53 protein-coding genes (1 of these 53 running past the window's edge) are annotated in these 57,671 nt (G+C 61.7%); 16 read left to right on the top strand and 37 right to left on the bottom strand.

All coding sequences use genetic code 11. The annotated features are described in order from the left end of the window. Positions 1-242 (bottom strand): toxin-activating lysine-acyltransferase (locus E4656_RS15560; protein ID WP_135484229.1); only part of this gene is annotated, 242 nt, incomplete at its 3' end. A gap of 351 nt (positions 243-593) precedes the next feature. Beyond that, positions 594-1,904 (bottom strand): NAD(P)/FAD-dependent oxidoreductase, encoded by a 1,311-nt coding sequence (locus E4656_RS15565; RefSeq protein ID WP_135484230.1) that lies wholly within the window; start codon positions 1,902-1,904, stop codon positions 594-596. A gap of 103 nt (positions 1,905-2,007) precedes the next feature. Here E4656_RS15565 and E4656_RS15570 point away from each other — a divergent pair, with 103 nt between their 5' ends. Further along, a complete protein-coding gene (locus E4656_RS15570; RefSeq protein WP_476703735.1) occupies positions 2,008-2,550 on the top strand; it encodes a cupin domain-containing protein in 543 nt (180 codons plus the stop codon). Positions 2,551-2,582: 32 nt separating this feature from the next. Here the strand turns inward: E4656_RS15570 and E4656_RS15575 are convergent, their stop codons facing one another. From E4656_RS15575 to E4656_RS15605, 7 genes are all read right to left on the bottom strand, one after another. Further along, positions 2,583-3,419: an ABC transporter permease subunit gene (locus E4656_RS15575; RefSeq protein ID WP_135484232.1), complete on the bottom strand. Its 837-nt coding sequence runs from the start codon at positions 3,417-3,419 to the stop codon at positions 2,583-2,585. Beyond that, positions 3,416-4,321: an ABC transporter permease gene (locus tag E4656_RS15580; protein WP_135484233.1), complete on the bottom strand. Its 906-nt coding sequence runs from the start codon at positions 4,319-4,321 to the stop codon at positions 3,416-3,418. Before E4656_RS15580 ends, E4656_RS15575 begins: the two co-directional genes overlap by 4 nt. 10 nt (positions 4,322-4,331) lie before the next feature. After that, positions 4,332-5,477, bottom strand: a complete 1,146-nt coding sequence (gene potA / locus E4656_RS15585) for a polyamine ABC transporter ATP-binding protein (RefSeq protein WP_135484234.1) — start codon at positions 5,475-5,477, stop codon at positions 4,332-4,334. Between the two features lie 85 nt (positions 5,478-5,562). Next, positions 5,563-6,651, bottom strand: a complete 1,089-nt coding sequence (locus E4656_RS15590) for a polyamine ABC transporter substrate-binding protein (RefSeq protein ID WP_135484235.1) — start codon at positions 6,649-6,651, stop codon at positions 5,563-5,565. Positions 6,652-6,715: 64 nt separating this feature from the next. Then, positions 6,716-8,080 (bottom strand): aspartate aminotransferase family protein, encoded by a 1,365-nt coding sequence (locus E4656_RS15595; protein WP_135484236.1) that lies wholly within the window; start codon positions 8,078-8,080, stop codon positions 6,716-6,718. Positions 8,081-8,092: 12 nt separating this feature from the next. Further along, on the bottom strand, positions 8,093-9,445 hold the full coding sequence (locus E4656_RS15600) for a glutamine synthetase family protein (protein WP_135484237.1): 1,353 nt from the start codon (positions 9,443-9,445) through the stop codon (positions 8,093-8,095). A 4-nt stretch (positions 9,446-9,449) separates the two neighbouring features. Continuing rightward, positions 9,450-10,241, bottom strand: a complete 792-nt coding sequence (locus tag E4656_RS15605; RefSeq protein ID WP_240754000.1) for a gamma-glutamyl-gamma-aminobutyrate hydrolase family protein — start codon at positions 10,239-10,241, stop codon at positions 9,450-9,452. A gap of 203 nt (positions 10,242-10,444) precedes the next feature. Between E4656_RS15605 and E4656_RS15610 the strand changes: the two genes are divergently transcribed. The 9 genes from E4656_RS15610 (at position 10,445) to mdlC (ending at position 21,569) form a co-directional block, all read left to right on the top strand. Further along, positions 10,445-11,905 (top strand): NAD-dependent succinate-semialdehyde dehydrogenase, encoded by a 1,461-nt coding sequence (locus E4656_RS15610; protein ID WP_135484238.1) that lies wholly within the window; start codon positions 10,445-10,447, stop codon positions 11,903-11,905. Positions 11,906-11,915: 10 nt separating this feature from the next. Beyond that, on the top strand, positions 11,916-13,271 hold the full coding sequence (locus E4656_RS15615; RefSeq protein ID WP_135484239.1) for a glutamine synthetase family protein: 1,356 nt from the start codon (positions 11,916-11,918) through the stop codon (positions 13,269-13,271). A 17-nt stretch (positions 13,272-13,288) separates the two neighbouring features. Next, positions 13,289-14,170, top strand: a complete 882-nt coding sequence (gene aguB / locus E4656_RS15620; protein WP_135484240.1) for an N-carbamoylputrescine amidase — start codon at positions 13,289-13,291, stop codon at positions 14,168-14,170. Further along, complete coding sequence (gene aguA / locus E4656_RS15625) at positions 14,167-15,261, top strand: agmatine deiminase (protein ID WP_135484241.1); 1,095 nt, start codon at positions 14,167-14,169, stop codon at positions 15,259-15,261. Before aguB ends, aguA begins: the two co-directional genes overlap by 4 nt. A gap of 230 nt (positions 15,262-15,491) precedes the next feature. Next, positions 15,492-16,943: an aldehyde dehydrogenase gene (locus E4656_RS15630; RefSeq protein ID WP_135484242.1), complete on the top strand. Its 1,452-nt coding sequence runs from the start codon at positions 15,492-15,494 to the stop codon at positions 16,941-16,943. Positions 16,944-17,030: 87 nt separating this feature from the next. Continuing rightward, positions 17,031-18,065: a TRAP transporter substrate-binding protein gene (locus E4656_RS15635; RefSeq protein ID WP_135484243.1), complete on the top strand. Its 1,035-nt coding sequence runs from the start codon at positions 17,031-17,033 to the stop codon at positions 18,063-18,065. 65 nt (positions 18,066-18,130) lie between these two features. Beyond that, the gene (locus E4656_RS15640) at positions 18,131-18,670 is read left to right on the top strand and encodes a TRAP transporter small permease (RefSeq protein WP_135484244.1); all 540 of its coding nucleotides are present in this window, start codon (positions 18,131-18,133) and stop codon (positions 18,668-18,670) included. After that, positions 18,670-19,968, top strand: a complete 1,299-nt coding sequence (locus tag E4656_RS15645; protein WP_205849242.1) for a TRAP transporter large permease — start codon at positions 18,670-18,672, stop codon at positions 19,966-19,968. The genes E4656_RS15640 and E4656_RS15645 overlap by 1 nt, the downstream gene beginning before the upstream one ends. Before the next feature lie 14 nt (positions 19,969-19,982). Beyond that, complete coding sequence (gene mdlC / locus E4656_RS15650; RefSeq protein WP_135484246.1) at positions 19,983-21,569, top strand: benzoylformate decarboxylase; 1,587 nt, start codon at positions 19,983-19,985, stop codon at positions 21,567-21,569. Here the strand turns inward: mdlC and E4656_RS15655 are convergent. From E4656_RS15655 to mnmG, 14 genes are all read right to left on the bottom strand, one after another. Further along, positions 21,566-22,537 (bottom strand): LysR family transcriptional regulator, encoded by a 972-nt coding sequence (locus E4656_RS15655; RefSeq protein WP_135484247.1) that lies wholly within the window; start codon positions 22,535-22,537, stop codon positions 21,566-21,568. The genes mdlC and E4656_RS15655 overlap by 4 nt on opposite strands. A 177-nt stretch (positions 22,538-22,714) precedes the next feature. After that, the gene (locus tag E4656_RS15660; RefSeq protein WP_135484248.1) at positions 22,715-23,140 is read right to left on the bottom strand and encodes a F0F1 ATP synthase subunit epsilon; all 426 of its coding nucleotides are present in this window, start codon (positions 23,138-23,140) and stop codon (positions 22,715-22,717) included. Positions 23,141-23,161: 21 nt separating this feature from the next. Further along, entirely contained in the window at positions 23,162-24,568 is a 1,407-nt protein-coding gene (atpD, locus tag E4656_RS15665; RefSeq protein ID WP_135484249.1) for a F0F1 ATP synthase subunit beta, read from the bottom strand. Positions 24,569-24,595: 27 nt separating this feature from the next. After that, positions 24,596-25,465: a F0F1 ATP synthase subunit gamma gene (gene atpG / locus E4656_RS15670; RefSeq protein WP_135484250.1), complete on the bottom strand. Its 870-nt coding sequence runs from the start codon at positions 25,463-25,465 to the stop codon at positions 24,596-24,598. A 54-nt stretch (positions 25,466-25,519) separates the two neighbouring features. Beyond that, complete coding sequence (gene atpA / locus E4656_RS15675) at positions 25,520-27,061, bottom strand: F0F1 ATP synthase subunit alpha (RefSeq protein WP_135484251.1); 1,542 nt, start codon at positions 27,059-27,061, stop codon at positions 25,520-25,522. Positions 27,062-27,075: 14 nt separating this feature from the next. Further along, entirely contained in the window at positions 27,076-27,612 is a 537-nt protein-coding gene (locus E4656_RS15680) for a F0F1 ATP synthase subunit delta (RefSeq protein ID WP_135484252.1), read from the bottom strand. Between the two features lie 12 nt (positions 27,613-27,624). Beyond that, the gene (locus E4656_RS15685; RefSeq protein ID WP_135484253.1) at positions 27,625-28,095 is read right to left on the bottom strand and encodes a F0F1 ATP synthase subunit B; all 471 of its coding nucleotides are present in this window, start codon (positions 28,093-28,095) and stop codon (positions 27,625-27,627) included. 76 nt (positions 28,096-28,171) lie between these two features. Continuing rightward, positions 28,172-28,396: a F0F1 ATP synthase subunit C gene (gene atpE, locus E4656_RS15690; protein WP_135484254.1), complete on the bottom strand. Its 225-nt coding sequence runs from the start codon at positions 28,394-28,396 to the stop codon at positions 28,172-28,174. A 96-nt stretch (positions 28,397-28,492) separates the two neighbouring features. Further along, positions 28,493-29,326, bottom strand: coding sequence for a F0F1 ATP synthase subunit A (atpB, locus tag E4656_RS15695; RefSeq protein WP_135484255.1), 834 nt, complete (start codon positions 29,324-29,326; stop codon positions 28,493-28,495). A 7-nt stretch (positions 29,327-29,333) separates the two neighbouring features. Then, the gene (locus E4656_RS15700; protein WP_135484256.1) at positions 29,334-29,852 is read right to left on the bottom strand and encodes an ATP synthase subunit I; all 519 of its coding nucleotides are present in this window, start codon (positions 29,850-29,852) and stop codon (positions 29,334-29,336) included. Between the two features lie 23 nt (positions 29,853-29,875). Beyond that, a complete protein-coding gene (locus tag E4656_RS15705; RefSeq protein WP_135484257.1) occupies positions 29,876-30,799 on the bottom strand; it encodes a ParB/RepB/Spo0J family partition protein in 924 nt (307 codons plus the stop codon). Positions 30,800-30,818: 19 nt separating this feature from the next. Continuing rightward, the gene (locus E4656_RS15710) at positions 30,819-31,604 is read right to left on the bottom strand and encodes a ParA family protein (RefSeq protein WP_135484258.1); all 786 of its coding nucleotides are present in this window, start codon (positions 31,602-31,604) and stop codon (positions 30,819-30,821) included. 43 nt (positions 31,605-31,647) lie between these two features. Next, positions 31,648-32,283 (bottom strand): 16S rRNA (guanine(527)-N(7))-methyltransferase RsmG, encoded by a 636-nt coding sequence (rsmG, locus tag E4656_RS15715; RefSeq protein WP_135484259.1) that lies wholly within the window; start codon positions 32,281-32,283, stop codon positions 31,648-31,650. Then, positions 32,283-34,178, bottom strand: coding sequence for a tRNA uridine-5-carboxymethylaminomethyl(34) synthesis enzyme MnmG (mnmG, locus tag E4656_RS15720; protein WP_135484260.1), 1,896 nt, complete (start codon positions 34,176-34,178; stop codon positions 32,283-32,285). Before mnmG ends, rsmG begins: the two co-directional genes overlap by 1 nt. A gap of 193 nt (positions 34,179-34,371) precedes the next feature. On the opposite strand from mnmG, the gene E4656_RS15725 reads away from it, so the two are divergent. After that, the gene (locus E4656_RS15725) at positions 34,372-35,298 is read left to right on the top strand and encodes a tripartite tricarboxylate transporter substrate binding protein (protein ID WP_240754001.1); all 927 of its coding nucleotides are present in this window, start codon (positions 34,372-34,374) and stop codon (positions 35,296-35,298) included. On the opposite strand, the gene E4656_RS15730 is transcribed toward E4656_RS15725, so the two are convergent. The 7 genes from E4656_RS15730 to E4656_RS15760 all read right to left on the bottom strand — a co-directional run bounded on the left by E4656_RS15730 (position 35,299) and on the right by E4656_RS15760 (position 42,778). Beyond that, a complete protein-coding gene (locus tag E4656_RS15730; protein ID WP_135484262.1) occupies positions 35,299-36,396 on the bottom strand; it encodes a 5-(carboxyamino)imidazole ribonucleotide synthase in 1,098 nt (365 codons plus the stop codon). Next, a complete protein-coding gene (gene purE, locus E4656_RS15735) occupies positions 36,393-36,893 on the bottom strand; it encodes a 5-(carboxyamino)imidazole ribonucleotide mutase (RefSeq protein WP_135484263.1) in 501 nt (166 codons plus the stop codon). Before purE ends, E4656_RS15730 begins: the two co-directional genes overlap by 4 nt. A 42-nt stretch (positions 36,894-36,935) precedes the next feature. Further along, positions 36,936-37,190 (bottom strand): YheV family putative zinc ribbon protein, encoded by a 255-nt coding sequence (locus E4656_RS15740; protein ID WP_135484264.1) that lies wholly within the window; start codon positions 37,188-37,190, stop codon positions 36,936-36,938. Between the two features lie 53 nt (positions 37,191-37,243). Further along, positions 37,244-38,074, bottom strand: a complete 831-nt coding sequence (locus tag E4656_RS15745) for a helix-turn-helix transcriptional regulator (RefSeq protein WP_135484265.1) — start codon at positions 38,072-38,074, stop codon at positions 37,244-37,246. 414 nt (positions 38,075-38,488) lie between these two features. Next, entirely contained in the window at positions 38,489-39,529 is a 1,041-nt protein-coding gene (gshB, locus tag E4656_RS15750; RefSeq protein ID WP_135484266.1) for a glutathione synthase, read from the bottom strand. A 13-nt stretch (positions 39,530-39,542) separates the two neighbouring features. Beyond that, the gene (gene ppc / locus E4656_RS15755; RefSeq protein ID WP_135484267.1) at positions 39,543-42,182 is read right to left on the bottom strand and encodes a phosphoenolpyruvate carboxylase; all 2,640 of its coding nucleotides are present in this window, start codon (positions 42,180-42,182) and stop codon (positions 39,543-39,545) included. A gap of 47 nt (positions 42,183-42,229) precedes the next feature. Beyond that, the gene (locus E4656_RS15760) at positions 42,230-42,778 is read right to left on the bottom strand and encodes a YqgE/AlgH family protein (RefSeq protein WP_135484268.1); all 549 of its coding nucleotides are present in this window, start codon (positions 42,776-42,778) and stop codon (positions 42,230-42,232) included. Positions 42,779-42,966: 188 nt separating this feature from the next. On the opposite strand from E4656_RS15760, the gene E4656_RS15765 reads away from it, so the two are divergent. Further along, on the top strand, positions 42,967-44,835 hold the full coding sequence (locus tag E4656_RS15765; protein ID WP_135484269.1) for a methyl-accepting chemotaxis protein: 1,869 nt from the start codon (positions 42,967-42,969) through the stop codon (positions 44,833-44,835). Positions 44,836-44,853: 18 nt separating this feature from the next. Here the strand turns inward: E4656_RS15765 and E4656_RS15770 are convergent, their stop codons facing one another. Further along, positions 44,854-46,908: a M3 family metallopeptidase gene (locus E4656_RS15770; protein WP_135484270.1), complete on the bottom strand. Its 2,055-nt coding sequence runs from the start codon at positions 46,906-46,908 to the stop codon at positions 44,854-44,856. 94 nt (positions 46,909-47,002) lie between these two features. Between E4656_RS15770 and E4656_RS15775 the strand changes: the two genes are divergently transcribed. After that, complete coding sequence (locus tag E4656_RS15775; protein ID WP_135484271.1) at positions 47,003-47,560, top strand: gamma carbonic anhydrase family protein; 558 nt, start codon at positions 47,003-47,005, stop codon at positions 47,558-47,560. 11 nt (positions 47,561-47,571) lie between these two features. Here E4656_RS15775 and lon read toward each other — a convergent pair whose 3' ends face one another. From lon to E4656_RS15805, 6 genes are all read right to left on the bottom strand, one after another. Further along, positions 47,572-50,028 (bottom strand): endopeptidase La, encoded by a 2,457-nt coding sequence (gene lon / locus E4656_RS15780; protein ID WP_135484272.1) that lies wholly within the window; start codon positions 50,026-50,028, stop codon positions 47,572-47,574. 90 nt (positions 50,029-50,118) lie between these two features. Next, entirely contained in the window at positions 50,119-50,967 is an 849-nt protein-coding gene (aroE, locus tag E4656_RS15785) for a shikimate dehydrogenase (RefSeq protein WP_135484273.1), read from the bottom strand. Next, positions 50,964-51,866 (bottom strand): oxygen-dependent coproporphyrinogen oxidase, encoded by a 903-nt coding sequence (gene hemF / locus E4656_RS15790; protein WP_135484274.1) that lies wholly within the window; start codon positions 51,864-51,866, stop codon positions 50,964-50,966. Before hemF ends, aroE begins: the two co-directional genes overlap by 4 nt. Before the next feature lie 33 nt (positions 51,867-51,899). After that, positions 51,900-52,451, bottom strand: a complete 552-nt coding sequence (gene tsaC, locus E4656_RS15795) for an L-threonylcarbamoyladenylate synthase type 1 TsaC (RefSeq protein ID WP_135484275.1) — start codon at positions 52,449-52,451, stop codon at positions 51,900-51,902. A 92-nt stretch (positions 52,452-52,543) separates the two neighbouring features. Continuing rightward, positions 52,544-53,659 (bottom strand): DNA-processing protein DprA, encoded by a 1,116-nt coding sequence (gene dprA, locus E4656_RS15800; protein ID WP_135484276.1) that lies wholly within the window; start codon positions 53,657-53,659, stop codon positions 52,544-52,546. A 107-nt stretch (positions 53,660-53,766) separates the two neighbouring features. Then, positions 53,767-54,858, bottom strand: a complete 1,092-nt coding sequence (locus tag E4656_RS15805; RefSeq protein WP_135484277.1) for a LysM peptidoglycan-binding domain-containing protein — start codon at positions 54,856-54,858, stop codon at positions 53,767-53,769. A 231-nt stretch (positions 54,859-55,089) separates the two neighbouring features. Here E4656_RS15805 and def point away from each other — a divergent pair, with 231 nt between their 5' ends. The 3 genes from def to rsmB form a co-directional block, all read left to right on the top strand. Continuing rightward, complete coding sequence (gene def, locus E4656_RS15810; RefSeq protein WP_135484278.1) at positions 55,090-55,593, top strand: peptide deformylase; 504 nt, start codon at positions 55,090-55,092, stop codon at positions 55,591-55,593. Between the two features lie 64 nt (positions 55,594-55,657). Continuing rightward, positions 55,658-56,599 carry a methionyl-tRNA formyltransferase gene (gene fmt / locus E4656_RS15815; RefSeq protein ID WP_135484279.1) on the top strand — a complete coding sequence of 314 codons (942 nt, stop codon included), beginning with the start codon at positions 55,658-55,660 and terminating at the stop codon, positions 56,597-56,599. Beyond that, positions 56,599-57,671 carry the 5' portion of a 16S rRNA (cytosine(967)-C(5))-methyltransferase RsmB gene (rsmB, locus tag E4656_RS15820; RefSeq protein ID WP_135484280.1) on the top strand. It continues 316 nt past the right edge of the window, so the window shows 1,073 of its 1,389 coding nt (coding positions 1-1,073); it begins with the start codon at positions 56,599-56,601; its stop codon lies off the right edge, out of view. The genes fmt and rsmB overlap by 1 nt, the downstream gene beginning before the upstream one ends.

Genomic DNA, 57,671 nt, shown 5'->3' on the forward strand with positions numbered 1-57,671 from the left:
TGATCCACAGTCGCCCAACTGGCATAGCCCCAGGGCCGTTGCTCTTCATCCAGAAAAACGTGGCACTGGCCTGATTGGAGTGCAGGAAGAACGCGATGGGTCCGCTGGGCAACTGTCCTCTGACAGGCCTCACCATGGACTATGGACATTTCGGCAACGACACCCAAAGTGGTCCATAGTGTCAGTGGCTCGCCCTGCTTGTGTTGAATGGGCGGTAACGGTGTCTGAATGCTGCTCTGCATGAACCTCCCTCCCTGACGATGGCTCTACCTCTGTAGAGATGATTTCCTGATGCTATCGGGAAGTCGACCGAATGTTTATGGCATAACCTGACGAAAATCAGGGTCTGGAACGTCAGGTTATGTATGGGCGCCGTGCGTGGGCAAGGCCCACGGCCTACAAGACGGAGGCTCCGGCGGCTGTTGGAGCCAGCGTGTGGATGCGTGGGCAAGGCCCACGGCCTACAGAACGGAGGCATCGGCGGCTGTTGGAGCCAGTCGCCTGGATGCGTGGGCAAAGCCCACAGCCTACAGAACGGAGGCATCGGCGGCTGTTGGAGCCAGTCGCCTGGATGCGTGGGCAAGGCCCACGGCCTACAGCAGGTCTTTCAGGCGGTGGTACAGCATGCCCAGCGCCAGCAGGGGTGAGCGGAAGCGGCGGCCGCCGGGGAAGGTGATGTGGGGTATGCGGTTGAAGATGTCGATGCGTCGGCTTTCCTGGCTGATGGCTTCGGCCAGTACACGGGCGGCCATGTGGGTGGCGTTGAGGCCGTGGCCGGAATAGGCCTGGGCGTGGTAGATGCCGTCGGGCAATCGGCCGACCTGCGGCATGCGGTTGGCGCCGATGCCGATCATGCCGCCCCAGGCGTAGTCCAGTTTGACGTCGGCCAGTTCCGGGAACACGCGTTTGATGTTGGGGCGCAGGGCGGCGCGGATGTCCTTCGGGTCGCGCCCGGAATAGGTACAGAGGCCGCCGAACAGCAGGCGGTTGTCGGGTGTGAGGCGGTAGTAGTCGAGATCGATGCGCTGGTCGCAGACGGCATGGCCGCCGGGCAGCAGGCGCTGGGCGACGTCGTCGGGCAGGGGTTCGGTGGTGACCACATAGCTGCCGGCAGGCAGCACCTTGCCTTCCAGCACGGGGTGCAGGCCCTGCACATAGGCGTTGCCGCACAGCACCAGGGTGTCGGCCTGGACGCTGCCGCCCGGGGTGTGAACCCGGTAACCGCCATCCGGCTGTCGCTCGACGCGCTCCACCGGGGACTGCTCGAACAGGCGCACGCCCAGTTCGGCCGCGGCGCGGGCTTCGCCGAGCAGCAGGTTCAGCGGGTGCAGGTGGCCGCAGCCCATGTCGATCATGCCGCCGCAGTAGCGGCTGGAGCCGACGACTTCATGCAGACGCTCCGACGGCACCAGTTCGACGTGATGCGGGTAGCCCTGCTCTTCCAGCCAGGCTTTTTCCTCGGCAAAGGCTCTCATGTGGGCCGGTTTGTTGGCCAGGTCGCAGTAGCCCATGCGCAGGTCGCAGTCGATGTCATAGCGCGCAATGCGTGCGCGTACCAGTTCGACGGATTCGAAGCCCATGGCGTCGATTGCGGCCACACCCTCGTCGCCGATGACCTTGCGAAACTGCGTGGTACCATGGCCGATGCCGCGCAGCAACTGACCGCCGTTGCGGCCGGAGGCGCCCCAGCCGATGCGGCGGGCTTCGAGCAATACGACGTCGAAACCGCGCTCGGCCAGTTCCAGGGCGGTATTGACGCCGGAGAAGCCACCCCCCACCACACAGACTCGGGCCTGTACCGGGCCTGACAGCGTCGGATTCTGTGGTATTTCATGCGCGGTAGCGACATAGTAGGAGGGCGCATGCGCCTCGCTGTGTGTCTGCGGATTCAGTAGTGCAACCATATTTGTAGTTTATTTCATTCAAGTGTTTTATATAATTGACACATCATAACCGATAAGCCCAAAAAGGGCAGCCAAACCCAGCAAGGAGGACCTCGACTTGGATGTGGGCCCACGACTCAAACAGATACGCAAGCAGTACGGTCTGTCACAACGGGAGCTGGCCAAGCGCGCCGGCGTCACCAACAGCACCATCTCTATGATCGAGAAAAGCAGCGTGAGCCCCAGTGTCAGTTCGTTGAAGAAGGTACTGTCCGGGATACCCATGTCGCTGGTCGAATTCTTCGATGCAGAAGAAAAGCAGAACCATCCGCAGGTAGTCTATCGGCCTGCCGAGCGTCTGGATCTGACTGTGTCCGGCGATGTGCAGATGGAACTGATCGGCAAGGCCTTTGGTCAGCGTGCCATTGCCTTCATGGTGGAGACCTATGAGCCGGGCACCGATACCGGCGACGAGCCCTACGAGCACCAGGGCGAGGAGTGCGGCATGGTGCTGGAGGGCCAGTTGGAGCTCACCGTGGACGACAGCGTCTACCATCTGGAGGTGGGCGACGGCTACTACTTCGAGTCAACACGCCCTCACCGTTTTCGCAACCCGCATGCGGAGCGCTGCGTGATCGTGTCGGCGACCACGCCGGCCAATTTCTAGGCCGGGTCGGCACCTGCGTGCCGCGCTACCGGCTATTCCATTTCGCGCTGATAGGCCAGTTGCTGCCTGCGGTTGCGGATGTCGATGCGCCGGGTCACATACCAGCTGGTAAACGCGATCAGCGAAATCACCAGTATGATCATGGTGGCCAGCGCGTTGATCTTGGGCGACACCCCGAGCCTGACGGACGAGAACACCTCGATCGGCAGGGTGGTGGCCCCCGGTCCGGTCACGAAGGACGCAATCACCACATCATCCAGCGACAGCGTGAACGACAGCAGCCAGGCCGACAGCAGGGCCGGCCAGATGATGGGCAGCGTCACCTGAAAGAAGGTGGATACCGGGGTTGCCCCCAGGTCCTGTGCCGCTTCTTCGAGGCTTTCATCCAGTTCCCGCAGGCGGGATGAGATCACCACCGTCGAATAGGCCACACAGAAGGTGGTGTGGGCAATGAAGACGGTATTGAGCCCCCTCCCCTGTGGCCAGCCAATGGCCTGCTGCAGCGACACGAACAGCATCAGCAGCGAGACACCGATAATGACATCCGGCATCACCAGCGGTGCGGTCACCATGCCGGACAGCAGACCACGGCCCCGAAACCGCTTCATGCGGATGATGGCGATGGAGGCCAGCAGGCCCAGTAACATGGCCGCCGTGGCGGAAAAGAAGGCCACGCGCAGCGAGCGCCCGAGCGCTGCCATCAGTTGCCGGTCGCGCAGCACTTCGCCATACCAATGGGTGGAGAACCCGGCCCAGACCTGCACATTGCGCCCGGCATTGAACGAATAGATGATCAGGATGACCATGGGCAGGTAGAGGAACAGGATTCCGAACCAGAACATGCAACGAGTGAACGTCAGCGATTTCATCGGCGCCCCTCCAGTTCCTTCTGCTGCACCCGCATGAAGATCATGATGGGTATCAGCAGGATCAGTATCATCACCAGCGCCAGTGCAGCAGCCAGGGGCCAGTCGCGGTTGTTGAAGAACTCCTGCCACAGCACCTTGCCGATCATCAGCGTGCGGCGGCCACCCAGCAGTTCCGGAATCACGTACTCGCCGACGACCGGTATGAACACCAGCATGGAGCCGGCAATCAGGCCGTTTTTCGACAACGGCAGGGTAATGCGGAAAAAGCTGATGATCTTGCGTGCACCCAGGTCACTGGCCGCTTCCAGCAGGGTATTGTCGTGCTTCACCAGGTTGGCGTAGAGCGGCAGTATCATGAACGGCAGGTAGGCATAGACCACCCCGACGTAGACGGCAAAGTTGGTGTTCAACATCTGTATGGGGCCATCCGTGATCCCCATGCCGACCAGGGCCTGGTTGATCAGCCCGCGGTTGCTCAGCAGGCCCATCCAGGCATAGACCCGAATCAGAAAGGAGGTCCAGCTCGGCAGCAGAATCAGCAGCAGCAGCGTGGGCTGAGTATGCGCCGGGGCCCGAGCGATGGTATAGGCCACCGGGTAGCCGATCAGAATGCACAGCAGGGTGCTGAAAAAGGCAATCTGGATGCTCTGCCAGTAGGCGCGGAAATAGGTGTCGTCCGCCACCAGCCACTGGTAGCTGGCAAAGCTGATCTCGATGGTCAGGCGATCCGCAGCCCATTGAAACAGGGCGCTGAAGGGCGGAATGGAGAGCTGTGCTTCCGCCACCGAAATGCGCGCCACAATGATGAAGGGCAGCAGAAAGAACAGCAGCATCCACAGGTAGGGGCTGCTGATCACCCCCCAGCGTGCGCCGGGGATACGGGACAGGTCTATTCGTCGCATGGGCTCCCCCTCAGTCGCGCAGCACCACGCCGGCATCGGATTCCCAGCACACCCAGACCCGGTCTTCCCAGGTCGGCCGCGGCGAGCGCCGCTCGCGGTTGGCCAGTACGGTCTGTACCACCCGCCCGCTGTCCAGCTTCACATGGTAGACACTGTGACCACCCAGATAGGCAATGTCGTTGACGGTGCCGGCTGCCCAGTTGTAGTCGCCCTCGGGCTGTTCGGTACAGAGAATGGTCTTCTCCGGGCGCAGGGCAAACAGCATGTCGCGCTGGTCGATACCCGAACTGACGCCGTGGCCGATGTAGATGGGCACCGGCAGTTCCGGGCTGCGCAGTATCATGTGGTCTTCTTCATCGGCCTGGATTTCGGCCGGGATGATGTTCACCGAACCGATGAATTCGGCCACCATGCGATTGGTCGGGCTTTCATACACATCGACCGGGGTCCCGACCTGCTCGATGCGACCTTCATCCATGATGGCCAGTCGGTCGGCCATGGTCATGGCCTCTTCCTGGTCGTGGGTGACCATCACACAGGTCACACCGACACTTTCCAGGATGTCGACCACTTCCAGTTGCATGCGGGTACGCAGTTTCTTGTCCAGGGCGCCCATGGGTTCATCCAGCAGCAGCATCTTGGGCTGCTTGGCCAGACTGCGCGCCAGCGCCACACGCTGCCGCTGGCCACCGGAAAGCTGGTGCGGCTTGCGGCGGGCAAACTTCTTCATCTGCACCATATCCAGCATGCGGCCGACCCGGTCCTTGATTTCCGCTCTGGGCAGGCGGTCCTGGCGCAGGCCGAAGGCCAGGTTCTGTTCCACCGTCATGTGCGGGAACAGGGCATAGGACTGGAACATCATGTTGATGGGGCGCTTGTAGGGGGGCATGCCGGTCAGGTCCTGACCGTCGAGGCGGATGCGGCCCGCCGTCGGCAACTCGAACCCTGCCAGTATCCGCAACAGGGTCGACTTACCGGAGCCCGAGGCCCCGAGCAGGGCGAAGATTTCGCCACTGTATATCTGCAGATTGACCGAATCGACGGCATAGGTGCCGTCAAATTCCTTGCTGACCTGCTCGATACTGAGCAGGGGCTTTTTCTTCACGCGCTCCCGCGCACGCACATCCGAAGCGGTAGTCTCGGTCGCTGCGTTCATGACCGGCTCTCCATTGGATCCAAGCTTGAAGAATCGAAGCCGGCCCCGAGGGGCCAGCCTCTTCTGGACAGTATCGCCGCAGCGATCAGTTGGCAGTACGCACTGCGTTCCAGGCGCGGGTGACCACGCGCTCGACTGCGGGTGGTCTGACGTCCATGGTGAACAGATTGGTGCCTTCCTCGGGGAATACGCCCGGATCGTTCAGCAGGTCTTCATCCAGGAATTCACGCGCGGCCAGGTTCGGGTTGCCGTACCAGACGTAGTTGCTGATGTCGGCACTGACCTCTGGGTCCAGAATGTAGTTGATGAAGGCGTGAGCATTTTCCGGGTTGGGGGCATCCACCGGGATGACCATGAAATCTGCCCAGGCAATGGTGCCTTCGGAGGGGATGTAGTAGTTCACATCGAAATCGCGTCCCGCTTCTTCGGCGCGCCATTTGGCCATGAAGACATCACCGGACCAGCCGACGGCCACACAGATTTCACCATTGGCCAGGTCGGAGATGTAGCGCGAACTGTGCAGATAGGTCAGATGCGGTGCCACCTGCACCAGCAGATCACGGGCTTCGTTGATTTCCGCCGTATCATGCGAGTTGTGATCGTACCCCAGGTAGTTCAGGGCCAGCGGAATCATCTCGTCACCGCTGTCCAGAAACGAAATACCGCATTCAGCCAGTTGTGAGGCGTATTGCGGATCAAACACCAGGTCCCAACTGCCTATCGGCGCGTCTTCACCCAGAATCTCTTCAACCATCTGCGCGTTATAGCCTATACCTGTGGTGCCCCACTGGTAGGGTACAGAGTACTCCTGGTTCGGATCATAGGTTTGCAGTGACTCGAGCAGGGCCGAGTCCAGGTTCTCGTAGTTGGGCAACAGAGACTTGTCGAGGCGCTGATAGGCGCCCGCCTGAATCTGCCGCGCCATGTTGCTGCCCGTTGGCACCACCACGTCGTAGCCCGAGCTGCCGGCCAGTACCACGGCTTCCAGCACTTCGTTCGAATCGTAGACGTCATAGGACACGCGAATGCCGGTACGCTGCTCGAAGTTGGAAATGGTGTCTTCGGCCACATAATCGGACCAGTTGTAGACATTGACCTGGCCCTGCGCCAGTGCCATACCGCTGGCAGTCGCCAGTGCGACGCCGAGCAAGGACAGTTTCAGAGTTGTATGCATGCTTCAGTTCCCCTGTTTAGGTCGTGAGTGTGCCGGCACAGCGCCAGCGACGCCGGAGTCCAGTTTATCTGTTTGGATTCAATTGGGCCCAGGCGCGATCCAGTGCACTCTTTGTTGTTTTGATTATCTCGTCCATTTGCTGATCGTTCAGGATCAGAGGCGGAGAGAACAGCAGGGTATCCCCCGTTGCGCGCAACACCAGCCCCTCTTCCAGCGCCAGATCGCGGCACAAGGCCCCGGTCTGTCCCACCTGAGGAAAGCGCTCGCGCGTCTCCCTGTTTCTGACCAGCTCCACCGCACCCAGCAGGCCGACAGCACGGACCTCACCCACCATGGGGTGATCAGCCAGTTGCTGCAGACACTGCCGGAACCGGGGGCCGGCATGCTCCCGTACCCGCGTGACGATTCCCTCGGCACGCAGAATACGCAGGTTTTCCAGAGCCACGGCCGCACTGACCGGATGCCCCGAATAGGTAAAGCCATGATTGAAGTCACCGGCTTTTTCCGCCAGCACGGTGGCAAAATCATCGGCCATGATGACCCCGCCAATGGGGGCATAGCCGGATGAAAGACCCTTGGCAATGGGCATCAGGTCCGGCTGCAGATCATAGTAATCCGAACCGAACCATTCGCCGGTGCGTCCAAAACCACAGATGACCTCATCCACGACCAGAAGAATATTATATTTGCGTACGATGCGCTGTATTTCCGGCCAATAAGTGGCCGGCGGAATGATGACCCCGCCGGCGCCCTGAATCGGCTCGGCGATAAAGGCCGCCACCTTCTCCGGGCCCACGGCCAGAATCCGCTCTTCCAGGGCCCGGGCAGCCTGCAGACCGAACTCTTCGGGACTCAGGTCACCGCCTTCGTCGAACCAGTAGGGCTGCTGTATATGCTCTATCCCCGGAATGGGCAGCCCGCCCTGACGATGCATGGGGGCCATGCCACCCAGACTGGCGCCGGCCACGGTAGAACCATGGTAGGCATTGTGACGGGCGATGATCACCTGCCGTTCGGGCTGCTCCTGCAACTGCCAGTACAGCCGCACCATGCGGTAGACACTGTCATTGGCTTCGCTGCCGGAATTGGTAAAGAACACGCGGTTCATATGCGCCGGCGCCAACTCGGCGATGGCAGCCGCGAGTTCGGCTACCGGCGGGGTGACCGTCTTGAAGAAGAGGTTGTAGTAGGGCAGCTCCTGCATCTGCCGCGCCGCCACTGCGGCCAGCTCAGGCCTGCCATAACCGATATTGACGCACCACAGTCCGGCAAAGGCATCCAGAAAGCGGTTGCCGTCACTGTCCCAGATGCAGGCGCCTTCGGCGCGGGTAATGACGCGGGCGCCTTCACGTTGCAGCGCGGCATTGTCGACAAAGGGCTGAAACAGATGCTCCCGCGCCTGTTGTTGCCACTGAGCTGTCCCGGTCATTACGGCCTCCGCTCACACCGAGGAGAGCAGGAATTCCCGCTCCCAGGAACTGATGACCCGCTTGAACCCCTCGTACTCGGCCCAGCGGGTGGCGATAAAGCCATCCACAAACACCGGTCCGAGAATTTCGCGCAGTTCTTCACACCCTTCCATGGCATCCAGTGCCGCTTCCAGATTGAACGGCATGTCCGGGTCGGCTTCGGTGCCCAGCCGTTCGGATACCGGCTTGCGCGGGGTCAGCCCCTGCGTCATGCCGAGGTACCCGCAGGCCAGATTGGTGGCCATGGCCAGGTAGGGGTTGGTGTCGGAGCCGGGCAGCCGGTTCTCCACTCGCCGTGCTTCCGGTTCGGAATTGGGTATACGCAGGCCCACGGTGCGGTTGTCTTCGGCCCATTCGATGTTGACCGGAGAGTTCCCCGCCTCCCCGGGCAGGTAGCGCCGGTAGCTGTTCACATTGGGGGCAAACAGCGGCATGGCTCTGGGGATATAGGTCTGCATGCCGGCAATGAAGTTGAGAAACAGCGTCGACATGGTGCCGTTCTCATTGGAAAACAGATTACGCCCGGTTTTGGCATCAAGCAGGCTCTGGTGGATATGCATCGAGCTGCCCGGCTCATTGGTGATGGGCTTGGCCATGAAGGTGGCGGAAATATTGTGCTTCAGCGCCGCCTCACGCACCGTGCGCTTGAATACGAACACCTGATCGGCCAGCTTGAGCGGGTCTCCGTGACGGAAGTTGAACTCCATCTGCGCCACCCCTTCTTCGTGGATCAGGGTGTCGATATCCAGATTCTGGGCTTCGCTCCAGTCATAGATATCCTCTATGATGGGGTCGTATTCGTTGGCGGCATCAATGCTGAAGGATTGGCGACCGCTTTCGGCACGGCCCGAGCGCCCGATGGGGGGGACCAGGGGGAGGTCCGGGTCGGTGCAGCGCTGGGTCAGGTAGAACTCCACTTCCGGCGCCACGATGGGCTGCCAGCCTTTCTCCTTGTACAGCGCCAGTACGCGCTTGAGCACGTTGCGCGGTGAGAGCTCGATGGCATTGCCCATGCTGTCGTAGCAGTCGTGAATGATCTGGGCCGTCGGTTCATGCGCCCAGGGCACCATGAACACCGCATCTTCATCCGGCCGGAGCCGCATGTCGATATCGGCCGGGTCCAGAATGTTGTAGTAGGTCTCGTCGTCCGGGTAGTCACCGGTGGCGGTCTGCAGCAGCACACTTTCGGGCAGCCGGATGCCCTTTTCGGCAATGAACTTGTCGGTGGGCATGATCTTGCCCCGGGCGATGCCGGTCTGATCCGGCGTGATGCATTCTATTTCCGTAATATGGTTGTCGTGCAACCACTGTGTCAGCTTCTTCATGGGGTCACCGTTGGTTGGCGGCGGCGACTTCGCGGCAGGCGTCACCAAAGGCCGTAAACAGAGCTTTATTCTGCGGATGTTCCAGAACCTGCCATTCCGGGTGCCACTGGACGCCCACCGCAAAGCGGCGGGCGCCTTCGACACTGAAGGCTTCGACCAACCCATCCTCGGCCCGGGCTTCAACCTGCAACCCTGATGCCAACCGATCAACGCCCTGTGTATGCACGGAATTGACCGTGATGTTTTCAACGCCGGTGACCCGGGCCAGCACGCCCCCGGGTACCAGACTGACATCATGCGCCGGTCCGTACTGGACGGCCAGCGGCTGTGACTTGTCCTCCCGATGCTCCTGATAGCGCCCGGTCAGATGCAGATTCTGGTGCAGACTGCCCCCAAAAGCGACATTCATCTCCTGCATGCCGCGACAGACACCCAACAGCGGCTTTCCGGCATCGACGGTGGCGCGGATCAGATCCAGGCTCAGTGCATCGCGGGCTTCGTCATGCTGGGTATCGGGAATTTCATCTGTCTGTGCAAAATGGCGGGGGTGCACATTGGAGTAGGCGCCGGTCAGGAAGACACCGTCGAGACGCTGCAGCCATTCCTGCAGATGCACTCTGTCCGCCATCAGTGGCAGCAGCACCGGGACCACATCTGCGGCATCAGTAAGTGCCCGCAGGTACTTCTCACCGGTGGCAAAGAAGCGGTGGGGTTCGATCTCCTTGAGATCAGTCACCACGCCCACCAGGGGCCTTTGCGGCGCTGACTGATGCGCCATATCCTCACCTGATTTCATGCTATCTTTCATGGGGAATGTTTGTTTTTTCACACGTTATCATAAAAAATAATTAACACAAGTGTTCAAAATAAAGAGCCCCTCCATTATATTGAACACGCCGAGCGTACGATATTGAGGGGCCCGGAAAACTTCGGAATCCGGTGCTGAACACCGATGCAAGACACTCGCAGACTGCCCACTGGCAGCAGGAGGCTATCAGTATGACGGAAAACCTGCTGTTCAATCAGGCTTTCATTCACAACGCCTGGTATGACGCGCCCCATGACCGGACCTTTGCCGTTACCGACCCGGCCACCGGCGATACCCTGGCTGATGTGACCGACTGTACACCGGAAGATGCCGCCGAAGCCATTGATTCCGCTGCCCGTGCCTACCGGCACTGGCGCCATACCACGGCGGCCGAACGGGCTCAGTTGCTCGAACGCTGGCATGACCTCATCATGGAGCACCGCGAGCCTCTGGCGCGGCTGATGACGCAGGAATGTGGCAAGCCGCTGGCGGAATCCCTGGGGGAAGTCGGCTATGGCGCTTCCTTTATCAAATGGTTTGCCGCCGAAGGCCGCCGTGCCTATGGCGAGGTGATCCCGACGCCCAACAACGATCGCCGCATTCTCACGCTGCGCCAGCCGGTCGGGGTCTGCACGGCCATCACGCCGTGGAATTTCCCGCTCGCCATGATCACCCGCAAGTGTGCCCCGGCGCTGGCTGCCGGCTGCACCATGGTGCTCAAGCCTGCCGAAGCGACCCCGCTGACCGCACTCGCGCTGGCCGAACTGGGCCGGAGAGCCGGGCTGCCTGACGGTGTGTTCAATGTGGTTACCGCAGCCCGGGGCGATGCCGTCGGCAAGGTGCTGACCACCCATCCGGCGGTGCGCAAGGTGTCCTTCACCGGCTCCACGGCGGTGGGCAAGATTCTGCTCAAGCAGGCCGCCGACAGCGTGAAGAAAGTGTCACTGGAACTGGGCGGCAATGCGCCGTTCCTGGTCTTTGACGACGCCGACCTGGACGCTGCTGTGGCCGGCGCCATGGCCGCCAAGTATCGCAATACCGGGCAGACCTGTGTCTGTACCAACCGCTTTCTGGTGCAGGCCGGCATCTATGATGCCTTTGCCGAACGGCTGGCCAAGGCCACGGCAGAACTGACCGTCGGCGCCGGCCTGGAAGACGGCATCAAGCAGGGCCCGCTGATCAACGAAGCCGCCCTGGACAAGGTCGAAAGCCTGGTCGCCGATGCCCGCCGGCAGGGCGCCCGTGTACTGACCGGCGGCGCGCGCCACAAACTCGGCGGCAATTTCTACCAGCCGACTGTGCTCGCCGACACCACACCGTCCATGCGCCTGGCGCAGGAAGAAATCTTCGGCCCGGTGTCGGCCCTGTACCGTTTCGACACCGATGCCGAGGGTGTACAGCTGGCCAATGACACGCCCTATGGACTGGCAGCCTATTTCTACAGCCGCGACATGAACCGCATATGGCGGGTCAGCGAGGCGCTCGAATACGGCATGGTCGGCATCAATGAGGGCATCATCTCCACCGAGATCGCCCCCTTTGGCGGCGTGAAGGAGTCCGGCCTTGGCCGCGAAGGCTCACGCCACGGCCTGGATGAATACACCGAACTCAAATACCTGTGCATGGGCGGGCTGAACCCGGACCCGCTCTGAGGACTGCAAGATGTCGACCGAACTGAAGGAGTTTCTGAACGCCCACCCGGACGTGCAGACCATTGAACTGCTGACCACAGACCTGAACGGTATGGTGCGCGGCAAGCGCGTCGAACGGGAAGCCATTCGCAAGGTCTACAAGGACGGCTTTTCGCTGCCGGCTTCTGTCTATGCGGTGGACGCCACCGGCACCACGGTAGAGGCCTCCGGCCTGGGTATGGACACCGGCGATGCCGATCGCATCTGTCGGCCGGTGCCGGGCACACTGACCCTGGTGCCCTGGCTGGAAGGCCGGGCCCAGGCTCTGGTCACCATGTTCGAAACCGATGGCGTGACGCCTTTTCCGGCCGACCCCAGGCAGGTGCTGCAGCGCGTGCTGGGACAGTTCCAGACTCTGGGCTACGCACCCGTGGTCGCGGTCGAACTGGAATTCTATCTGGTCGACCGTGAGCGCGACGCCTGGGGCCGCCTGCAGCCCCCGGTTTCACCCACCACGGGTCGGCGCATGAACTCCACCCAGGTCTATTCCATGGATGATCTGGACGACTACGACGCCTTCATTCAGGAAGCGCTGCGCATGGCCCGCGAGCAGAACCTGCCGGCCGATGGCGTCATTGCCGAATATGCACCCGGCCAGTTCGAGGTCAACCTGCACCACTGCAAGGACCCCATGATGGCGGCCGATCATGCCATCATGCTCAAGCGCATCATTCGTCATGCCGCCCGCGAGTTCGGTCTCGAAGCCACCTTCATGGCCAAGCCCTATATCGACCAGGCCGGTTCGGGCACCCATATCCACCTGAGTATGCTGGACGATCAGGGACAGAATATTTTCACTGCCGAAGACCCGGAACAGCACACCCCCCTGCGTCATGCCATCGGCGGGTTGCTGAAGACGGCCGACCAGTCACAGGCCCTGCTGTTTCCAACCATCAACAGTTACCGCCGTCTGAGCTCCGAGATCTATGCCCCCAACAGCAAGACCTGGGGCTATGACAACCGCACCGTGGCCATGCGTATCCCCTCCGGCGATGCGGCAGCTTATCGGGTCGAGCATCGTCTGGCCGGGGCTGATGCCAACCCCTACCTGGCGGTAGCAGCTGTCCTGGCCGGCGTTCAGTACGGGCTGACGCACAAGGCCGACCCGGGCCCGGCGGTGGTGGGCAATGCCTACGAGCAGGATCATGAAAACCTGGCCGACAACCCGCGGGACGCCCTGCGCGCCTTTGAAAAAAGCGCCTGGGTACAGGAAACCTTTGGCACCGCGTTCACCTCGGTCTATGCTGCCTGCAAGTGGGGAGAGACTCGACTGTTCGAACAGCAGGTCACTCCCATGGAACTGGATCTGCTGCTGCCCTACGTCTGACAGGAGCCCTGCACATCATGACCCGTATTACCGTCGCCGCCACCCAGATGCCCTGCGGCTGGGACGTCAATGCCAATATCGAGGCCGCCGAGGCGCTGGTGCGCCAGGCCAGTGCGCAGGGCGCGCAGATCATACTGCTGCAGGAGTTGTTCGAGCGCCGCTATTTCTGTCAGCATCAGGACTACGACCATCTGGCCCATGCCACAGCGCTGGAAGACAACCCGGCCGTGCAGCATTTTCAGGCCGTTGCCCATGAGCTCAAGGTGGTGCTGCCGATCAGCTTCTATGAACGGGACAACAACGCCTACTACAACAGCATTGCCATCATCGATGCCGACGGCAGCGTACTGGGCCTCTATCGCAAGGCGCATATCCCTGATGGCCCGGGCTACTCGGAAAAGTTCTACTTCACGCCCGGCGACACCGGGTTCAAGGTCTGGGATACCGCCTACGCCCGCATCGGCGTCGGCATCTGCTGGGATCAGTGGTTCCCGGAAACCGCCCGCGCCATGGCCCTGATGGGTGCCGAGCTGCTGTTCTTCCCCACGGCTATCGGCAGTGAACCCCAGGACCCGACCCTGGATTCCCGACCCCACTGGCTGAACACCCAGTGCGGCCATGCCGCCGCCAATGTGATGCCGCTGATCGCCAGCAACAGGGTCGGCACCGAAGCCATAGACGGTACCGCGATCACCTTCTACGGCAACAGCTTTATCGCCGATGAAACCGGCACCCGGGTGGGCGAACTCGACACGCAGGAAACCGGTGTCGTCACCCACAGCTTTGATTTGGCCGCCTTGCGCACCAAGCGCCACGCCTGGGGCGTGTTCCGCGACCGCCGACCCGAACTCTATGGCGCCCTGCTGACCAAGGACGGCCATACGGCGGCTCAGTCATGAGCACAGCCCATAACCCGCCGCCAAAGGGTTTCCGCATGCCCGCCGAATGGGCCCCGCAGTCAGCGGTCTGGATGCTGTGGCCGGAACGGCCGGACAACTGGCGCCTGGGCGCCAAGCCGGCGCAGGGGGCCTTCGTGGCGGTGGCCCGGGCCATCAGCTGCTTTACTCCGGTAACTCTGGGGGTCTCCGCCGGCCAGTACCGGCATGCCCGCAGCTGCTTCGGAGCCGACCCGGCTATCCGGGTAGTGGAACTGAGCAGCAACGATGCCTGGATGCGCGACGTCGGGCCGACCTTCGTACAGCATCAGCAGAGCGGCGAGCTGCGCGGCATAGACTGGCAGTTCAACGCCTGGGGTGGCCTGCACAGCGGGCTCTATTTCCCCTGGGACAGGGATAACGAGATCGCTGACAAGGTGTTGTCGATGACCCGCACACCGGCCCATCGTGCCGACTTTGTGCTCGAAGGCGGCGCCATCCATGTGGACGGCGAAGGCACCGTGCTGACCACCGAGGAATGCCTGCTGCACCCGAACCGCAATCCGCACCTGTCACGACAAGACATCGAGCAGCGCCTGTGCGCCTGGCTGGGAGCCGAGAAGGTGCTGTGGATACCGGAGGGTATTTTTGAAGACGAAACGGACGGCCATGTCGACAACATGGCCTGCTTTATCCGCCCCGGCGAAATCGCCCTGGCCTGGACCGATGACGAGAACGACCCACAGCATGCCCGGTCTCAGGCGGCCTTGGCCGCTCTTGAGAGCCAGACTGACGCACGTGGGCGCTCACTCACCGTGCACAGGCTGCCTCTGCCGGGGCCGCTGTACATGACCGCCGAAGAAGCCGCCGGCATTGACCCGGACAGCAGCGGCATGTCACGCGCCGCCGGCGACCGGCTGGCCGCCAGCTATATCAACTTTCTGATCACCAATGGCGGCATCATCATGCCCGCCTTCGATGACCCCATGGACGACATCGCCCGGCAATGCCTGCAGGACTGGCTGCCGGACTACGAGATCGTCACCGTACCCGGCCGGGAGATCCTCCTGGGCGGCGGCAACATTCACTGCATCACGCAACAGCAGCCCCGCTGAGCAGGGTCGGCTTCACCCGGCCCATACGCCCGTTATATACCACTGCCCGTCCCGTCTGTACCCAATGTTGCCCTATAGAATAGATACTATCTATTTACTATAGAAATAATATTGATTTGATTGATGTATATGGTCTGCCTAGGATCAAAAACAGACACAAGAACAAGAAATCCGCACGCGTTTCTCCTTTGTGGAGTGTGTTGCATTCAAAACATCTTGAGAGGCACAGCATGACTGATCTGAAACTCCTTATTGGCGGCCAATCTGCTTTGGGCACGAAGAAGAAAACATTCACCCGGGCTAATCCTCTGTCCGAAAAAATGGTCACGACTGCCGTGGCGGCCAATGGAGAGGACGCCAAAAGTGCCGTGTTGGCAGCAGACAAGGCGTTTGCCAACTGGTCGAAAACAGGCCCCAGTCAGCGCCGGGCCGTGTTGCTGAAAGCGGCCGAACTGATGGAAGCCCGCCAGGGTGATTTCATTGAACGCATGGTGGCGGAAACCGGCGCTACGCCAGCCTGGTCCGGCTTCAACTGCATGGTGGCCGCCGGCATGCTGCGTGAGGCGGCGTCGCTGACCACACAGGTTCAAGGCAGCGTGATTCCCTCGGATGTGCCCGACAACATGGCCATGGGTGTGCGGGTTCCCTGCGGTGTGGTGCTGGGCATCGCACCTTGGAATGCACCGGTCATCCTGGGTACTCGCGCCATCGCCACGCCTCTGGCGTGCGGCAATACCGTGATTCTCAAGGCCTCCGAGCAGTGCCCGGCAACACATCACCTGATCGCTGAAGTGCTCCATGACGCCGGGCTGAACAACGGCGAGGTCAACTGCATTACCAACGCCCCGGATGACGCCGCCGAAGTGGTCAACTCACTCATCGAGGCCCCGGCGGTCCGTCGCGTCAATTTCACCGGTTCCACCGGTATTGGCAAATTGATTGCGCAGAAAGCCGCCGAGCACCTGAAGCCGGCGCTGCTGGAACTGGGTGGCAAGGCGCCGTTGCTGGTGCTGGATGATGCCAACCTGGACGATGCGGTGGCGGCCACTGCCTTCGGCGCCTTCTTCCATCAGGGCCAGATCTGCATGTCCACTGAGCGGGTGATTGTGGACGAGAAAGTAGCCGACGAATTTGTGGAGAAGCTTACCGCCAAGGTGAAGACCCTGAAAGCGGGTGATCCAACGGACGAATCCAACCACCTGGGTACCCTGATCAGCCGAGAATCCGGCGAGAAGCAGAACGCTCTGGTCAAGGATGCTACCCGCCTGGGGGCCCGTGTCACCACCGGGGGTGAGGCCGACGGCGTCATCATGCAGCCCACCGTGGTAGACGGCGTAACGGAAAGAATGCGCCTGTACACCGAAGAGTCGTTCGGACCCCTGCTGACAGTGATCCGCGCCAGGAGCGACGAAGATGCGCTGCGCCTGGCCAATGACACCGAATACGGGCTGTCGGCCGCCGTGTTCAGCCAAGACATTGCGCGGGCCATGAAGGTGAGTCAGCAGATCCAGTCAGGCATCTGTCACATCAACGCTCCCACGGTACACGACGAACCCCAGATGCCCTTTGGCGGTGTGAAAGCCAGTGGTTATGGCCGTTTTGGCGGACGTGCCGGCATCGAGGAATTTACCGAGCTGCGCTGGATGACAATACAGATGGGGCCGCGCCATTATCCGATTTGATCGGTTTAACACGGACATTGATACGGTGCTGAGCGCCCATCAATGGCCGCACGACAAACGTAAAACAACAACGAAAAGGTGACTACCATGCCCTTCAAGCCCAACAAACTGTGTTTATCCCTTGCCGTCGGGGCGCTGACCCTGACCTGTGCCGCTGCCAATGCCCAGGCTGACTTGCGCTTTGCCAGCTGGTTGCCCGACAGTCATCCCCTGTCCACTGGCGGCTTTGAAGCCTGGATGGAATCCATCACCGAGGCCACAGACGGGTCGGTGACCTTTACGCTGTACCCCGCACAGCAACTGGGTGCGGCGGAAGATCACCATGATATGGCACGTGACGGAATCTCGGACATTTCCTTTACCAACCTCAGCTACACCACGGGTCGTTTCCCCATTTCCGGGGCCGCTGAAATTCCGTTTGTGGTCTCCGACCCCATCGCCGCCTCCGGTGTCTACCACGACTGGTACCAGGAGCAAGGCGCTCATGAGGTGACCGGAGCCAAGGTGTGCATGCTGTTCCTGCAACCCACGGGGGCCATCCACATGAGTGGTGAGCGTGTTGTCATGCCGGAGGATCTGTCCGGCCTGAACATGCGGCCACCCAATGGCATTGTGGGCACCATGTTCAACAGCCTGGGGGCCAGTAACGTTCAGGTGTCCGCGCCCGAGTCCCGTGAGGCCATTGCCCGTGGTGTGGCCGATGGCATCGGCTTCCCCTGGGATAGCCTGAATACCTTCGGTATCAATGATGTGGTGGATTACCACCTGGATGTGCCTCTGTACGTCAATGTGTTCGGCCTGATCATGAATCAGAACACCTATGACAGCCTGTCTCCTGAAGACCAGGCTGTTATGGACGAGCATTGCAGCGCTGAATGGTCCAGCCGGTTGATCGGCGACTGGAACGCGGCGGGCGCCGAAGCACGTCAGGGCTTCATCGATAACCCGGACCACGAAGTCTACACGCCCGACGACTCCGAAGTGTCTGCCTGGGTGGATGCCGCCAGCGAACTCCAGGCTTCCTGGGCTGAGGATGTACGCGCCAACGGCGGTGATCCTGATGCCCTTTGGGAAGATCTGACGGATCGTCTGCGGGCAGTTGATGCCCTGTACGGCGACTAACTGACGTCCGCCGGACCAGCCAGCTTCGCCTGGCTGGCCTCACTTCCAATGAGGCACTTTCAATCATGTCATTCACAAAGTTGCTCAACGGGTTTGCAACCTGGGTAGAGCGCATCGCCAGTGTCTTTCTGGCAGCAGTAACCTCGCTGGTATTTGTGTCTGCAGCAGCCCGCTATCTGTGGGGCGCACCCATTCTTGATGCCCATGCGTTTGCCAGCCTGATGTTGGGCGTGGCGCTGCTGTGGGGATTGTCCAGCGCCTCCTGGCGCGACGAACACATATCGGTAGACCTGCTGTATATGGGTTTCCCGCCGGCGATGAAACGCATTGTGGATATTCTGGGCCAGATGCTGATTCTGATTTTTGTCGGTCTGTTCTGCTGGATGCTGCTCAAGCATGTGGGTTCCGTGCGTGATGCCGGTCAGGTGACGGTGGACACCCGCACTGCGGTCTGGCCGTTCTACTTAATGGCCTGGCTGGGTGTTGCCGCCGCTGTGATGCTCATCGTGGCCCGTTTGTGGCTGCTGGTGTTCAATCCGGCCGGCTTGCCAGCCAAGAAAAGCATTGCCGATGAAGCCGCTGAAAACGCTGGAGAACCAAACTGATGGAACGTGATCTCATTGCGATTCTGGGCTTTATCGTCCTGTTTACCATGATCTTTTTGCGGGTGCCCGTGGGTATTGCCATGGGGCTGGTAGGGCTCGGTGGTTTTGCAGCCGTGGTCAGTGTCGACCCGGCCCTGGCGACTCTGGCCTCTTCGCCCATACGCACGGTCACCAATTACAACCTGAGCCTGATTCCCATGTTCATTCTCATGGGCGTGTTCGCTACCGCCACTGGCATGAGCCGGGAACTGTTCCGCGTGGGCCAGGCCTGGCTGGGGCGCTTCAAGGGTGGTATGGCCATGTCGACCCTGGCCGCCTGTGGGGGCTTTGCCGCCATCTGCGGGTCATCCGTGGCAACAGCCGCCACCATGACCAAGGTGGCCCTGCCCGAGATGCAACGCCAAGGTTACAGCAACAGTGTGGCATCTGGCGTTATTGCCTCCGGCGGCACCTTGGGGATTCTGATTCCGCCGTCCGTGGTGCTGGTGCTCTACGGGTTTCTCACCGAACAGGACATCGGCAAGCTGCTGGTGGCGGGGATTATCCCTGGCATTCTGGCCATTGGGGTGCAGATTGCCGTGATTCGCATCATCGCCTGGCGCAGGCCCGACTCCATGCCCCAGGGCGAACGCACGGACTGGCGTGAAAAGTTCAACTCCCTGCGCGGTGTGTGGGCGGTCATCCTGCTGTTCATGGCCGTGGTGGGTGGTATCTATCTGGGGGTAGTCACCCCCGTGGAAGCGGCCGCTCTGGGTGCCGTCTGTACCTTCATCATTGGCGTGGTACGTGGCCGCCTGGACTTCCCTACTACGGTGAAATGCCTGATCGAGGCGCTTAGAACCTCAGTGAGCATTTTCATGATCCTGGTTGGCGCCATGCTGTTCAGCTACTTCCTGGCGGTCACGCAGACCCCGCAGGCGCTTACCAGTTGGCTGGTGTCTCTGCCCATTGGGGACTACGGCGTCCTGCTGCTGATTCTGGCCGCGTTCATCATCATGGGCTGTGTGCTGGATCCCATGGCCATGATCATTCTCATGGTGCCCATCGTCTTCCCCGTGGTCCAGAGCCTGGGCTTTGACCCCATCTGGTTCGGCATCCTGGTCGTGGTGGCGGTGGAAATGGGCATGATCACCCCGCCCATAGGCATCAACTGCTTCATCATCCGGTCCGTGGCACCCAATGTGACCCTGGGCCAGGTCTACAAGGGCGTATTGCCCTTTGTCATGTCCGATTTTGTTCGCCTCGGCCTGCTGCTGCTCTTCCCGTGGCTGGTGCTGGTGTTACCCAACAGTATGTAATGGTGGTATGAATTATGACCGACACTTCGATTCGCGCATTTACCTATGAGTTGCTGAGAAAATACGGCATGACCACGATGTTCGGTAACCCCGGCTCCAACGAACTGCCGTTTCTGAAAAACTTTCCCAGTGACTTCCGTTACATTCTGGGCCTGCAGGAAGGCGTGGTCATGGGCATGGCCGACGGTTATGCTCTGGCCTCCGGGCAGCCAACCCTGGTGAACCTGCATGCCGCTGCCGGCACGGGCAACGCCATGGGGGCGCTGACCAATGCCTATTACTCCCAGAGCCCCCTGGTGGTCACCGCCGGCCAGCAGGCGCGGAACCTGATGGGGGTGGAAGCCATGCTCACCAATGTGGACGCCGCGCAACTGCCTCTGCCGCTGGTAAAGTGGAGCTTTGAACCGGCCGAGGCCTCCGACGTACCCAGAGCCATGAGTCAGGCCATTCACGAAGCGACGCTGCCAACACCGGGGCCAACCTATCTTTCCATTCCCTATAGTGACTGGGACGAGGAAACCGATGCCAATATGGACCATCTGTTGCAGCGGACCGTGGAGGTGGGCGCCGGACCGCACCCGGATCAGCTCAAAGACTGGGCCGATGTGCTGGCGCAGGCAGATAACCCGCTGCTGGTCCTGGGGCCGGAAGTGGACGCACAGCGCGCCAACAGCGATGCCGTGGAGCTGGCCAATGCTCTGGGCGCGCCGGTCTGGGTGGCACCGTCGGAGTCCCGCTGCCCCTTCCCCACCAATCATCCCGCTTTCCGCGGCGTGCTGCCGATTTCCATTCGGGAAATCCATGAGCATCTGGAAGGTCACGATGTCATCCTGGTGGCGGGGGCGCCGGTATTCCGCTATCACAAGAACCTCCCGGGTGATTACCTGCCCGCCGGTGCCCGTGTGCTGCACATCACCGGCGACCCGAGACAGGCGGCCCGGGCACCCTTTGGCGAAGCCCTGGTCACCAGTGTGAAACAGGGGCTGGCGGGCCTGGTGGACGCCCTGAATCTCTCCGGGCGTGCGCTGCCCGAGCCCGTGCCTCAGACCGAGCTGTCGCCGGATCCGCCCGGCGCCATGCATCCGGAAAACCTCTTCCATCTGTTGAACCGGCTAGCGCCGGACAATGTGTCCTATGTGAAAGAAGCCACGGCCACCAAGGAGGCCTTCTGGTCGCAAATCCACATGACCCAGCCCAACAGCTATTTCTTCCCGGCGGCTGGCGGTCTGGGCTTTGGCCTGCCCGCGGCCGTGGGCGTGCAACTGGCCATGCCCGAGCGACGTGTGGTGGCTGCCATCGGTGACGGATCCGCCAACTATGGCATCACCGCCCTTTGGTCAGCGGCCCAATACCAGGTGCCGGTGATATTCGTGATTCTCAAGAACGGTACCTATGGCGCGTTGCGCGGGTTTGCGTCCCTGCTGGGGGCCGAAGACTCACCCGGTCTGGATGTGCCCGATCTGGACTTCTGTGCCATCGCCAAAGGCTATGGTGTAGAAGCCGGTGCGGCCCACAACGCCGAGACTTTCGAGTATCTGTTCCAGCAGGCTATGGCGCAGAACAACCGACCCTTCCTGATCGAGGTGAGTACCACCTTTTAACGGGCCGCCCCAGAGTCAGTGGGCTTGTCGATCTGACCGAACAGGCGGGATACCAGCACCTCCGGCTCCGGTATGTTCATGGACCGTACCGCTTCCAGTACCGCCTGACAGAACCAGTGCTGGGCTGGAGAGCGGTTGGCGTGGATATGCCAGTAGAGGGACACATGGAAGTCGGGCACCTGAAAGGGCAATGATCGCACGGCCAGATCATGGCCGGCGGCAAACTGGTTGGCGATCTGGATGGGCAGGACGCTCATGAACCCACTGGTCATCAACAGGCTGGGCAGTATGGAAAAGTGCGGCACTTCCAGTGCCACTTTCCGTTGCACATTCATCTGGTGAAGGATGTCTTCGACCAGGCTGTGCCCGGACGCCCCGGACACGACCACCTGCTTGCGCTGTGAGAAGGTCTCCAGCGTCATGGGACCCTCTTCGAAGGTATCCGCGCGTGCCATGCAGACGTAGCGGTCACGGGCAATGGGCTGACGTTCCAGGCTGCGCAGTTCGATGGGACGACTGCAAATTACTGCATTCACCTGACCCGCCGTGAGCCACTCCGGCACGTCCTCGATCTGCAACGGTACGACCTCCAGCTCCAGGTCAGGTGCTGCACTTTGCAAGTGATTCAGAATGGTCGGCAGAAACACCATCTCACCCAGATCCGTCAGCGCCAGACGAAAGCGCATATTGCACTGCGCCGGGTCAAAATGATGCCGGCTGTTCAGGTGGGTCTCCAGCGTCTGCAGCGCCGCTTTCAGATCTGGATAGATCTGATGCGCCGTCATGGTGGGCGTCATGGCCTGGTGGCGTCGCACGAACAGCCGATCATCCAACTGGTCGCGCAAGCGCGACAAAGCATAGCTTACAGACGGCTGGGTCACATTCAGACGCCGGGCACACTGCGTCACGCTGCCGGTCTCATACAGCACAACGAACACCCGAATAAGGTTCAGATCTGGCAATGACATGGCGCGGCCTTTTGTTTTGTTTATTGTCACACCACACAGGCAGTTCGGGCAATGGGATGAGGAGCGCAGCCACACCAGAACAGATATTTCGGATATAGCCAGCCGCATGCGGGCTTTCTGACACCCACAAAAAAGCGGCCCGCAGGCCGCTTTTCAGAGGTGTCGAACGGTTCGACCTTACTTCTTGTACTTCCGGATCTGGGACAGCACCCGCAGCTGCGCCATGGCTTCTGCCAGGCGCGCCGCTGCCATCTCGTAGTCGGTGTCGTCGGGGCTGCCTTCGAGCAGCGCCTTCTTGGCCTGTTCGCGGGCCTTTTCGATGGCCGCTTCATCCAGCTCTTCACCACGCGTGATGGTATCAGCCAGCACGGTAATGGTATCGGGCTGGACTTCCAGGAAGCCACCGGACACGTACATGACCTCTTCTGTGCCACCCTGACGCACGATCTTGATCGGCCCGGCGTCAATGGTGGTCAGCAGCGGTGCGTGATTGGGCAGAATGCCGATCTCGCCCTGCGCAGCAGGGGCGACCAGCAGTTCCACCAGCCCGGAGAAGATCTCACCTTCGGCACTGACGATGTCGCAATGTACGCTCATTGCCATGATTGTCTCCTGGTGAGTGGTTTACTTCTTCTCACTGCTCTCGTAGGCCTCGATCACTTCCTGAATAGTACCCTTCATGTAGAAGTACTGCTCGGAAATGTGGTCGTACTCGCCCTTCAGAATACCCTGGAAGCCGGCAATAGTGTCTTTCAGTGACACATAGACACCCGGCGACCCGGTGAAGACCTCGGCCACGTGGAACGGCTGTGACAGGAAGCGCTGGATCTTGCGTGCCCGGGCGACAATCTGCTTGTCTTCGTCGGACAGTTCGTCCATACCCAGAATGGCAATGATGTCCTTCAGCTCGTTATAGCGCTGCAGCACCTGCTGGGTGTCACGGGCCACTTCATAGTGCTCCTGACCGATGACCAGCGGGTCCAACTGACGAGACGTCGAGTCGAGCGGGTCAACCGCCGGGTAGATACCCAGGGCGGCGATATCCCGGCTCAGTACCACGGTCGCATCCAGGTGGGCGAAGGTGGTCGCCGGCGACGGGTCGGTCAAGTCATCCGCCGGCACATAGACGGCCTGCACGGAGGTGATGGATCCCTTCTTGGTGGAAGTGATCCGCTCCTGCAGTTGACCCATCTCTTCGGCCAGCGTCGGCTGATAACCTACTGCGGAAGGCATACGACCCAGCAGTGCCGATACCTCGGTACCCGCCAGCGTATAACGATAGATGTTGTCGACAAAGAACAGGACGTCACGACCTTCGTCACGGAACTTTTCCGCCATGGTCAGGCCGGTCAGCGCCACACGCAGACGGTTGCCCGGCGGCTCGTTCATCTGGCCGTAAACCATCGCCACCTTGGATTCGGGCAGGTTCTCGAGCTGGATAACACCGGCTTCGGACATCTCGTGATAGAAGTCGTTACCTTCCCGAGTCCGCTCGCCCACACCCGCGAACACGGACAGACCGCTGTGCTCCCGCGCGATGTTGTTGATCAGCTCGAGCATGTTGACCGTCTTGCCCACACCGGCACCGCCGAACAGGCCGACTTTACCACCCTTGGCAAACGGGCAGATCAGGTCGATAACCTTGATACCGGTTTCCAGCAGTTCCTGGCTCTGCGACTGCTCGGCATAGCTGGGTGCATTCTGGTGAATGGACATGCGTTCCTGTTCACCGATCGGACCTCTTTCGTCGATCGGATCACCCAGCACGTCCATGATGCGGCCCAGAGTTGCAGTGCCGACCGGCACCATGATGGGCTCATTGGTGTTGTCCACAGCCAGGCCGCGGGTCAGGCCCTCGGAAGCACCCATGGCGATAGCCCGGACCACGCCGTCACCCAACTGCTGCTGAACTTCCAGCGTCAGGCCTTTTTCGGCCACTTTCAACGCGTCATACACCTTGGGTACGGAGTCGCGTGGAAATTCCACGTCGATGACAGCGCCGATGATCTGTACGATCTTTCCGCTACTCATTGCTATTTCCTCTCAATCCTGAATTCATCAGACCGCAGCCGCGCCGCTCACGATTTCCCCGAGCTCCTGGGTAATGGCTGCCTGGCGGGCCTTGTTGTAGACCAGCTCCAGCTCTTCCATCAGGTTACCGGCATTGTCGGTGGCGTTCTTCATGGCCATCATGCGCGCAGACTGCTCGCAGGCCAGGTTCTCAACCACTGCCTGGTACACCAGGGCCTCGATATAACGATCAAACATCTTGTCCAGCAGCTCGCGTGCATCGGGCTCATAGATGTAGTCCCACACATTGCTGCGTTTGGTACTGTCGTCGCCCGGCACCAGCGGCAGCAACTGCTCCACCCTGGGCACCTGCACCATGGTGTTGACGAACTCGTTGCCGACCAGGTAGATACGGTCAATTTCGCCTGCCGCATACTTGTCCAGCATGATCTGGGCAGTACCGATGATGTCTTTTACTTCAGGCCTGTCGCCCAGGCCGCTGGTCGCGCCAACGACAGGAATACCTGACTTGCGGAAGAAGCCGACGCCTTTCTTGCCGATGGCACAGACTTCGATTTCGACATTCTGGCCCTTCCACTCGAGTACCGACTTCAGTGCGGCCTTGAACATGTTCACGTTCAGACCACCGCAGAGACCGCGATCCGTCGACACAACGATATAACCGACACGCTGCACTTCCCGCTGTTCCAGGTAGGGGTGCGTGTAGTTGTAATCCGTATCTGCATTGGCCACATGGCCAATCACGGTGCGCATCCGCTCGGCGTAGGGTTTGGTGGCTTTCATGCGATCCTGCGCTTTGCGCGTTTTGCTCGCCGCCACCATTTCCATGGCCGAAGTGATCTTCTGTGTGTTCTTGATGCTCCCTATTTTGGAGCGAATCTCTTTTCCGGCTGCCATAACTTATGTCGCCTCAGTTGAAGCGGAGCCGCACGCCCGTGCGGCTCCGGCACATCAGTTTCGGGACGCCTTGAACTTCTCCAGGGCTTCCTTGAATGCAGACTGAACGGCATCATCAAACTTGCCGGTCTCGACAATTTCCTGCATCAGGTCGCCATGGTTCTCCTGCATGTATTCATGCAGTTCTGCTTCAAAGGCGCCAATGTCGCTGACTTCAACATCCTTCAGGTGGCCTTCGTTGGCCGCAAAGATCGAGATCGCCATCTGCGCAATGCTCAATGGCTTGTACTGAGCCTGCTTCATCAGCTCGGTGACACGCTCACCGTGCTGCAACTGGGCCTTGGTCGCTTCGTCCAGATCGGAAGCGAACTGGGAGAAGGCTGCCAGCTCACGATACTGCGCCAGCGCGGTACGGATACCACCGGACAGCTTCTTGACGATCTTGGCCTGGGCCGAACCACCCACCCGCGATACGGAGATACCCGCGTTCATCGCAGGACGAATACCGGAGTTGAACAGATCGGTTTCGAGGAAGATCTGACCATCGGTGATGGAGATAACGTTGGTCGGTACGAAAGCCGATACGTCGCCACCCTGAGTCTCGATGATCGGCAGCGCGGTCAGCGAACCGGTCTTGCCCTTCACTTCGCCATTGGTCAGCTTTTCCACTTCTTCGGCATTGATCCGGGAAGCGCGCTCGAGCAGACGTGAGTGCAGGTAGAAAACATCACCCGGATAGGCTTCACGGCCCGGCGGACGACGCAGCAGCAGGGAAATCTGGCGGTAGGCCCAGGCCTGCTTGGTCAGATCGTCAAAGACGATCAGGGCGTCTTCGCCGCGATCGCGGAAATACTCACCCATGGTGCAGCCGGCATACGGCGCCAGGAACTGCATGGAGGCGGGATCGGACGCCGAAGCGGCGACGATGATGGTGTGCTCCATCGCGCCATGCTCTTCCAGCTTGCGCACCACGTTGGCAATGGTGGACTGCTTCTGGCCGATCGCCACATAGACACACTTGATGCCGGTGCCTTTCTGGTTGATGATCGCATCGACAGCCAGCGCGGTCTTGCCGGTCTGACGGTCACCGATGATCAGCTCGCGCTGACCGCGACCGATCGGCACCATGGAGTCAACGGCCTTGTAGCCGGTCTGCAGGGGCTGGTCGACCGACTGGCGGGCAATAACGCCGGGCGCCACTTTTTCCAGCGCGTCGGTCTGCTTGTTGTTCAGGTCGCCCTTGCCGTCGATGGGGTTGCCCAGGCCGTCGAGTACACGACCCAGCAGTTCGGTGCCCACCGGCACTTCCAGGATGCGGCCGGTACAATGACATTTCTGGCCTTCGGCCAGGCTCTTGTAGTCACCCAGAACCACGGCACCGACAGAGTCGCGCTCCAGGTTCAGGGCCATACCAAAGAGACCGTCCTGGAAGGCGATCATTTCACCGTACATCACGTCAGCCAGGCCGTGCACACGCACGATACCGTCGGAAACGGAGACGATGGTGCCTTCATTCTTGGCTTCGGAAGTGACATCAAGCCCTTCTATGCGCTTGCGAATCACTTCACTGATTTCTGAAGGATTTAATTGCTGCATGCTGTTTCCCTCAATTAGGAATTCATCGCTTCTGCCAGTTTCACCAGCCGTCCGCGGGCCGAACCGTCGATGACAGTATCACCATAACGGATAATGGCACCGGCCTTCAGGGATTGATCCACCTCGGTGGAAATCGATACCTTGTGGCCAAGACGGGCGGTGAGTTTGTCTCGCAGGAGAGTGATCTGTTCATCGGTCAGTGCGAAGGCAGAGGAGATGGTTACGTCCGCCGTCTCTTCGGCCGCCAGACGCAGGGTCTCGAATTGCTCGAATACGGCGGGCATCAGAGTCAGACGGTTGTTTTCCGCCATCATCTGCAACAGGTTCTCACCCCCCTCGGCAATGTCTTCCCGGCAGAGATCTGCCAGTCGCCTGACCTTCTCCGCACTGCTCAGGCTGGCATTTTCAGCCAGGGCCTGCACGGCCGGCAGTGACAGGACGGTCGCCAGAGAACGCAACATGGCCGACCAGCCCGACAGGTTCTTACCCGCCTGGGCTGCGTCGAACGCTGCTTTCGCATAGGGTCGCGCCAATGTGCTCAGTTCCGCCATAGCGTCGCCCCCTTAAAGTTCCGATGCCAGCTTCTGTAACATCTCGTTGTGGACTTTCTCATCCACCGATGCGTCCACCACCTTTTCGGCGCCCGCCAAAGCCAGAACCGCAACCTGGGCACGCAGTGCTTCGCGGGCCTGGTTGCGTTCATGCTCGATCTCTTCCTGAGTGGCCTTGCGCAGACGATCGCCTTCGGCCCGGGCATCCGCCTTGGCCTCTTCGACGATCTTGCTGGCGCGACGATTGGCCTGCTCAACAATGGAAGCAGCCTGTTCCTTGGCTTCGCGCAGTTTCTCGGCGGCATTGTCTTGTGCCAGCTCCAGATCTTTCGCTGCTCGATCGGCCGCATTCAGGCCATCAGCGATTTTTTTCTGGCGTTCCTGCATGGCCTGCATAAGCGGCGGCCATACGAAGCGGGCGCAAAACCAGACGAACACACCAAAGGTGATGATTTGTCCGATAAATGTCAGGTTGAAATTCACGCCTTCACCTCGTTTGCTGTTGAGTTACGCGTAGTGAGCGCTGACAGGCGCTCACCGGTGTGTGTGCAACTCTGTCTTAAGCAACAACGAAGATCAGGTACATGGAAATACCCACACCGATAATCGGCAGAGCCTCAACCAGACCAGCGATGATGAAGAACTTGGTCTGCAGAGCCGGCGCCAGTTCAGGCTGACGGGCAGAGGTTTCCAGCAGCTTGCTGCCCAGCAGGCTGATGGAGAACGGAGCCGATACAGCGCCCAGGCCCATGATGATTGCAACAGTCAGATATACCATATCCATGATTGTCTCCCAGATTGTCAGTAGTTTGCGAAGTTTAAAGTTAAAACGTTTGAGTGCCGCCCTGCGGCACCCCGACACGACCCGGCTTCAGCCCGATCAGTGATCCTCGTGTGCCATGGCGATATACACCACCGTCAGCACCATGAAAATAAAGGCCTGCAGCGACACCACCAGAATATGGAATACCGCCCAGATGAATTGCAGCCCGCCGGCCAGTGGCCACAGCAGGAAGCCGGCGCTGAACATCAGCGCGATCAGAATGAAGATCATCTCCCCGGCATACATGTTGCCGAACAGACGCAGACCGAGGCTGAGCGGCTTGGAGAGCAGACCGACCAGTTCCATGAACAGGTTGACCGGAATGAAGAGCCAGTGGTTGAACGGCGTGAAGCAGAGCTCCTTGATAAACCCGAAGCCTTTCACCTTGAAGGAGTAGTACACCACCATCATCAGCACGAAGGTGGCCATGCCGAGCGTCACGTTGGGGTTGGTGGTGGGGGCAATTTTCTGATAGCCGACGCCGAACTGTTCCAGCGTGAAGGGCACCAGATCCACCGGCACCAGCTTCATCGAGTTCATCAGTAGCACCCACATGAAGATGGTCAGGGCGATCGGGCCGAGCGGACCGGTCTTGCCGTGAAACACCTGTTTGACGGTGTCATCGATGAATTCCAGGATCATCTCGATGGCATTCTGGAAACCGCCCGGCTGATCACTGGTGGCTTTCCTGCCCGCGCGCCAGAACAGAAACAGGAACAGGGCGCCCAGACCGATACTCCACATCATGGAATCGACATGAATGGACATGAAGCCCATCTCGGCCGCTTCGGAGCCACTCTCAGCCAGCTTCCAGCCCAGGTCCGGGTGGCGCCCGTAGGTCAGGTTGGTGAGGTGGTGATTGATATACTCAGAAGGGTTCTCGTATGCCATGGTTGGTTTATGCCTCTTCTGCTGCCGCAGCAGCCTTTGAACTTAGGAAACCGGTCAATATCAGGCCAAAAAGGTAGAAGATCACCAGCGCCAGCATCAGCGGCAGCCCGGAGACCTCCATCTCGCCTGTAAATATCAGACCCAGCGCCAGGGCGATGAACACCAGCTTGCCGAAAAAACCCACGGCCAGTGACATCAGAAGGCGGGCGGACTGGGTATCCCCGATGTGTCGCAGACTCATCAGAGTAAACAATCCGTGCGGTACCGCGTAGACAAGACCGCCCAACAGGACGGCCTGTCCGACAGCAGGAGAGACGAGACTGAATAGGGCAGCTGCAATCAGGATCACTCCGGCCTCGAGCAACAGGCCCCTGATCATGTAGCGTTTAAAAATTGTGGTTTCTGCCGCCTGCCCGTCTGTCGCCACCGAAAACGCCGAATATCCGCGAAAACGCGGCAAAGTATAGGGATAAGGTGGGGGCGCATCAACCATTGATTGAATTTCCGTTGTGATTTCATTGACCACTGGCCGGCCCCTGGTCACGCGGCCTACTTGAGGTGATTCAGAATACCGTCCAGTTCATCCAGATTGCTGTAGCGAATCACCAGCGACCCCTTGCCGCTGGCCTTGTGCTGAATCGCCACCGGCGCGCCGATCCGGGTGGCCAGTGTTTCTTCCAGTTTGCGGATATTGGCATCCACTGCCGGCTTGTCGGCAGCGGATTTCTTGCCCCCGGCCCGGCCTTCGGCAACCTGGCGCACCAGCTGTTCGGTCTGACGCACGTTGAGGGCGCGCGCCACGACTTCCCGGGCGGTGCTGTCCTGGGTATCACCGCTCAGGCTGAGCAGGGCGCGGGCGTGACCCATTTCCAGATCACCCTGCTCCAGCATGCGCCGCACTTCCGGGCTCAGGTTGAGCAGACGCAGCAGGTTCGCCACCGTAGCCCGGTTTTTGCCCACGATGTCGGCCACTTCCTGCTGGGTCAGGTCGAATTCCTTCTGCAGCCGCATCAGCGCCGTGGCTTCTTCCACCGGGTTGAGATCTTCGCGCTGGATATTCTCGATCAGCGCCATGGCAATGGCGTCTTCGTCGCTGACCGACCTGATCACGGCGGGAATATGCTCCAGGCCCGCCATGCGGGCGGCGCGCCAGCGCCGCTCACCGGCGATGATCTCGAAGCGGCTGCTGGTAATCGGGCGCACGACGATGGGCTCGATAATGCCCTGCGAGCGAATAGAGGCGGCCAGCTCTTCCAGACCTTCCGGCCCCATGTCGCGGCGCGGCTGATATTGGCCGGGCTGCAGCTGGTCGATCGCCAGGTAGCGCAAGTCCGATGGTGCCTGCTCGCGCGTTGATGGCAGGGCGTCGGCGGACGGCGTGGCCGGCTCGTGCTCGCCCGCTTCCACGGACACCGCCGGTTGACTGATCAGACTGCTCAGGCCCTTGCCCAGCCCCCGTTTTCTGCTTGCCATAACGTCAGTGTTTCCCTGTTCAGGCCTGTGGTTCCGGCGCATCTTCCTGGCGGCGTATCATCTCGCCGGCCAGGGCCAGATAGGACAGTGCCCCGCGTGAAGACTGGTCGTAATGCATGACCGGCAGGCCGTAAGACGGCGCCTCGGCCACGCGTATATTGCGCGGAATCACGGTGCGATACAGCGTTGCCCCGAAATGGTTCTTCAGCTCATTGGACACATCATTGGTCAGGCTGGTGCGCGCATCGTACATGGTACGCAGCACCCCCTCGACGGTCAGCCGCGGATTGATCTCGGCCTTGATCTGCTCGATGGTTTCGAGCAGGGCAGCAATGCCCTCAAGGGCGAAATACTCGCACTGCACCGGAATCAGCACGCCATCAGCCGCTGTCAGCGCATTGACCGTCAGCATGTTCAGTGACGGCGGGCAATCGAGAATGATGACATCGTACTGGTCCTGAATCGGGGTCAGCGCATTGGTCAGGCGCCGTTCCCGCTGCGGCATGCTGAGCAACTCCACCTCGGCGGCTGTTACATCGCTGTTGGAGGGCAGCACATCGTACAGGCCTTCCGGGGCCTGTTTCAGCACCCGGGCCACCGGCATCTCTTCGATCAGCACATGGTAGAGATGGTGTTCAATATCGTTCTTGTCGATACCGCTGCCCATGGTGGCGTTGCCCTGAGGATCCAGGTCCACCAGCAGCACCTTGCGTTTGGTGGCCACCAGAGAGGCCGCGAGGTTGATCGCCGTCGTGGTTTTGCCCACGCCACCCTTCTGGTTGGTGACGGCAATGATCTTTTTCATGCATTCACTCCGGTTGCCTGCCAGCACAGCTCGGCCAGTGCCATCACTGACTCCATCCCAGACGGACCAGATGACGCTCTCCGGGTAGGCCCGGCACATGCAGTCGCTGCACGGCCAGCACATCTACTGCGGCGGGCAGAGCCGCCAGTTCGGCCTCCGGATACTGGCCTTTCATGGCCAGAAATTGACCATCGCTGGCTAGCAGGTGACGCGACCACTGCACCATGTCTGCCAGCGAGGCAAAGGCACGACTGGTAATCGCGTTAAAGGGTTCAGCGCTAAAGGATTCCACACGCGCCTGTGTCGTTGCAACCTGTTTTAACCCCAGTTCCATAATCATCTGGCGAATGAAACGAATCTTCTTGCCGTTGCTGTCGAGACAGGTCACTTCGATGTCCGGTCGGACCATGGCCACCACCACCCCCGGCAGGCCGGCGCCGGTACCCACATCCAGCAGTGAGCCGGCGGGCAGGAAGGGCACAATGGCCAGACTGTCGAGCAGGTGACGCGAGATCATCTCCAGCGGGTCGCGCACTGCGGTCAGGTTATAGGCCTGATTCCATTTCACCAGGCCGGCATGATACGCCAGCAGTTGATCAGTCTGGTGGTCATCAAGCTGCACCGCCAACTGGTCGGCACCGGCGAGCAGAGCATTACGATAGGTGTCTGCCTGACTCATCAGGCAGACTTGCGCACAGCCGTGCGCTTCTTCAGGTGCACCAGCAGCAGACTCACCGCCGCCGGGGTCACCCCGGAAATACGACTGGCCTGGGCCAGGGTGCCGGGACGCACCTCGGCCAGCTTCTGGCGCACCTCGTTGGACAGGCCGGTGATCCCGGCATAATCCAGATCTTCCGGCAGCGGTGTGTCTTCGTGCCGGCGCAGCTGGTTGATCTCGTCCTGCTGGCGTTGAATGTAACCGGCATACTTGATTTCGGTTTCCACCTGCTGCGCCACGATATCCGATACCCGGTCAGCACCGGCTTCGGGCTCCGCCAGCGCTGCAATATCACCATAGGTCACCTTGGGCCGCTTGAGCAGATCAAGCAGGGTATATTCGCGCTTCAGGGGCTGGTCCAGCCAGGCACTGGCCAGTTCGGCCTGGGCACTGCCCGGCTGTACAAAGGTGGTCCGCAGGCGTTCGTGTTCGCGCGCCACCGCCTCGCGCTTGTCACAATAGGCCGCCCAGCGCGCGTCATCGACCAGACCCAGCTCGCGACCCTTTTCTGTGAGGCGTTGATCGGCATTGTCTTCGCGCAGCAGCAGGCGGTATTCGGCGCGGCTGGTGAACATGCGATAGGGCTCGCGGGTGCCCATGGTGATCAGGTCGTCAATCAGCACACCCGTGTAGGCTTCATCGCGACGCGGATACCAGGGTGCTTCGCCACGCGCTCGCAGGGCGGCATTCAGGCCCGCCAGCAGGCCCTGAGCACCGGCTTCTTCATAGCCGGTGGTGCCGTTGATCTGCCCGGCGAAGAACAGGTTGCCCGCAAAGCGGGTTTCCATCCAGTGGCGCAGATCCTGCGGGTCGAAGTAGTCATACTCGATGGCATAGCCGGGCCGCGTGATATGAGCCTTCTCGAAGCCGCGGATGCTGTGAATGAATTCGACCTGCACCGCGAACGGCAGGCTGGTGGAAATGCCGTTGGGATAGAGCTCGTTGGATTTCAGTCCTTCCGGCTCGACAAAGATCTGGTGCGACGACTTGTCGGCAAAGCGCACTACCTTGTCTTCAATAGACGGGCAGTAGCGCGGCCCCACGCCCTCGATATTGCCGCTGTACATGGCGGACTGATCCAGATTGGCGCGGATGATCTCGTGCGTGCGCTCGGTGGTGTGGGTCACGTGGCAGCACACCTGCTGCGGATGCTCGCTGCGGCTGCCCATATAGGACATGACCGGGCGCGGGTCATCGCCCCACTGCTCCTCCATCACGCTGAAATCGACACTGCGCCCGTCGATACGCGCCGGGGTGCCGGTTTTCAGGCGCCCGACCCGAAACGGCATCTCGCGCAAACGTTCGGCCAGGCGATTGGCCGGCGCATCGCCCATGCGGCCACCCTGATAGTTGTCGCTCCCGACATGAATACGGCCGCCCAGAAAGGTGCCGGCGGTCAGCACCACCGTGGTGCCGTGAATGCGGATACCGGTCTGGGTGACCACGCCCGTGACAGTGTCACCGTCCATGATCAGGTCATCGGCGCCCTGCTGAAAGATCCACAGATTGGGCTGGGCTTCGACGATATCGCGGATGGCAGCACGATACAGCTGCCGGTCGGCCTGGGCGCGGGTCGCGCGCACCGCCGGGCCCTTGCGGCTGTTGAGCACCCGGAACTGTATACCGCCACGATCCGTGGCCTGCGCCATGGCGCCACCCAGAGCGTCGATCTCCTTCACCAGATGACTCTTGCCGATACCCCCGATGGCCGGGTTGCAGGACATGACACCGACGGTTTCAATGTTGTGGGTCAGCAGCAGCGTCTGCACGCCCATGCGGGCAGCCGCCAGCGCGGCCTCGGTGCCGGCGTGGCCGCCACCGATGACGATGACCTCAAAACGGTTGGGAAAGTTCACAGGGCGCCTCAAAACGTTGGTGCATTCAGCGGGGTGCACATTATACGGATAAAAAGTGCACAGCAAAGGGGCAATGGGGCAGAGTCCTCCGGCCGGAGGCCAGAAGCGGCCCGAAAGCGGAAAATCCGCTTGGACAAGCCGTGTCCATCAGCCTAGAATTTTCAGCATGCCACATCAATAAAGAACAATGAAAATGCGCCGACAACTCATCGCACTGCTAGCTGGCCTGGCGCTCGCGCTTACTGCCGTGGCCGACGATTTCCCATCCCGTCCGCTGACCATGCTGATCGGCTTCAACCCGGGCGGCAGCACCGATATTCAGGGCATTGTACTGGCCGAAGTTCTGAGCGAGGAACTGGGTCAGCCGGTCGAGGTACTGCATTACCCCGGACGCGGCGGTGGCGTGGCAGCGGCAATGCTGGCCAGCAGCCTGGAAGGCGGCTATGTGTTCCAGTTCGGCCTGTCCAATCCCTTTGTGTTCACGCCCCTGACCACCAATACCTCCTATGATGCGCAGAGCTTTCGCTATGTGGCCGGTGTGACGCTGGATCAGCCCGCCATTGTAACCGGGCCGGATACACCTTTTTCCACCTGGGAAGGTATGCTGGAGTACGGTCGCGAGCGGGGCGAACTGATCTATGCCACCCAGAACCCGCATGATCAGTATGTCATGGAGACACTGATGGCCCGGGAAGGCATTGATCTGCGGATACTGCCCACCACCGGGGGCGCCGGCATGGCACCACTGATTATCAATGGCGAAGCGGATGTGGCCTTCAGTGGCGGCACCCACAGTGCCTACACGGACGACGGCCTGATGCGGCTGCTGGCCAGCCCAACCCGGGAGCGCCTGATGGCCTACCCCGATACGCCCACCCTGCTGGAGCTGGGCTACGACCTGGAGATGCACGCCTACCGCGTGCTGGCAGTACCGCGCGACACTCCGGACAGCCATGTCGATCGCCTGCGGGAGGCCCTGCGGGTTGCCGCAGCAGACTCCCGCTTTGTGGATGTGACCGAGTCAAAGATTCGCATGCCGACCACCTTTGTGACCGAAGACAAGCTCAGCACGCTGTTCCAGAATCAGATAGATGAGTTCCATGCACTGACCGAGCAGTGACTATTGCCCGCGATCATTGCGCAGGCAGGATTCCGCCTGCTGCACCCGACGACTCAGCACAGCGGCCTCTGACGCCTGCACGGTGACATGGCCAATCTTGCGGCCGGGCCTGGGCGTCTTGTCATAGTCATGCCAGCTGACACCGGGCACACTCAGCAGCCTCTTCACATCGGGCCGGCCTCCGTACACATTGAGCATCTGTACCGACTCCCGCGTTTCGGTATCCCCCAGCGGCAGTCCGCAGACCGCACGTACATGGTTCTCGAACTGGCTGGTACGAGCGCCCTCGATGGTCCAGTGGCCGGAGTTGTGCACTCGGGGTGCTATTTCGTTGGCCAGCAGCTGATCACCCTGGCGGAAGAATTCGAACGCCATGACACCCACATAACCGAGCTGATCCATGACCTGACCGGCATACTGCTCGGCAGCCGGCTGCAGCGGATGATGTGGCTGCGGTGTGGAGCGATACAGGATGCCCGCCTGATGTTCGTTGAGCACCAGATCATAGAAACGCAGTTCGCCAGCGCTGCTGCGCACACCGATACAGGACAGCTCGTCATCGAAATCGACAAAGCCTTCCAGCACACAGGGCACACTGCCCAGACCGGCCCAGGCGCCAGCCACATCCTCGGTGCTGCGCAACACGGCCTGGCCCTTGCCGTCATAACCCAGGGTACGGGTCTTCAGCACGGCCGGCAGACCGATGTCACCCACGGCGGCATCCAGATCGGCCTGGGAGTCGATCCGCGCCACCGGCGGCAGCGGAATATCCAGCTCGCGGAACAGGGATTTCTCGGCCCAGCGATCGCGTGCAGTGGCCAGTGCACCGGCAGGCGGCCAGACCGGAATGTGCTCGGCCAGGCAGGCCACCGAAGCAGGCGGGATATTCTCGAACTCGAAGGTGGCCACATCGACAGCGGCCGCCAGCTGCCCCATGGCATCCAGATCATCGAAACCGGCCATCAGATGCTCACCGAAGAAGCGCCCGCAGGCCTCGGCTCCGGGGTCCAGCAGCACGGTCCGTATACCCAGAGGCGCTGCCGCCAGCGCCATCATGCGGCCCAACTGGCCCGCCCCGACGATACCGAGCCGAGTCATGCAGTCGGCTCCGACGGGTCCGGCTGGGCCAGCACCCGCTCAGTCTGGGCGGCGCGGTAGGCTTCCAGTCGCGTTCTGACCTCGGGGTCCTGCAGCGCAATAATGGAGGCCGCCAGCAACGCCGAGTTCACCGCCCCGGCGCGGCCTATGGCCAGGGTGCCGGTGGGGATGCCGGCCGGCATCTGCACAATGCTGAGCAGAGAGTCCATGCCGTTCAGGGCTTTCGACTGCACCGGCACACCCAGCACCGGCAGCGCTGTCTTGGCCGCACACATGCCAGGCAGATGAGCCGCACCACCAGCGCCGGCGATAATCACCTGCAGTCCGCGACCGGCGGCCTGCCCGGCGTACTCGAACAACAGGTCCGGGGTGCGGTGGGCAGAGACCACACGGGTTTCAAACTCGATGCCCATGGCCTGCAGTGTATCCGCGCAGTGCTGCATGGTGTCCCAATCCGAGGTGGAGCCCATTATCACGCCCACTCTGGCTGTGCTCATTCTACTGTCCTCAACGACCTGGCTGTTGTGATATGACTGATTTCAGTCGGTACCGGAACCGCTGCGGGTACCGGATGGCAGAATACGGACCACCTGACGGCCATCACCGGCATCACTGCCACTGATCCGGGTGACCGGCTCCCGGGCCGCAGCCTGGGCCTCGGCTCCGGTTTCGGAAAACCCGCAGGATACACACTCCCGATACTGGAATTCCGGTGTGTCCGTAACTTCGGCGCGCAGCGTATCCTGCTCGCCGCAGGCCGGGCAGACAGCGCCGGCAATGAACCGCATGACCATGACTGAAGTCCTGTCGGGAAAGGGTCGCATTGTAGCAGAAAAGGGGTGGGCAGTCAGAGCGTGAGGTGGCTGATCTGGCGCATCAGGGACGTCATCTGTACCTGGGTGCACTCCGGCACATCGTCCAGCAGCTGGGCCAGATAACCCATGCGCTGATGCTGCAGCATCCGCATGCGGAAGAAGCAGGTGCCGTGCATCAGCCAGATCGGCGCCAGGCCTGTGGACGCCCACAGGCGCAGCGCCATCAACACACTGAAATGCGGTTCCTCGCCGGAATCCTCATAACGCGACAGTGTGCGCTGGGTGGTCCCCAGCAGGGCCGCCATGTCTTCCTGCGGGTACTGCACGATCTCGCGAAACTGGCGCAGGCCATTGGCCACCAGTACATAGTAGTGATCCAGCTCGGCACGTACCGCCTCCGGGTCCGGCCAGGTCAGCGCCGCCAGCGCTTCCGGACGGGGCAGGCGGCGTTGCAGATGCTCGGCCAGAATGTCCACCACGGCTTCAAACTGGATATCGCTGGCCCGGCCGGCAAATATCTGCACCGGCAGCCAGTGCCCGCGCACATGCAGATGGCTGAACACGGGCTCATAGCCACTGCCAATAAAGAAATAGGGAAAGGGCACACCCGTCAACTGCATGAAGCGGGCGGTGGTACTCATGCGCGGAAAGGAATCACCGGCCTCGTAGTTTCGATACTGGGTTCGGGACACGCCCATCTCACCGGCAATCTGCTCCTGCCCCCACCCCAGTTCGGCACGCAGCCGCCGCAGGTTAAGGGCATAGCATTCCCCTATGTTCTGCTCCAGCGCTTCGAAATCAAGATGCCTGGGTTTGAAATAGCGCCGAATTCGGTCAGCAACGGCCTGCAGGTCTTGCGCCACGACTGATCCCCTGAATGCATTCGGCTTCTATTCTGAGGTTCTGCCAACAGCCGGCCAAGTATCAAAGCCTCATTCTGCGGACTGGGTACGGTTTTAATCAGGACCTCACCGAGTCCGCAGCATGGGCTGACACGGCCTCTGCCTTCATCGCGTGCAGACTCGGGCCGTGGCCAGTTGATAAAAGGTGCCATTTCAGGGGGTCATTTTGGCAACTTTTCGACATAAACTTCTGACTTTCGCTGACATACACTGGTCCCTGTTCTGCCACACCATGGATGGTGTCAACAGGGATGTTGGCCAGCGGGTGAACGGTCCAGTGCGAGCCGCCGTCTGACCGGTGCAGAAAGGACTCTGCTTTTTCCGGCGGCTGCCGGCATCAACAGTTCCTCAGCGCCTGAATACTCCCCCGGAATGTCAGTGCTCATCCTGTTTCGACTGGTGGCGTCGTGCCAGGCGGTCGTGCATTTCGGCCGAGTCCTGATGCCGCTCGTGCACCTTTTCTTCCAGAAAATCCACCACCTGGCGCTGCAGCTTCACCTTGTTCAGACGATTGATATTGGTAATGCCACCCGGATTGCAGACATTCACTTCCAGAATCTTGTCGCCAATCATGTCCAGGCCTACAAAATAGAGGCCGTCCCGCGCCAGCTTGGGACCGACCTTGCGCAGGATGCGTTTCTGGCTGGCCGTCATGGTGTACGCATGGGCCGTGCCACCGGTCTGGATATTGGCGCGGAACTCGCCCTCAGCCGGCTTGCGGTTGTAGGCGCCGATAAAGCGCCCGTTGAGCATCAGCACCCGGACATCACCCTGGTCAGCGCCTTCTATATACTCCTGCAGAATCACATAGTTGCGCCCGCCATCGATGTAGAAATCGAGCAGGGAGTTGATATTGGTCATGGCCCGCCGTTCGAGCACGATCACGCCACGGCCGCCGGAACCGTCCAGCGGTTTCAGGATCATGCGGTCATGTTCCGATTCCTGAATCATGCGCAGCAGGTAGTCCTTGTTCTTGGACACATGCGTGACCGGCAGGAATTCGTTATGGGGGTCATGGAAGGTGGTGGTATAGAGCTTGTTGTTGGCCTTGCGCAGGCCATCGACCTCGTTGACCACCATGGTCAGGTCCTTGACCGAATCAAGAAAGTTGTAGGTAATGGGGTCGATCGGCGGGTCCTTGCGGATGAAAATCACATCCAGCGCCTGCAATGGCATCAGCTTGTCATCCAACTGCGCCCGTTTGAAAAAGGTGGCCACCTGTTCCGGCACCTTGTCACCCGACATGCGCACCCGCTTGACGAAACCATAGACGACATTGTTGCGCACGGTCAGGTTGCGCACATAAAGGACCGACACCTTGTAGCCGCGCTGCAGGCATTCCTGCATGATCAGCAGGGTCGAACTCTTGCCGGGCTCCAGATTCGCCCAGTCTTCAATCAGAAAACCAACATGCATAGTTTCGGTTCCGTTATCCTGTATTGCGCATACCGGCGGCAATGCCGGCAATGGTTACCATCAAGGCTTTTTCAATCACCTGCACTCGGGACGCCGGCCACTGTTCGCGCTCCGCCTGCCGTTCACGCGCCAGCAGTTCTATCTGCAGCCAGTGCAGCGGTTCGATATAGGGCTCGCGCAGCAGGATGCTCTCGCGGTTCCACTGATCACTGCGCATCAGCGTGTCTTCGCTGAGCAGTGCCTTGAGCGTCGCGGCATCGGCCAGCAGACGGTCAGCCAGGGTCTGCCCCAGGTGCTGCAATTCGGCTGGCACCAGGCGCTCAGCATAGGCCCGCGACAGATCGGCGTCGGTTTTCATGAACACCATTTCCAGCATGGCCAGCCGGGTGGCAAAGAAAGGCCAATCCTGACTCATTTCGTCCAGGGTGGCTGCATCCTGCCCATCCCGGGCCGTGCGGATGGCCTCGACTGCACCCAACCAGCTGGGCAGCAACAAGCGATTCTGTGACCAGGCAAAAATCCACGGGATGGCCCGCAGGGATTCTACGCCGCCTTCCTTCTTGCGTTTGGTCGGACGACTGCCCAGCGGCAGCTTGGCCAGCTCCTGCTCCGGCGTCGCGGCACGGAAAAAGGGCACAAAATCCGGGTCGTCCCGGACCACGGCGCGATAATGCCGGCAGGATTCATCCGCCAGCCGGTCCATCAGGTCGCGCCAGGCCGGCTGGGGCTCCGGTGGCGGCTGCAGCAGGGCTTCCAGCAGTGCACTGGCATAGAGTTGCAGACTGCGCACCGCGAGGTCCGGCAGACCGAACTTGAAACGAATCATCTCCCCCTGCTCGGTGACCCGCAGACCGCCGTCCACGGAGCCTGGCGGCTGGGACAGTATGGCGGCATGGGCCGGGCCACCACCGCGGCCGATACTGCCGCCCCGACCATGGAACAGGGTCAGGGTCAGGTCATGGGTCTGCGCCAGCTTGACCAGCGCCTCCTGGGCTCGGTACTGGGCCCAGTTGGCGGCCAGCACGCCGGCATCCTTGGCCGAATCCGAATAACCGATCATGACCGCCTGCTGACCTTGAATATAGCCCCGATACCAGTCGATGTTCAGCAGCGCGCCAATGGTCTCTGTGGCGCCGTTCAGGTCATCCAGGGTTTCAAACAGGGGAGCTACGGGCATGGCCCAGTCGACTCCGCATTCACGCAACAGCAACTGCACGGCCAGCACATCGGAAGGACGACTGGCCATGGAAATCACATAGAGTCCGAATGATTCGGGCGGAAAGCGGCTGATCGTGCGACAGGTATCCAGCACCTCCCGGGTCTCGGGGGAAGGGGACCACTGACGGGGGAGCAGGGGCCTGCGACTGGCCAGCTCACGCAGCAGGAAGGCCTGCTTTTCTTCCTCGGTCCAGTGGGTATAGTCGCCCAGGCCCAGATAGCGCGTCAGCTCGCCGAGCGCATTGAGGTGGTACTCGCTGTGCTGGCGGATATCGAGGCGCTGCAGACCGGTACCGAAGGTGTGTACCCGGCGCAAGGTGTCCTTGAGTCGGCCATCGGCGATCACATCGAGGCCACAGGCACACAGGGAATCATGGCAGGCCTGCAGCGGGGTCAGCAGGGCATCATCGCTGAGCAGACAGTCTTCCAGTGCCACCCGATCCCCGCTGAGACGCCGATTGATGGCTTCCTTGACCTGCAGCAGCCGGTTGCGCAGTGATTTCAGCAAGGCGCGATAGGGTTCGGGGCCGTCACCGGCCAGGGTGCGGAACTCCTCGGTGCAGTCGGCCATGGACAGTTCCGACCCCAGTTGATGCAGGGTATCGGCAAAGAGCTCGGCGGCTTTCCAGCGCGCCAGCAACAGGACCTGCTCGGTCACCGCAGCGGTGACGTTGGGGTTGCCGTCCCGATCACCGCCCATCCAGGAGGAAAAGCGTACCGGCCGGGCGGCCAGCGGCAAATCCAGTTCGTGTTCCGCCAGGGTCGATTCATAGTCGCGCAGGAAACGGGGTACTGCGTCCCACAGGGAATTCTCGATAACGGCAAAGCCCCAGCGGGCCTCATCGACCGGCGTCGGTCGCGTGGCGCGGATTTCTTCCGTATGCCAGGACTGGCTGACCAGTTCCTCGATGCGTCGGTCCGCGTCCCTGGTGGCCTCCGGATCACGACCGTCATCCCAGTGCCAGAGTTCACTGGCCAGTTCACTGTACTTGTGGATCAGGGTGCGCCGGGTGACCTCGGTCGGGTGGGCCGTCAATACCATGTCCATATGCAGCTTGTTCACCGCCGTCTGCCGGGCCGCCTGGGTAACACCACCGGTACGCAGACGCTCGAGGGTGTCGGGGAGCGGATTCGGATAGGGCTGCTGGGCTCGACCCGCCGGCGACACCGTATGGTGCTGTTCGGCGATATTGGCCAGGTTCAGAAACTGGGCAAAGGCGCGGGCCAGTACCAGCAGGTCTTCATCGTTGTGGGTACGGAAGGTTTCGGCCATTTTCTGGCGCGCCGACAGGTCACCCTCACGCGCCGCCTTGCCCAGATGGCGCAGCGCTTCCACCCGCTCCAGCCAGGCTTCACCATGGGCCCCGGCAATGGTGCGGCCCAGCGTTTCGCCCAGTTGTCTGACCTGACGGCGCAGTTGTGCATGTGCTGCCATGACTAGTTACTCCATTACGGATGCAGAGATGGATCGCCCCTGGCGAATCAGGCCTGGCCACCGCCGGCCAGCATGGCCGGATCGATGCCCAGTTCGGACAGCGCTGCGTCATAGCGCTCATAGGGGGCACAGTCGAACACCAGCCCGGCGCGCGCCGGCACGGTCAGCCAGGCATTGCTGGCCAGTTCCTGCTCCAGCTGGCCGGCACCCCAGCCCGCGTAACCGAGGCAGATCTGATACCGGGCCGGGCCTGTGCCGCCGGCAACGGCCTGCAGAACGTCCTTGGACGTGGTAACGCTCCAGTGATCATTGCTGACCGAGGATTCCCACTCCTGCTGATCACCATGCAGCACGAAACCGCGCTCGCGCATTACCGGCCCGCCAAACACCAGAGGCGGGGCGGTCGCGCTGCTCTCGGCCGGGATGCCCAGATTACCGAACAGTTCGGCCTGGGTCATGGCTACCGGCTTGTTGACGATGATGCCCATGGCGCCGTCATCATCATGCTGCACAATATAGACCACGGCCCGCGCAAAGAAAGCATCCTGCAGCAGCGGCATGGCGACCAGCAGGTGGTGTGACAGAGACTGGCTCATGCGGTGAAGCTCACACGGACGGGTATCGACATAGCGGGGCGCTTCCTCGATCGAATTTCGGTCATAGCCGCATTATGGAGGACGATCCGGCCGGGATACAAATGCAATCTGGCGAGTCTGACTATAGTTCACAGGGGCATGGCCGATAATTGTCATCAGCGCCCCCCAATTCTGCAGTGGAGTAAAAGATGGCCAGCCTGCGCGTTAAACTCATGCTGGCGGTGCTGCTGATGGCCTTTCTGGCCATCGCAGTGCGTTCCGCCTTTGCCTATATTGATCAGCGTAACCAGACGCTGGATCTGGTGTCGAGCCAGATCGACATTGCCGGGGCCACCCTGTCGTCCAACATCGACCAGTGGCTGACACGCAACAAGCAGACCGTGGAGGCCGCCGCTGACAGGCTCGCCGCTGGCCAGGACACCATAGAGGTGCTGGATCTGATTGTGCGCGCCGGCAACTATATGTTCGCCTATCTGGGTGAAGACGACGGCACCATGACGCTGCGTCCGGAAGATCCGCTGCCCGATGACTATGATCCGCGCACCCGGCCCTGGTACGAACTGGCCGTGGCCGACAACGATTCGGTGCTGACCAGCCCCTATGCCGATGCCGCTACCGGGGAACTGATACTGACTTTCGCTACCCCCTGGCCGGGTCAGGGCGTCGTAGGCGCCGATGTGTCTCTGCAGGAGGTTGTCCGCTCTGTACTGGCCGTCGATCTGACTGCCAGCGGCTACGCCTTTCTGGTCGACGGCGAGGGCAACCTGATTGCCCACCCCGACGAGGAGCTGGCCCTGGCCGAGACCACACGCATGAATTCGGAACTCACGCCAGCGGCACTGCGTGAACTGCGCCGCAGCGGCGACATGCGCACCCTGACCATAGACGGGCGTACCAGCCTGGTGAGCTTTACCACCATTCCGGACAGTGACTGGAGCCTGGGTTTCGTACTTGATCGATCCCAGGTCTATGCGCCGGTCAACCGGGCTCTGATTGCTACCATCGTCGGCACCCTGATGATACTGGCCGTCTACGGGGTGGTAGCCTGGATACTGCTGGGCTGGCTGTTGCGCCCGCTGCAACGCATGCGTCAGGCCATGCTGGACATCGGCAGTGGCGGTGGCGACCTTACACAGCGCCTGGAAGTCCATGGCCGGGACGAAATTGCCCAGGTCAGCGGCGCCTTCAATCAACTGATGGGCACCATGCAATCACTGCTGCAGGAAGTCAGAGCCACCGGGGATCGGCTGACCCAGCAGGCCAGTGACACGCACGGTGACGTGGATCGCAACAATACCCAGATCAGGCGCCAGCAGGACGAAATCGGTCAGGTGGCAGCGGCTATTCACGAGATGTCCGTGACCGCCAATGAAGTGGCCCAGGGCGCGCAGGAAACCCTGGAAGCCGCCAAGGCCTCGGGCGAAGCGGCCGAGAGCGGTCTGGAGAAGGCGCAGCACAACAAGGGCAACATGGAACTCCTGAGCACCCGCATCAATGAATCCACAGAGGTGATTCAGGGGCTCAACGACCATGCACTGAAGATCAACACCATCATTTCTACCATTCAGGAAATAGCCGAACAGACCAACCTGCTGGCCCTGAACGCAGCCATAGAGGCCGCCCGTGCCGGCGAGCACGGACGCGGCTTCGCTGTGGTGGCCGACGAGGTGCGCGCCCTGTCCAAGCGCACGCATGAAGCCACGGGTGAAATCCAGTCCATGATCGAACAGCTGCAGGGCCAGACCAGCCAGTCGGTCGACATGATGCAGCAGTCAGTCGAACTCACCGCAGACACCAGAGAGAATGCCATCCAGGTCTCCGAGAGCCTGAACGCCATTCATGAAGCGGTGCAGCACATCAATGACCGCTCGGAGCGGATTGCAGACGCGTCCGGTGAGCAGCACAAGGCCACGGACGAGATCAGCCGCATCACTTCGGAGATCAAGACCGCCGCTGACGAAATGGCCGGCAACTCGCATGATGCCGCAGAGCGGGCGCGGGAACTGGGCAGCCTGGCGCAGGATCTGGAGGATAAACTGCGCCGCTTCGTGCTCTGACCGCTCCGCCGCCCGGGTTCAGGCGGCCCGGGTGGTGATACCCGAATGGCGCAGCAGGGCGTCGATTTGCGGATCCCGACCCCGGAAGGCCCGGTACAACTCTGCGGCTGGCCGGGCTCCGCCCTGGGCCAGAATGCAGTCGCGAAAGTCCTGCGCCGGTGCGGCAGCAAATATCCCTTCCTCTTCAAAGCGGGCAAAGGCATCGGCGCTCAGCACCTCGGCCCACTTGTAGCTGTAATAGCCTGCCGCGTAGCCGCCGGAAAAGATGTGACCAAAGCTGTTTTCGAAACGGGCATAGGGGGCCACCGGTACCACACAGACGCGCTCGCGGACCTGTCGCAGTGATTCCCGTATGGCCTCGACCCCGGCGCCCGGCTGCCAGTTGGCGTGCAGTTCGAAATCGAACAGCGAGAATTCCAGCTGCCGCATCATCTGCAGCGCAGACTGGAAGTTGCGCGCCCGCAACATGCGCTCCAGCAGGCCCTGCGGCAGTGGTTCACCGGTATCCACATGACCGGAGATAAAGGCCAGAGCTTCCGGCTCCCAGCAGAAGTTCTCCATGAACTGGCTGGGCAGTTCGACCGCATCCCAGGCCACGCCATTGATGCCACTGACCGAGCCTACCTCTACCTGCGTCAGCATGTGATGCAGACCATGGCCGAACTCGTGAAACAGGGTGGTGACCTCGTCATGGGTCAGCAGTCCAGGCCGCCCCCCGACCGGGGCCGTGAAATTGCAGGTCAGGTAGGCCACCGGCAACTGCAGCCCCCGCTCGGTGCGCCGCCGGATACGGCAATCATCCATCCAGGCACCGCCGCGCTTGCCCTGGCGGGCATAGGGGTCGAGGTAGAACAGCGCTACCGGCTGCCCCTGATCCTGCAGTTCGAACAGGCGCACATCCGGATGATAGGTATCGAAGTCCTGCCGTTCCACCACATCGATGTGGTACAGCCGGCGCACCAGCTCGAACAGTCCGGACAGCACCCGGTCCACCGGGAACCAGGGTTTCAGTTGCTCGTCCGACAGCGCATAGCGCGCCTGCTTGAGCTGTTCACTGGCCCAGGGCAGATCCCAGGACTCCAGCTGGTCCAGACCCAGCTCGCTGCGGGCGAAGTCTTCCAGTTCGGCAAATTCCTCCCGCGCCTGCGGCAGCGCCCGGTCCGCCAACTGGTGCAGGAAGCCCAGTACCTCATCCACCGAGGATGCCATGCGGGTTTCCAGTGCTTCTTCGGCGTAGTGCGCATAGCCCAGCATCCGCGCCGCTTCATGCCGCCGGTCCATGATATCGGCCATCAGCGGGCTGTTGTCCCAGCGTCCCGCCTGCGGCCCCTGATCGGAAGCGCGGGTATTGAAGGCTGCGTGCACTTCCCGGCGCAGGGCACGGTCATTGGCATAGGTCATGACCGGCAGGTAGGAGGGGAATTCCAGATTGATCAGCCAGCCTGTCTTGCCAGCGACCTCGGCATTGGCGGCCAGCGTATCCAGTGCCGACTCCGGCAGGCCATCCAGGCGATTCCTGTCCTCGATCAGCAGGGTCCAGCCCTGGGTGGCGTCCAGCAACTGCTCGGAAAAACGATTGGACAGGCTGGCCAGCTCCGACATCAGGGTTCGAAAACGCGCCTGCTGGTCGGCCGGCAGGTCAATACCGGCCAGCCGGCCATCACGCAGCACATTGTCCACGGCGGTCTGCTCGGCCGGCGTCAGTGCGGCCCAGTGCCGGCCATTGCGCAGGGCCTGATAGCGGGCATGGAGGCCCGCATGCTGGGCCACCTCGGTTTCATGTTCGGTCAGCCGCTCGACGGCCTGCCGGTAGACCTCGCGCCATTCCGGGCGGTCGCGCACGCCGGCCAGATGACTGACCGGGGAAAAGGCCTGTGCCACCTCGTCTTCGACCTGCTCCAGCGGCGCCATGACGGAATCCCAGGTCGCCGTGCCCGCATCAGCAGCCACGGCTTCGACCACGGCGTTGTAACGCGCCAGCAAGGTATCCAGAGCCGGCAAGACATGCTCGGCTTCCAACAGCGAAAAGGGGGGCAGTTCATGTGCTGTCAGCAAAGGGTTGGCCGCAGTCATAATGCTTTCCTCGGGTTCTGTTCAGGGCTATCCGGGCTGGGGCTATCTGCTATAGTGGGGCCGCATTCATTCAGTATCAATTGCGGATCCAGCCATGAGCAGAATCAGTTTTCGTGACCACACGCCACGCCTCGGTGAGCGGGTCATGATCGACCCCCTGGCCTTTGTACTCGGCGATGTGGAGCTCGGGGATGACGTCTCCGTCTGGCCCGGTGCCATTATCCGTGGTGACATGCATCGCATACGGGTCGGTGCCCGCACCTCTGTACAGGACGGTGCGGTCCTGCACATCACCCATGCCAGCGATTACAACCCGGACGGTCACCCGCTGGTCATCGGCAGTGATGTGACCATCGGCCACCAGGCCTGCCTGCACGGCTGCACTCTGGGCGACGAGATTCTGGTCGGCATCGGGGCCAGAGTCCTCGACGGGGCCGTGGTGCAGGATCAGGTCGTGATCGGCGCCGGCACCCTGGTGCCCCCCGGCAGGACGCTGGAAAGCGGCTACCTTTATATGGGCAGCCCGGCGAAGGCGGCCCGCCCGCTCAGCGACCGGGAGCGGACCTTCTTTCGCTACACAGCGGCCAACTATGTACGGCTCAAGGACGACTATCTCGACGCCGGCATTGATCGCCGCACCGGCGGGCGCTGAGCGCCTACTGGCTAGTGGTGTACCGGCGCCGGGTCTGGCGCCGGCGGCTCCGGCTCGGTGCCGTAGAGGATGCTGAACACCTCGTGATAGTGCCGGGCAAAGTGGGCCGTCAGCCCGGCGCGCAGGTAGTCGGGCAGTTCCTCGTAGTCGCCCCGGTTCGCCGCCGGCATGATGACGGTATCGATGCCCCGGCGCCGCGCCGCAATGATCTTCTCACGCACCCCGCCGATGGGCAGTACCTGACCGGTCAGCGTCAGTTCACCCGTCATGGCGACCCGTTCCAGCGGGGCCTGCTGTCGGGCCAGTGATACCAGGGCCGAAGCCATGGTGATACCGGCACTGGGACCATCCTTTGGCGTCGCCCCCTCGGGTACATGCAGGTGCACGAAGGCCTGGTCGAAGAAGGCTTCATCTATGCCATAGTCCGGCAAGTGAGCACACACATAGGAGTAGGCAATCTCGGCCGACTCCTTCATGACATCACCCAGCTTGCCGGTCAGACGAAAGCCCCGGTTCTGCCCGTGAATGCGGGTGGCCTCGACCGGCAGGGTGGCACCGCCCATGGCCGTCCAGGCCAACCCCGTTGCCACTCCGATGCCGGCCAGTTGCTGCTCGGCCTTGAAGATCGGATTGCCCAGCAGCTCGGTGACCCGGCGCGGCGTGATCTGCAGCGACTGGTCAGGCTCTTCCAGCAGCTGCACCACTGACTTGCGCACAATCTTGGCCAGCTGCTTTTCCAGGTTGCGCACCCCGGCTTCGCGGGCATAGCCCTCGATCACCTCGCGCAGCGCCTTGCGGGTGATGCGCAGGTCCTTCTTCTTTACGCCGGCCCGTTCCAGTTGCCGCGGCCACAGATGATTGCGGGCGATATCGACCTTCTCTTCGGTCAGATAACCGGACAGCCGAATCACATCCATGCGGTCCAGCAGTGGCCCCGGGATGCTGTCGAGCGTATTGGCGGTACAGATGAACATGACCTGACTGAGATCCAGCCGCAGGTCCAGATAATGATCGAGAAACTCGGCATTCTGTTCCGGGTCCAGGGTCTCCAGCAGGGCCGAAGCCGGATCACCCTGGAACGAGGCCGACAGCTTGTCCACTTCATCCAGCATGATCACCGGGTTCATGGTGCCGACCGTTTTCAGCGCCTGCACGAACTTGCCCGGCATGGCGCCGATATAGGTGCGTCGATGGCCCTTGATCTCGGCCTCGTCACGCATGCCGCCCACGCTGAATCGATAGAAGGGCCGGTTCAGGGCCTCGGCCACGCTCCTGCCAATGGAGGTCTTGCCGACCCCGGGCGGGCCAACCAGCAGCAGTATCGAGCCATTGATGCTGCCGCGATAGGCGCCCACGGCAATGAATTCGATAATGCGGTCCTTCACATCGCCCAGGCCATCGTGGTCCCGATCCAGAATACGACGCGCACGTCTGATATCGAAGCGGTCCTTGCCGGTCAGCCCCCAGGGCAGGCTGGTGGCCCAGTCCAGGTAATTGCGTGTCACCCCGTATTCGGGCGACCCCGACTCCAGCACCTTCAGCTTGTCGAGCTCTTCCTGAATGCGCTGCTCTGCCTCGGCCGTCAGCGTCTTGCCTTCCAGCCGCGCAGTAAAGGTATCGACATCACTGGTCTGGTCATCCTTGGACAGGCCCAGTTCCTTCTGGATGACTTTCAGTTGCTCACGCAGAAAGAATTCACGCTGCCGCTTCTGGATCTTGTCATTGACCTCTTCCTGCAGCTCGGTATGCAGGCGCACCACCTCGATTTCGCGTTTGAGCAACGGCAAGACCTGCTGCAGCCGCGGCAGCAGGTCTGCTTCATCCAGTACACCCTGGAGATCACCCCCCTTGCCGGTGGTAATGGCGGCCGCAATATCGGCCAGCGGGCCAGGGTCATTGGGTGAGAACCGCTGCAGATAGTGCTTCAGTTCTTCACCATACAGCGGGTTGGTGGGTACCAGCTCCTTGATCGCGGAAATCACCGCCATGGCATAGGCCTTGACCTCATCTTCCGGCCCCTCGGCTTCGCTGGGATAGCGTGCTTCGATCAGATAGGGCGCCTTGCGGCTCAGCCACTGACTGATCTGCACCCGGGTCAGGCCCTCGGCCACAAACTGCAGCGTGTTCTTTTCCCGCTTCAACTGGTGCACGCGCACCAGGGTACCAGTCGCGGGCACATCCTCCGGACTCAGGGTATTGCCGGCGGCCTCGAAATCCTCCACAAAGAACAGCGCCAGCATGCGATGCGGCGTGTTCATCACGCGCTCCAGGGTTTCGCCCCAGAGATCGAAGTCGAGCACCACCGGCATGATCTGGGCCGGAAAGAAGGGCCGACTGTTGAGGGGGATCACATAGAGGCGCTGGGGACGAACATCATTGGCCTGCACCAGGCCGGTTTTGGCGCCGCTCTCGGCAGCACCGGACTGTTCCGGATCACGATCGGCAAAAAGGATTTCAGCTGGACTCATGACACCTGCCTTGTTGGGAGTCGCCGACTCGAGCTCGGCGCTGTGTGTGTTCACTCACTCCCTGCTAGATAGGCGTCACTTGGGCAAATTTCAATCCCTGTCGAGTTCAGCCCGCAGTGCTTTCAGCACGGGCTCGACTGCAGGCGCCCGGCCGGTCCACTGCTGAAACGACTCCGCCGCCTGACCCACCAGCATGCCCAGGCCATCCATGCACCGGGGTACGCCCTGAGCGGCCGCCCATTGGTTGAAGGGCGTGGCCGCGGGCGCATACATCATGTCGTAACTGACCCGAGTGTTACCAAGCGTGCCGGCCGGCAGCGGCGGCACCTCGCCGCCCAGGCTGGCTGCCGTGCCGTTGATGACCCAGTCCCAGCCTGGCTCGAGGTCGTCGAAGCCACTGGCGGTCAGTGTCACACCCTGCGCTGCCGCCATGGATTGAAAGCGGTCCACCAGGGCTTCGGCCCGGGCCCGGGTGCGGTTGGCAATATGCAGACAGGCCGGGCGCGTGGCCAGCAGTGGTTCCAGCACGCCCCGCACCGCACCGCCGGCACCGAGCAGCAGAATGCGCTGAGCGGCCGGCTGCAGGCCCTGCACACTGACCAGATCTCGTACCAGCCCGGCGCCATCCGTGGTATCACCCAGCCACTGACCCGGCTGGCCCGGCAGCGGTATCAGGGTGTTGACCGCACCGGCTCGCTCTGCCCGCGCAGTCAGTTGATGGGCCCAGCCACAGGCTGTTTCCTTGTAGGGGACGGTGACATTGAAGCCGGCAAAGTCGTCCTTCAGCAGCGCTCTGACCCGGGCGTCCACGGTTTCCGGCACCAGATCCAGAGTGTCATACTGCACCGGCAAGCCCAGCGCCTGACCGAAGGCCTGATGAATGAAGGGCGAGCGGCTGTGGCTGACCGGATGCCCCAGCAAGGCGAGTCTGACCGTCATACCCACTCCCGCCGACGCAGGGTATCGGTCAGCAGGTGGTGCTCGGGACTGCCTGGCTCCGGCTGGAAGTCATAGTGCCATTCCACACTGGGCGGCAGACTCATCAGAATCGACTCGGTGCGGCCACCCGACTGCAGGCCGAACAGGGTGCCCCGATCATAGACCAGATTGAACTCCACATAGCGGCCCCGCCGCACGGCCTGCCACTGGCGCTCGCGGGCGCCGTACTCCAGATGCCGACGTCGCTCCACGATGGGCATGTAGGCATCCAGATAGCCATTGCCCACCGCCTGCAGGAAGGCAAAGCAGGTCTCGAACTCCCAGTCGTTCAGATCGTCGAAGAAGAGGCCGCCGATGCCTCTGGGTTCCTGCCGGTGGGGCAGATAGAAGTATTCATCACACCACTGCTTGTACCGCGGGTAGACCGTTTCGCCAAAGGGCTGGCAAAGATCACGCGCGGTCTGATGCCAGTGTCTGGCGTCATCGTTAAAGCCGTAGTACGGGGTCAGGTCAAAGCCGCCCCCAAACCACCAGACCGGATCGCTGCCCGGTTTCTCGGCCGCAAACAGCCGAATATTGGCATGTGATGTGGGCACATAGGGATTGCGCGGATGAATGACCAGGGATACCCCCATGGCCTGCCACCGCCGCCCCGCCAGTTCCGGTCGATTGGCGGCGGCCGTGGGGGGGAGCTGGTCGCCCTGAACATGGGAAAAGCCAACCCCGGCCTTCTCGAACAGGTTACCTCCGGACAGAATGCGGGTAACCCCCCCTCCCCCCTGCGGGCGAGTCCACACATCTTCGCCAAAGCGGGCCTCCGGCTCCTGCTGCTCCAGCGTCGTGCAGATTCGCGACTGCAGCGCGGTCAGATAATCCCGTACAGCCTGTAGCTCCATCATGCCCTCACTTCTGATCGTGGATTGCCATGGGTTTCAACGCAGTCTCGTCCCGGTCACCAGGTCCCGAATGGTGGACGGCTGCGCGGCACCACCCGTCGGCCCGGAGATATAACAGTCAACATCGTCGCCCAGCCAGTAGCGCACCTGCCATTCGTGGCGGCCGGCGCGGCGGCCACTGCGGTTGGCACTGGTGGACACCAGCGGCATTCCCAGTATGGAAGTCAGCGTCGCTATGGTCGGGTGGGCACTCAGGCGCATCGCCACTGTGGACTGACCACCGGTTATCCAGTCGGGCATGCCGGGTGGTCGGGGAATCAGCCAGGTCACCGGTCCGGGCCAGGTGGCGGTCAGTTGCGCGTGCTGCGGCGCGGACAGATGTTCCAGCCAGGGCGCCAGCACGGCCCATTGGCCGGCGACCAGAATCAGACCCTTGTGCAGCGGGCGCTGCTTCAGCGTCAGCAGCCGCCCAACCGCCACCTGATCCCAGGGGTTGCAACCCAGACCCCAGACCGCTTCGGTGGGATAGGCCAGCAGGCCACCCTGCCAGAAAGCAGCGCGCACCTGTTCGGGGTTCAGCCAGGTCATGCTCGGTCAATCGCCTCCGCCTCGATTCATCCTGCCCGGCTCAGCCGGGTGCCGGAGCAGCACCATGCACCCCGGGATGGGCGCATTGTACTTCAGGGACCCTGCAGACGCACATAGCTGCCGCCCTGAACGCCGATCAGCCCGGCCAGTTCCAGCTCCAGCAGCGGCTCGTACAGGGATTCCGGTTCACAATCCAGCGTCAGCGCCAGTGTTTCCAGAGCCGTGGGCAGCGTGCCCACGGCGGCAAAGACACGGGCCTGATCTTCCGACAGCGCAGGACCACCCGGGGTTTCGCCCTGGGTGCCGCCCTGGTACTCGGGGTAGAGGTCCAGCGCCACCGACCAGTGATCGGCCACCATGGCGCCGTCGCGCAGCAGGGCATTGGTGCCGGCCGCACCGGGTGCAAAGGGATGACCGGGCACGGCCAGCACATCACGGCCGAATTCCCCGGCCAGGCGTGCCGTGATCAGGGAGCCGCTGCGTTCGGCGGCTTCCACCACCAGCACCGCCCGCGCCAATGCAGCCACCAGCCGGTTGCGGCGCGGAAAGTTGGCTGCCTTGGGTGGTGCCCAGGGTGGCAACTCGGAAATGACGGCGCCGTGCTGGTCCACAATCTGCGCGGCCAGGGCTTCATGGCCCGCCGGATAGAGATCATCCAGCCCGCTGCCAATCACGGCTATGGTTTGTCCAGCGGCGTCCAGCGCACCCTGATGGGCCGCCGCGTCAATGCCACGGGCCAGGCCGCTGGTGATCGGCAGGCCAGCCGCAGCCAGCGCCCGGCTCCAGTCATGGGCCAATTGACGACTGCTGGCCTGCGGGTGACGGGAGCCGACGACAGCCAGTTGCGGCTGGCTCAGCAGTGGCGCCGAACCTTGCACATAGAGAACCGGCGGCGGGTCGGGCAGGATATCCATCAGGGCGGCCGGAAAGTCAGCATCGCCCGGGGTCAGCAATTGATTGCCCGGTCGGGCCGCCCAGTTGGCAACCCGCTTGAGGTCGGGCAACGCCTGCCAGGGGTCCTGCAGATTGAACAACACGGCCTGGGCCAGCAGGCGTGGCCAGCCCATGGCCTGCAAGGCACTGGGAGTGAGGTGCTCCAGTGCTCTGGGGGAGCCGTGGTGCATCAGCAACTGCTGCAGACGACGCCCGGTGAGGCCGGGTGTCAGGTGCAATACCAGCCAGGGCAGCTGGTCTCGATCAATGGTCATGACTACATCCCTGTTGTTACAGATTCATGGTTGCCGGGGTCGCGCCGACCAACTGTTTTCTGCCGCACCCACAGTCCCTGTGGGCGCACGCGAGGTCCGCGCCCGGCTCAGGGCAGGCTGGACAACTCCGGTGACTGGATGTGGTCGCCGACGCGGATGGTGTTGGTGGCATTCATGACCAGCCCGTAGGAAAGCCGGTCAAAGACCCGGAACACCATCAGGCTGCCGGAACGATCACCCGGCAGCTGCAGCACATCATTGTTCAGCGGATCGCGGATTTGCTCACCCGGGCGGGCAATGTCGAAAACATGGCCTTCGGTAACCCCATCTGCGGCACCGCGATTGAGCAGGACCACATCAAACTGACCGATCAGTTGGCCCCCGTCTGCCTTGTTGAGAATGACCCCGGTCAGGTCCCGATCAGGTGCTGCCGGGAAAAAGACGCTGCTTGGGGACTCGCGGCTGACCAGCAGCAGGCGGTCGCCGACGCGGATATTCTGCCGGGACTGCGTCAGCTGTACGCGGGCAATATCATCCTGCCGGGTTTCCAGTTCAGCCATGCCCAGAGCTATTGCCTCAATGCCCAGAGTCTCCCGGGTTTCAGCATCCACATAACGCTCTCCGCGCCGGAACACCTCATAGCGGTCCCCGGTTTCGCCCCAGTCACTGCCACGGGCGTAGATGCGATCGCCGGCGCCCAGCACAATGCGGCCTTCATCGCCGCCCACCACATAGGCCGCCTCGTCGAGGCGGTCCTCGCTGACGATCAGACTGCGGCTCAGGAAAGCTGAGATGCGCTCGCGGGGAATGGTCGGAATGGCGCCATCAAGGGTCTCAACGCGCACACGCGGGCTCAGCCGCACAGTGCCGTCGTCGTCCATGTCGTCTTCGGTCAGACGCATGGTCTGCTCGGCCCGTTCATCGATGGTCAGCCTGGGTTCACCGTCAACCCAGGTCAGGCGCAGCACATCGCCGGGGTAGATCAGATGGGGATTGTCGACCTGGGGGTTGATCAGCCAGATGTCTTCCCAGCGCCAGGGTTCATGCAGATACATCCGGGCGATGTCCCACAGCGTATCCCCTCGTTGCACTATATATTGTTCTGGTACATCCGGGCGCAGTGTCAGCTCATCCGCCCACAGGGGCGGGGCGCACAGCAGGCTCAGTGACAAAGCCGGGCCGATCAGCCATTTTTTCATTGTTGCCGTCCCTAATCGGTCAATTGACGAGGGCACGGACACTGTCCTGAGGTCCCCCGGGCCGTCCGAATGATGTATAATGATGGCCAGTCTGCGTGCAAGCTTAAACCAATTTGGCAACCCTGAAAACGCAACGGACAGGGGCACAGGGCGCTCAGACCACTACAAGGGCCACGGGGTGACAAAACTGTGGCCCGGTTCAAACTTTTATCACGTCGCGAGGCCGAACACATGGCAAAACTCGACATTCTGGAATTTCCGGATCCGCGTCTGCGCACCAAGGCCAGGCCGGTGGAAGCAGTGGACGACAGCATCCGCCAGCTGTGCGACGACATGCTGGAAACCATGTATGACGCGCCGGGCATTGGCCTGGCCGCCACCCAGGTCAATGTGCACCAGCGCATCATCGTGGTGGATGTCTCGGAAGACCAGTCCGAGCCACATGTCTTCATCAACCCCGAGCTGGAACTGCTCGGCGAAGACATCCAGTACCCGGAGGGCTGCCTGTCGGTACCCGGCTACTATGAGGAGGTCACCCGCAAGGACCATATTCGGGTACAGGCCCTGGACCAGCACGGCGAGTCTTTCACCATGGAAGCGCATGACCTGCTGGCCATCTGTATCCAGCACGAGTGCGATCATCTGGACGGCAAGCTGTTTGTGGACTATCTGTCGACGCTGAAACGCGGCCGCATTCGCAAGAAGCTGGAAAAAGCACACCGGGCGACGGCCTGAGCGCCGTCGGTCCGGGCTTGCCTGCCCACCACCCGACTCACTGACCAGAAGGATTCTGCCAAGCATGCCTGAGGTGCAGCGCATCGTGTTTGCGGGCACGCCGGATTTCGCCGCCCGGCCGTTACAGCAGTTGCTGGACGCCGGTGTCCGTCCGGTCGCCGTCTATACCCAGCCCGACCGGCCCGCCGGCAGGGGCCGCCAGGCCTCGGCGTCGCCGGTCAAGCAGACGGCGGTGGCAGCAGGTCTGCCGGTCTTCCAGCCGCCACATTTCCGTGACCAGACCAGCCTGGACGAATTGCAGGCCCTGCAACCCGATCTGATGATTGTAGTGGCCTACGGGCTGCTGCTGCCCACGGCAGTCCTGACCACACCCCGCCTCGGTTGCATCAATGTGCATGCGTCACTGCTGCCGCGCTGGCGTGGCGCGGCGCCGATTCAGCGCGCACTCGAAGCAGGCGACACCGAGTCCGGCGTTACCCTGATGCAGATGGATGCCGGCCTCGATACCGGCCCCATGATCGCCGAGCGGCGCCTGCCTCTGCCCGCAACCATGACCGGCGGCGAACTGCATGATGCCCTGGCCGAACTGGGCGCCCAGCTGTTGCTGGAGACGCTGCCCGATATCGAACAGAAACTGGCGGCCGCACGCCCGCAACCCGACACCGGCGTCACCTATGCCCACAAGCTGAGCAAACAGGAAGGCCAGTTGGACTGGCAGCAGTCTGCACAGGCGCTGGCCAATCGGGTGCGGGCCTTCAACCCCTGGCCCGTATGCTGGTTCGAATGGCAGGGCAAGCCGGTGCGGGTCTGGTCGGCGCAGGCAGACAGTGCAGAGGCAACCCGGCCGGGCACCGTCAGACGGTCCGATGAACGCCTATACATAGCCACCGGCGACGGCTGGCTGGAACTGCTGCAGGTACAGCCGGCCGGCAAGAAAGCCATGCCGGTGGCAGACTGGCTGCGCGGCTCCGGGCAGGCTCTGCAATCCGGCGAGGTACTGACCTGATGCCAGCCGCCCGTGTTGCCGCCTGTCTCTGTGTCCGCCTGGTCTGGCAGGAACAGCAATCACTCGCCGAATGCCTGCCGGCGGCCCTGGATCAGGTGCCGGCACGAGACCGTGGTTTTGTGCAGGCGCTGGTCTATCAGACCATCCGGCATTTTCAGGAACTGGATGCCCTGGCCCGCAGCGCGCTCAACAAGCCCCTCAAGCGCAAGGATGGCGACATCCACAGCCTGATCCTGGTCGGCCTGTGCCAGCTGCGCTATATGGACACCCCCGACCATGCCCTGGTCAACGCCACGGTCGAAGCCACACAGGTCCTCAACAAACCCTGGGCCCGGGGTCTGGTCAATGCGCTGTTGCGCAAAGCCATTCGCGGCCAGCTGACCGCACCCGCAACCGAAGAAGCACGCTGGAATCATCCGGCCTGGCTGCTCAAACAGTTTCGCGCCGCCTGGCCGGACCACTGGCAGAGCCTGGTGGAGGCCAATCAGACGCCGGGGCCCATGACGCTGCGCCTCAACCTGCAGCAGCAAACCCGAGCTGACTGGCTGACCACACTGGAAGCAGCCGGTCTGGCCGGCCAGCCGACCCGGATCAGCCCCTATGGCGTCACTTTGACCGAAGCCGGCCCGGTGGATACGATTCCCGGCTTCAGTGACGGTCAGGTGTCGGTGCAGGATGAAGCGGCACAGATGGCCGTTCACTGGCTTGAGCCGCAACCCGGCGAACGGATACTGGATGCCTGTGCCGCGCCCGGCGGCAAGACCGGGCATATTCTGGAACTGACCGGTGGCCGTGCCGAAGTCACTGCACTGGACATCAGCGGGCGCCGCCTGGCCCGGGTGGAAGAGAACCTGCAGCGCCTGGGCCTGCAGGCCACCCTGAAGAAAGCCGCCGCCGAACAGCCGGATCAGTGGTGGGATGGCCAGCCCTTCGATCGCATTCTGCTGGATGTCCCCTGTTCCGGCACCGGCGTGATCCGGCGCCATCCCGACATCAAGCTGATCCGACGCCCCGACGATGTCGCCACCCTGGTGGCACTGCAGGCCAGACTGCTGGATGTCGCCTGGACTGC

Origin of the sequence: Natronospirillum operosum (genome assembly GCF_004768465.1) — a bacterium.
GTDB lineage: Bacteria > Pseudomonadota > Gammaproteobacteria > Pseudomonadales > Natronospirillaceae > Natronospirillum > Natronospirillum operosum.

Excerpts from the sequence above, each read along its gene's own strand:
- E4656_RS15565 (WP_135484230.1), bottom strand. The coding sequence starts at position 1,904 with ATGGTTGCACTACTGAATCCGCAGACACACAGCGAGGCGCATGCGCCC.
- E4656_RS15575 (WP_135484232.1), bottom strand. The coding sequence starts at position 3,419 with ATGAAATCGCTGACGTTCACTCGTTGCATGTTCTGGTTCGGAATCCTG.
- E4656_RS15580 (WP_135484233.1), bottom strand. The coding sequence starts at position 4,321 with ATGCGACGAATAGACCTGTCCCGTATCCCCGGCGCACGCTGGGGGGTG.
- potA (WP_135484234.1), bottom strand. The coding sequence starts at position 5,477 with ATGAACGCAGCGACCGAGACTACCGCTTCGGATGTGCGTGCGCGGGAG.
- E4656_RS15590 (WP_135484235.1), bottom strand. The coding sequence starts at position 6,651 with ATGCATACAACTCTGAAACTGTCCTTGCTCGGCGTCGCACTGGCGACT.
- E4656_RS15595 (WP_135484236.1), bottom strand. The coding sequence starts at position 8,080 with ATGACCGGGACAGCTCAGTGGCAACAACAGGCGCGGGAGCATCTGTTT.
- E4656_RS15600 (WP_135484237.1), bottom strand. The coding sequence starts at position 9,445 with ATGAAGAAGCTGACACAGTGGTTGCACGACAACCATATTACGGAAATA.
- E4656_RS15605 (WP_240754000.1), bottom strand. The coding sequence starts at position 10,241 with ATGAAATCAGGTGAGGATATGGCGCATCAGTCAGCGCCGCAAAGGCCC.
- E4656_RS15610 (WP_135484238.1), top strand. The coding sequence starts at position 10,445 with ATGACGGAAAACCTGCTGTTCAATCAGGCTTTCATTCACAACGCCTGG.
- E4656_RS15615 (WP_135484239.1), top strand. The coding sequence starts at position 11,916 with ATGTCGACCGAACTGAAGGAGTTTCTGAACGCCCACCCGGACGTGCAG.
- aguB (WP_135484240.1), top strand. The coding sequence starts at position 13,289 with ATGACCCGTATTACCGTCGCCGCCACCCAGATGCCCTGCGGCTGGGAC.
- aguA (WP_135484241.1), top strand. The coding sequence starts at position 14,167 with ATGAGCACAGCCCATAACCCGCCGCCAAAGGGTTTCCGCATGCCCGCC.
- E4656_RS15630 (WP_135484242.1), top strand. The coding sequence starts at position 15,492 with ATGACTGATCTGAAACTCCTTATTGGCGGCCAATCTGCTTTGGGCACG.
- E4656_RS15635 (WP_135484243.1), top strand. The coding sequence starts at position 17,031 with ATGCCCTTCAAGCCCAACAAACTGTGTTTATCCCTTGCCGTCGGGGCG.
- E4656_RS15640 (WP_135484244.1), top strand. The coding sequence starts at position 18,131 with ATGTCATTCACAAAGTTGCTCAACGGGTTTGCAACCTGGGTAGAGCGC.
- E4656_RS15645 (WP_205849242.1), top strand. The coding sequence starts at position 18,670 with ATGGAACGTGATCTCATTGCGATTCTGGGCTTTATCGTCCTGTTTACC.
- mdlC (WP_135484246.1), top strand. The coding sequence starts at position 19,983 with ATGACCGACACTTCGATTCGCGCATTTACCTATGAGTTGCTGAGAAAA.
- E4656_RS15655 (WP_135484247.1), bottom strand. The coding sequence starts at position 22,537 with ATGTCATTGCCAGATCTGAACCTTATTCGGGTGTTCGTTGTGCTGTAT.
- E4656_RS15660 (WP_135484248.1), bottom strand. The coding sequence starts at position 23,140 with ATGGCAATGAGCGTACATTGCGACATCGTCAGTGCCGAAGGTGAGATC.
- atpD (WP_135484249.1), bottom strand. The coding sequence starts at position 24,568 with ATGAGTAGCGGAAAGATCGTACAGATCATCGGCGCTGTCATCGACGTG.
- atpG (WP_135484250.1), bottom strand. The coding sequence starts at position 25,465 with ATGGCAGCCGGAAAAGAGATTCGCTCCAAAATAGGGAGCATCAAGAAC.
- atpA (WP_135484251.1), bottom strand. The coding sequence starts at position 27,061 with ATGCAGCAATTAAATCCTTCAGAAATCAGTGAAGTGATTCGCAAGCGC.
- E4656_RS15680 (WP_135484252.1), bottom strand. The coding sequence starts at position 27,612 with ATGGCGGAACTGAGCACATTGGCGCGACCCTATGCGAAAGCAGCGTTC.
- atpE (WP_135484254.1), bottom strand. The coding sequence starts at position 28,396 with ATGGATATGGTATATCTGACTGTTGCAATCATCATGGGCCTGGGCGCT.
- atpB (WP_135484255.1), bottom strand. The coding sequence starts at position 29,326 with ATGGCATACGAGAACCCTTCTGAGTATATCAATCACCACCTCACCAAC.
- E4656_RS15705 (WP_135484257.1), bottom strand. The coding sequence starts at position 30,799 with ATGGCAAGCAGAAAACGGGGGCTGGGCAAGGGCCTGAGCAGTCTGATC.
- E4656_RS15710 (WP_135484258.1), bottom strand. The coding sequence starts at position 31,604 with ATGAAAAAGATCATTGCCGTCACCAACCAGAAGGGTGGCGTGGGCAAA.
- rsmG (WP_135484259.1), bottom strand. The coding sequence starts at position 32,283 with ATGAGTCAGGCAGACACCTATCGTAATGCTCTGCTCGCCGGTGCCGAC.
- E4656_RS15725 (WP_240754001.1), top strand. The coding sequence starts at position 34,372 with ATGCGCCGACAACTCATCGCACTGCTAGCTGGCCTGGCGCTCGCGCTT.
- E4656_RS15730 (WP_135484262.1), bottom strand. The coding sequence starts at position 36,396 with ATGACTCGGCTCGGTATCGTCGGGGCGGGCCAGTTGGGCCGCATGATG.
- purE (WP_135484263.1), bottom strand. The coding sequence starts at position 36,893 with ATGAGCACAGCCAGAGTGGGCGTGATAATGGGCTCCACCTCGGATTGG.
- E4656_RS15740 (WP_135484264.1), bottom strand. The coding sequence starts at position 37,190 with ATGGTCATGCGGTTCATTGCCGGCGCTGTCTGCCCGGCCTGCGGCGAG.
- gshB (WP_135484266.1), bottom strand. The coding sequence starts at position 39,529 with ATGCATGTTGGTTTTCTGATTGAAGACTGGGCGAATCTGGAGCCCGGC.
- ppc (WP_135484267.1), bottom strand. The coding sequence starts at position 42,182 with ATGGCAGCACATGCACAACTGCGCCGTCAGGTCAGACAACTGGGCGAA.
- E4656_RS15760 (WP_135484268.1), bottom strand. The coding sequence starts at position 42,778 with ATGAGCCAGTCTCTGTCACACCACCTGCTGGTCGCCATGCCGCTGCTG.
- E4656_RS15765 (WP_135484269.1), top strand. The coding sequence starts at position 42,967 with ATGGCCAGCCTGCGCGTTAAACTCATGCTGGCGGTGCTGCTGATGGCC.
- E4656_RS15770 (WP_135484270.1), bottom strand. The coding sequence starts at position 46,908 with ATGACTGCGGCCAACCCTTTGCTGACAGCACATGAACTGCCCCCCTTT.
- E4656_RS15775 (WP_135484271.1), top strand. The coding sequence starts at position 47,003 with ATGAGCAGAATCAGTTTTCGTGACCACACGCCACGCCTCGGTGAGCGG.
- lon (WP_135484272.1), bottom strand. The coding sequence starts at position 50,028 with ATGAGTCCAGCTGAAATCCTTTTTGCCGATCGTGATCCGGAACAGTCC.
- aroE (WP_135484273.1), bottom strand. The coding sequence starts at position 50,967 with ATGACGGTCAGACTCGCCTTGCTGGGGCATCCGGTCAGCCACAGCCGC.
- hemF (WP_135484274.1), bottom strand. The coding sequence starts at position 51,866 with ATGATGGAGCTACAGGCTGTACGGGATTATCTGACCGCGCTGCAGTCG.
- tsaC (WP_135484275.1), bottom strand. The coding sequence starts at position 52,451 with ATGACCTGGCTGAACCCCGAACAGGTGCGCGCTGCTTTCTGGCAGGGT.
- dprA (WP_135484276.1), bottom strand. The coding sequence starts at position 53,659 with ATGACCATTGATCGAGACCAGCTGCCCTGGCTGGTATTGCACCTGACA.
- E4656_RS15805 (WP_135484277.1), bottom strand. The coding sequence starts at position 54,858 with ATGAAAAAATGGCTGATCGGCCCGGCTTTGTCACTGAGCCTGCTGTGC.
- def (WP_135484278.1), top strand. The coding sequence starts at position 55,090 with ATGGCAAAACTCGACATTCTGGAATTTCCGGATCCGCGTCTGCGCACC.
- fmt (WP_135484279.1), top strand. The coding sequence starts at position 55,658 with ATGCCTGAGGTGCAGCGCATCGTGTTTGCGGGCACGCCGGATTTCGCC.